Source organism: Cellulophaga sp. BC115SP, assembly GCF_009905545.1.
GTDB classification, from domain to species: Bacteria; Bacteroidota; Bacteroidia; order Cytophagales; family Spirosomataceae; genus Flectobacillus; species Flectobacillus rivi.
In genome coordinates this window covers 1-57671 of sequence record NZ_JAAALB010000004.1, presented here as the reverse complement: position 1 = coordinate 57671, position 57671 = coordinate 1, and the positions used below count along the sequence as shown (strand labels likewise).

Genomic DNA, 57671 nt, shown 5'->3' with positions numbered 1-57671 from the left:
TCGTCATTGAAGCTGGAGTATCATCATACGAATAATCCTCTACACGTATAGCATAGGTATATTTTTTATCAGAAACCATATAAGGTTTAGCACTAAGGTCATATACAAAAAAAGGAAGATATTGACGTGTTTTTGAGATCGAAGCCAATGTTTTAAACTGCTTAAATGTAATAGTTCTCCCTAACTTTTTGTTTACAAATTCGGCGTGACCACGGGTTTCTTTGGGGTCATAAATGTACACTTTGGAAGTAGTACTCCAGTCTACCGCCACACCCGTCCAAGCAGGCAATGCGCCATAAGCTAAAAACTTATATTTGCTGATATCCTGAGCAGATACTTCGAAAAGAGCCAAGCTCATAACGAAGGTAAGCAGATAAGAAAGTGACTTTGACATAAGCTACAAATTTAAATTAAGGATTGGGATCGAGTTTTGATTTTGAGAAGTAATTTTAAGAGGCTAGTACTTTAGACTTTGAATATACGTCAAGAAATTGAGTGAACGCTCAATTATCAAAGGTTTTAATCAAAAAATTATCAAATGGTTAGTAAAATAAAAAAGGTCTTTGTGATAAACATTTTGTTTGTCACAAAGACCTTTTTTATTTATTCTTAAGTATTAATGCAAAATAAAATTGCATTAAAACGCTTTAGGCTGTAAGCCGTAGGCATTAGGCAAAAAAGCTTCAATTATTTCATGAGAAATACTATTTAACTTTTAGCCTAAAGCATATAGCCTAGAGCTTAAGGCTGGTAAAATTATTTTAATTTTGCCAGCTAACTTAAGTAGGTAATATTATCCTACTAATTCTTTCAAATCTTCGTCGTTTAATTGTTTACGCTCATCGGCCATCAACAAGAAACGAGTATACAATTTATCAAGTTCTGGTTTTTCGAAAGCAAAACCTAATAATTGCAAACGGTGACGCAAAGCAGCACGCCCCGAACGAGAAGTCAAAACGATTGCTGAAGAAGGTACACCTACATCTTCAGGATTCATGATTTCGTAGTTTTGCGCATGCTTCAAGAAACCATCTTGGTGAATACCCGACGAGTGAGCAAAAGCATTAGCACCAACTACCGCTTTGTTTGCCTGTACTGGCATACCCATCAAATTTGACACCATTAATGAAGTTGGGTACAAGAATTTAGGGTTAATACCTGTTTCAAAGCCTAATCCTTTGTGTACGTTCAAAATCATCGCAACTTCTTCCAATGAAGTGTTACCAGCTCTTTCGCCGATACCATTGATAGTAACTTCTACCTGACGAGCACCCGCTTGGATACCTGCAATCGTATTAGCTGTAGCTAAGCCCAAGTCATTGTGGTTGTGCATAGAGATCGTAGCCTGGTGAATATTCGAAACGTTTTCGAATAAGTAGCTAATACGCTCGTGCATCTGGTTTGGCAATAAATAACCTGTTGTATCTGGCAAGTTTACTACTGTAGCACCTGCGGCAATAACAGCTTCGGTCAATTGAGCCAAAAATGCTAAGTCTGCACGACCAGCATCTTCTGCGAAAAACTCTACATCTTCAACAAAGCTTTTGGCATATTTTACTGCCCAAACGCCTTGTTCGATAATTTTTTCACGAGTGGAATTAAATTTGTGCTGAATGTGTACATCCGAAGAACCAATACCTGTGTGGATACGTGGTCTTTTGGCATGTTTCAAAGCTGCAGCAGCTGCATCAATATCCTCTTTTTTGGCACGAGTCAAACCACAAACTGTGGCATTCTTCACGAGTTTAGCAATTTCTTCTACAGAACGGAAATCACCTGGAGATGAAATTGGAAAACCAGCTTCAATAATATCTACCCCAAGTAATTCTAATTGTTCAGCAACCTGCAATTTTTCTTCAGTGTTCAATTGACAGCCCGGAACTTGCTCGCCATCACGCAATGTTGTGTCGAATATTTGAATTCTTTGACTCATGACTTTTAAAGGGATTGATGATTTGTTAAATGTTGTTTCTTGGTTACAAAATAGTCGTTGCAATGGGTATAAAAAAACCTTTCCTCAGTTGGTTGTGAGAAAAGGCTTCGATTTGCACAAAAAACCTTGTCTCACTAATCAGCGAGAAGCTTAATGATGATAAAAAATTTATTTGTGCTATTATTTTCCATATCTCAAAACTATATAAAATTATTGACTATACAAAAATCTGGTTTGTAAGGAAGGATAAAAAAGATTGGATTTTTAATTATTTTAAAGAATAAAATTCTATTGTACATGCCAAATTGGCTATCTTTTTAGAATAAAATTCTAAAAAGATTATTATTAAAAACTATTCTTTATGTAAAAATAAGATTTTTTTTCGATTCTTAACTTTTTTATTATCTCAAACTTATTCAGAATTCATTCTTTTTTTGAAACTTTACTTTTTCAATAAAAATTGTATTTTATTAAGATTTCAAAAATAAAGGAGTAAAAGCAAATCGATTATCTTTTGAGATTTTTCTCCTCTTTCATTATGGCAAACAATCCTTATATTTCTCTTTTAAAAATTGCGTGGCAATATGCTCGACAAGAAAAAAAACGCTTCTTGTTGGTATATGCACTCTTCATTGTAGCAAATATTATTTTTTCTCTCAATCCAATCTGGTACGGTTGGTTTATTGATAAAATTCAGCTCAAAGGGGTAGATGTCCTCAAAGACACATGGATTTATGGCATAGGTTTTTTGCTTTTACGCTTTGTGGAGTGGTCGTTTCATGGTACAGCACGGGTAATGGAACGCAGTTTGGCCTTTAATCTTAGCCGTAACTTTCTGCATGAGCTTTATCACCAAACGCTACATTTGCCTGTAAAGTGGCATCAGGATAATCATAGTGGCGCTACCATCAACCGTATCCGTAAAGCATACGAAGCCCTAAAGACTTTTTTTCAGGATGGGTTTATGTATTTGCACGCTTTTTCCAAATTCTTCTTTTCTTTCATCGCGATGCTTTACTTTTCGCCTCTGTTTGGTGCCATTGGTGTGCTTTTGGGTATTTTTACCATTTGGGTCATTGCTCAGTTTGATAAACCTTTTATCAAGGCACTCGACGAAACCAACGAACGTGAGCACGTGGTATCCTCAACGCTTTTTGATAGTCTTTCGAATATTATTACAGTGATTACGCTTCGTTTAGAGAAACAAATGGAGCAAAGTTTAAGCGACAAAATCAAATATGTTTTTGCGCCCTTCCGTAAGCAGGTTGTTATCAACGAGTGGAAATGGTTTGTGGCAGATATGCTTGTAGGATTGATTTATGTTGTAATTACGGTAGGTTATGTTTATCAAAACTGGGAAGTTGGTAAAGTTTTTATGGTGGGAGGTTTGGTGACTCTGTTGGGCTATGTCAACAACTTTACGAGTGTATTTCATGATGTGGCTTGGCTCTATACTCAAATCATCCAGCATAATACCGATGTGCAAACAGCCCGTACCATTTCGCAGGCGTATCGGGAGCATCATCGTCCTGAAGAGGTTGAAACCTTGTCCAATAATTGGAATGCTCTGACAATTTCAAATCTAAATTTTTCGCATCAAGAAAATTACAGTTTAGAAAACAAATCTCAGGCATTACATCAGCTCAAAATTCAAATCAACAAAGGAAAACGTATTGCTTTTATTGGAGAAAGTGGGTCAGGGAAAAGTACCCTATTGGCATTGCTTAGAGGATTGTATGAACCAGAAAATGGCGTTCAAATCGACCTAGATGGTCGTTTGAAAGATGATATTGGTATCTTGGCCGAAACGGTTACGCTATTTCCACAAGAACCAGAAATTTTTGAGAATACCATTGAATACAATATCACGCTAGGCTTGCCATTTGAGGAGTCTGATATTTTACAAGTTTGTGATGTAGCCCAGTTTACCGACGTGATCAAGCAATTGCCTAATGGCTTGCAGTCGAATATTCAAGAAAAGGGTGTAAACCTTTCGGGTGGACAAAAACAGCGCTTGGCTTTGGCTCGTGGCGTATTGGCGGCTCGCAGTTCGCAAATCATACTCCTCGACGAACCAACCAGTAGTGTTGACCCAAAAACAGAAGTCTTGATTTATCAGCAATTATTTAAAGAATTTGAAGGAAAAGCGGTGCTATCAACTTTGCATCGCCTGCATCTGTTGAGCCAGTTTGACTATGTATATATTCTCGAAAAAGGACATATTGTAGATGAAGGCAGTTTTGAGTATCTGCTAGCCAATAGTGCTATTTTCCAAGAACTATGGAAACATCAAAAAGAAAGCCAACGAATCTCGTAGGCTAGCTTCTTTCTCCTTCTTTATAATGACTTGGTGTAACGTAGTATTTCTCTTTGAAGGCTTTGATAAAATGAGAAACGCTCTCATAGCCAATTTCCATACTAATTTCTGAAACGTTCATGCCCGTATTTTCTAACAAAAGTCGGGCATGTTCTAATCTTTTGTTTTTGAGCCAAAGCGCTGGTGAAGTTTGAAATTGCTTCTGAAAATCTCTTTTAAATGCCGATAAGCTTCTTCCAGAAAGTCTCGAAAGCTCTTCCATCGACAAAGGTTTGAGATAATAGCTATCCATCAGAAATTCCAAATCGGCTTTTTCTCCTTTGTAAATATTGTAAACAATAGACTTGAGCTTGCCAGTAGGGTCTATTTCGAGCAGATGCAATAGTAACTCTTGAAGCTTTAGATTCAGAAAGTGATTGAGATATTGGGTTTCGAGATGAAAATAAGGGAAAATCGAGTCGATATATTTCTCCAAACTTTCATTAATACCAAACACCAATAGCCCTTGATTGGGATCTGGTTCGACTAGAGAGTTTTCTTGAAAAAGGCTCAAGTGTCCCGCTACGAATTCTTTGAGTAGCTTTTCATTAAAAAAGAAAACCAAACTTCGGTATTGTTTATTAATCGCCTCCTGCATGGTGTAATAACCACGAGGAATGAATACCACATTGCCTTTTTTGACACGAATATCTTGTTCAGGCGTAACAAACTTCTTTTCACCCTCAAGCACAAATATCAAGGCGTGCTCCTCAAAAAACACTTCGTTTCTGAGGGGTGGATCCTGATTCCGATAGGCAACAAAAGTCATATCCTTAATTTTTAAGGACTGAAATTCTCCTGCATGTATGAAAGAAGGAACACGTATCATAAGAAAAAGAAGCCGTTGCATGCAACGGCTTTATAGATATTTTAGAAACCTCCACTATCGTAGAATGAACGACGACGTGAGAGCTTAAGCTCTTGTAATAAGGACGACTTCACACGTAAGTCGAACGAGTAGCTACCACCACGACCATACAACGGACTGGCAGCTGGTGTCCAGTTAAACTGCATTTCCCAACAGTGTAAATCACGGTGAATACTAATATTGGTTAAAGAAACACCTTTGTTGATAAAGTCATAACCTGACTGAACTTTAAAATCCCACTTTTCGGTCATCTTCACACTACCCGAGAAGGTGACTGCACTTACTGTTACGGCAGGTGCTAAACCTCTTTTGGCATAATTATATTGATAACTAAACTGAAATTCCCAAGGCACACTCCAATCTACATAGGAATCAATATTGCGATTGATTTGCTTCATTTGTCCTTCTGTACCATTGGCGCTGGTTTTAGGCTTATTCCCACCAGGTTTAAAGCTTTTACTTACTGACATATTAAAGGCTGAAAGATTAGCTAAACCTTTTCCAGTCGAAAACATATATTCATCCAATTGCTCTCCGACTGAACCATAGTTGGAATTGACTTGATATACATAAGGGTCGAGTGTACCTCCGATATTAACATCAAATTTTTTGACTCTTGAAGTTGCCCCAAAAGATACAGGAGCTAATTTGTACTTAGTAGCAAAAAAGTTATAGTTGGTCGATAACGAAAGGTTATCGATAATGGTGATCTTTTCAAACTCCTTAGCGGCTGTATCCGACTTTGCTTTTACTTTCGCTTCTATCGTATTGTTTAAACTAAAGTTAATACCTCCCGATCTACTTCCTACGTTTGTTAATGTTGGATTAAATGAAGATATTCTAAGTGTATCTTTTTTTCCAGTACTACTATTTGTTAGCACTACATCTTGGTAAAACCCATATTTTGTATCTGTGAAATCTGGAGTGTAGCTCACACTAACCGACGGCGTCATTACGTGACGAATACCTGCCAAACGCCCAAAGTTTTTGAAGTTTAGTGTTCCGTACAAACGAGTATTCATACTCATCGTAAATGCGTATTGGTAGTCTATAAATGACCCATTGGTCGTATCTATTTTCACAGCTCCAAGTCTTCGTAATGAATCCGAGGTAGCATAGTTGTTAAAATTCAAGAATTTGTAATTATACTTTCTCGTATATACATTTCCTGATAAGCTCATCCCAGGGGTAAGGTTGATATAACGACCAAGTTTGATATTCGGCAAAGAAATAGGGATAGAATACTGCATCTTCGTTTGCCCTTTACTCAAGATAGTACCTAAATTGGCAAAATTGAAACCAATAACCCCATCTCTTTCCAAATTTGTCGTTTGCGAATTTGCTTTAGTAATCTGGAGCGACTTTGTGTAATCAGTGTCAGTAGTATCTGTTCGGCGATAAACTGTATAAGGTAATGACAAATACGAGCGGTTGTCAAGTGCCACTTTGTTGGTAATACTTGTAGAGCCTGTAAAATCTAAGCCAAAACGGAATTGGTCTATCAATCTTTCGGTTACAGCTTTTTTCTTCTTAAATGGTTGGATTTGATTTAGACCAAAGTTGTAATTAATGGCAGAAGTAATCTCCTTCGTTGTGGTGTTCTGTGAGATGTTCATACTTGCCCCTGTACGAATCGCCTGTCCAAAGTTTTTGGAGTATTGTACCGATGAGTTCGTAGCATTGGAGGTATAGTTAGAGGTCACAAAACTGTTATATTGGTTGTAGCTATTACTCACAACATTGACCGATGCTGAGAAACTAGAATTACCTCTACTTTGTGGTGAGTGCGACCATTGAATCGAAAAGTCATTACGAACAGCAGGGCTAAGTGTCGATTCGTCAGCACTAATTCCTTTACGATACTGTAAGTTAAAATTACCACTATAACGATATCGTTTCACGTATTGCGAATTGGCACCAAGCCCCCAGCTACCATTAGCATAAATTTCTCCTGTAGCACGTACACCAATATTGGGACTTATAGCAAAGTAGTAACCACCATCACGCAAGTAGAACCCACGACCTGAAGGTTCTTCACCATAGGTAGGCATCAAAATCCCCGAAGTACCTGATTCTTGTGGTGGGCGATAAGGGAAAAAACCAAAAGGTAACCCAATCGGCAAGGGAATATTGTTGAGTTCGACGTGAAAAGGTCCTGCTACGATTTCTTTTTTTCCTACAATTTTAATTTTAGAGGCATTGATATGGAAGTGTGGTTGTGCCAAATTACAGGTCGTATAAATAGCATTTCGGATATATAGGTTATCCTCATCATCCTTTTTTACCTTCTTCCCTTGTACATAGCCTTCTCCTTGTTGAGTAACAATCCCTTGAATTAGAGCTTTTCTCGACTTGAAGTTATACTTGATTTCATCGGCATTGTATTCGTCATTTCCTTGCTTAAATACAGGCTTTCCTTTGACTTTTTTGGTAGTAGAGTCCATCGTCCCATGAGCATCTACTTGATTTATAGCCCAATTAAGCTTGATAAAATCTGCTTGTAAGGAAATATTCCCATACGTTACTTTGGCATCACCATAGAGATACACGATTTGTTTTTCGGTATCCATGATGGTCGAATCTTCTGCCATGTACTGCACGGTGGTTTCTAGTTCATCTGGCTTTTTGAGTGAATCAGGAACAGTTTTTGTACCTTTCTTTCCCAAAGAATCAAGATTGTTTTTACGCAAAGTATCCACTGGCAAAGCTTTGGTCGAAGTTGCAGTGGTTTTGGTAGATTTACTGTTGTCTTTACCTTTGAGAAGTCTTTGTGCATTTGCCGAATACGCAAAACCTAGCACGAACATCGTACCGATTAAGAGTAGGACTTTTTTTGAAAGACTTAAAAAATTATATTTGCCTGTTCTATAGGAATTATCCATTGTATAGGACGCGTTCTAATAAGTTATTGGAAATAAAGTCTTCTTTACTTTGAAGCATTCCAATTTTATCAATTCGTAAAAGATTTAAAATACAAAATTACTTTATATAACGTTCTTGTTAACGAACCAGCCTGAAAATAATGTTAAACTTTCTTAAAGGTTTCCTTCTAATACTAATGATTGGTGGTTTAACTGGCTTCAGTTTGCCACAAATAGGGATTGAGCCCGACTCAGTTGCTGTTGCATCAGCAAGTACCAATATTCGTACCATTGTGCTAGATGCAGGTCATGGAGGTAAAGACCCTGGGTGCTCAGGACCATCGGGGGTACGAGAAAAAAATATTGCCTTGAAAATAGTGTTGGCACTTGGCAAAAAAATTAAGGAAGAATATCCTAATATTAAGGTGTATTATACCCGCCAGACCGATGTCTTTGTAAATTTACACGAGCGCTCGGCAATTGCTAATCGTAATAGAGCTAATCTTTTCATCTCTGTTCATTGTAATTCACACCCTTCCAAAAAGTTCAAAGGAACTGAAACATATACGATGGGGTTACATAAAACAGGGGAAAACTTAGATGTTGCCAAAAGAGAAAACTCTGTAATTTTGCAAGAAAGGGACTATAAAAAGACCTATAATGGTTTTGATCCTAACTCGCCTCTGGCTCATATCATGATGGCAAATTACCAAAGTGCCTTTATGAATAATAGTCTTAAATTTGCTCAAAAAATCGAACGTCAGTTCAAAAGATACAGCGACCGCACGAGTTATGGCGTAAAACAGGCAGGTTTTTTGGTTTTGTGGGAAACGGCTATGCCAAGTGTATTGGTCGAAGTAGGCTTCTTGACCAACCCTAACGAGGAAGATTATCTTTCATCTTCAGATGGGCAAGATGAAGTGGCTAAATCTATTTTCAGAGCATTTAAGTCCTACAAAGAAGAAATTGAAAACTAAGCTAGTGGGAAAAAGGGTTTCCTTTGTCATTGCTTTATAATACTCTAGTCAAAGAGTTTGATCCAAAACTCTAATTTAGTAAATAGTGGTTTTATAAAATCACGCTCTTTACCATTTCTTACATCAATGAATATATCAAAAGAAGCGAAAGTCGGCATTTTAGCTATAATTTCATTTACAGCACTCTATCTTGGATTTAATTTTCTGAAGGGCTCTTCCTTTTTCTCTTCAGAAAAAACCTATTACGTTACTTTCAACGACGTACAGGGATTGGTTCCTTCTAGTCAAGTGGCATTAAGCGGTCTTAAGGTCGGAATTGTGAAAGACGTAATACTCCAAGACAATGCACAACACTCAATCCAAGTGGTTTTGAGTATTAGAAAAGACTTAATCCTACCACAAGGAACAAAAGCCGTGTTAGCCTCTGATGGTTTATTGGGCGGAAAGCTCATCCGCCTAGACATGGGCAAAGGTGCTGCTATTGCTGATGGAGGTAAACTTAAAGGTATTTTGGAAACAGGTTTGACGGACGTCCTAAAAGAAAAAGCCTTACCTGCACTTTCACACGTAGACTCTCTATTGATTACGCTCAAAACTGTGGTGGCGGGCTTCCAATCAACTTCAGCAGCGTTGAATATATTGCTCAAAAATTCCAATTCTACCATTACGACGCTTGGTACTTCGATGAACAGTACGATTGCTGAAAACCGTTCGAATCTTAATGGCATCACTGGCAATTTGAAAACTCTTTCTGGAAATTTAGTTGAAACTGAAAAGCAGTTCAAGCCTCTTTTAGGCAAATTCAACAAAATGGCTGACTCGCTTAACGCACTCAAAATCAATCAAGCATTGGCAAGTACACAAAAGTCGTTGGATGAACTACAAAAAGTAATGGCAGGAATTCAGGCAGGTCAGGGAAGTCTCGGAAAAATTTTGAAAGACGATTCTTTATATACCAACCTCAACAAAACGATGGTTGATTTGGACAAACTTCTCATTGATTTCCGTTTGGCACCAAAACGTTATGTGAATATTTCTGTTTTTGGGAAAAAAACACCTCCACCAGCGGTGAAGTAGTGATAAGTTGTGAGTTTTGAGTGCAGAATACTGAGATGGTAGTAATCAGCACTCAAAACTCACAACTCATCACTTATTAGACTTGTATCGGAACGGGCGTTTGGCTTTTGATTTCGTTAACAACAAACCTACTTTGTGCATTTCCAATATTGGCTAAAGTCGCCAATTTATGTAAGATAAACTGACGATACTCGTCCATATCTTTGACCAATACCTTCAACAAAAAGTCTGCTCCTCCCGAAATACAATAACATTCAACCACCTCAGGCAACAACAACACATCGCGCTCAAACTGAGCCAAAAACTCTGCGGCATGTTCTTTTAGCGTCACATCCACCAATACAACCAAACCTTTTCCCAATTTAGATTTATTGAGAATAGCTGTATATTTCTCAATAATCCCATCTTGCTCAAGGCGTTTGATACGCTCGTGTACGGGCGTTGTTGTCAAATTAAGCTTTGCTGCAATTTCCTTGTTGGTCATCAAAGCATCTTCTTGCAACAATTTTAATATTCTTAAATCGGTATTATCTAACGAAGCCATAGAATAAAAATCTTTTTTGAGATTAAATCATCAACCTTAAAGCACTAATAATCTACAAAAACAAACATAAAAAGAATCATATTCTAATATAGATATAAATATTGGACTATCATTCTTTATTTTCTAAATTTGATAAAAATAAATACTAGTTAGCTCGAAAATATTCAAAACGCAGCACTAGTACGATTTGTCATCATAAATAATTATAGGCTTATGGAAACTTACCTTCTCACACTCGGCTTTCAGGACAACGACTTCACCGTTCATTTATTGATGAACACGCTTCAAAAGCATTTTGAAGAAGTCCAATTCATTGAATTAAGCAATCGTGAAGAAGTCTCAAGATACCGTAAGTTGCGCCTTGTCGTCAATGCCGACTGGAATCATTTACTAGCTGCGTCAAAAAGCTTAGAAAAAAATACTGCTGTATTCGAAATTCAAATTATGGACCTAAGCTCTGGCGATACACCAAGCTTGTGTGGCATATATCGTAAACAAAGAAACCCAACAAATTATTACCGCACAGCGGCATAATGATTTTCGTTGATGCAAACAGGCATAAAGGTGTAACTCGCTCCTTTATGCCTATTTTTTTCCCTACCATCAATCATACCTAAAATCTACCGAGCTAGCTGTATCCAAAAAGTTATGCAAAATCGGATTGGTATCGTCTTTTCTCCAAACCATTGATAACTGTGTTCTTTCAGGTAATTGGTCTAAGTCTATAAATCGCACGTTGACTGGCGAACTAATGCGATAGGACGATGGCAACAGGCTTACGCCGAGGTTGTGTTCTACCAACTTCAAAATCGTAGTTCCAAAGTTTGATTCATGAATAATATTGGGTAAAAAACCTTCTCGCTCACACATTCTCAACAAAATATCATGGTAGGTCGAGCCTGCATGCCTTGGAGGTAAGATAAACGATTCGTTTTGTACTTGTCTCAGTCCCGTAAAGTTTTCCTTAGTCAAAGGATGGTTTGGAGGAACAACTAGCGAAAAACATTCCTCAAAAATGAGCCTCGAATTCAAATATTTATCAGGAATAGGCTCTCTTACAAAACCCACATCTACCTGATAGTTTTGTAATGACTCAAACAATTTGTTCTCTAATACCTCCGATAATACTCCTCGAATCTTGGGGAAGTATAATTTTAGTGCTGACAATAAAGTTGGCAAAACCGAGAATACTGCCGACCCTGGGTGTGCAATTCTCAAATCACCCTCTTCTCCCCTATGAATAAGCTGCGTACGTAATCGAACATATTCGAGTTGAGAAAGTATTCTTGATGCCTCATTTTGAAGGTATTCACCTGCGGGAGTCAATTTTACATTTCGTTTATCACGTTCAAAAAGCACTACATCTAATTCATTTTCTAACTGTTGAATTTGTCGGCTCAAGGCTGGCTGTGCTACATAAAGTTTTTCGGCAGCCTTCGAAAAGTGCAACTCAGAAGCTACACCCAAAAAATATTCTAATTGTCGAATATCCATACTTATAACAAAAAAGCATTATTTAATATAAAATAAGTATTTTTTCTTATAAGTTCAAAAGATTTTCTTTGTACTATCAAAACATTACTCAACGCCATGCAAGTACAAATAGCCAATACTTCACATATAGAGGCACTCCTTGCACTAGCCATTCGCACCTTCGTAGATACTTATGCCATTTATAATACTCCCGAAAATCTGCAATTATATCTGGACACTAATTTTACGCCAGAAACAATGGCGAAAGAATTATCAGAAAAAGGAAGTACATATTTGGTAGGGTTTGAAGAAGATACGATGATTGCTTTTGCGAAGATTCGAACTATAGATACTATTCTAGAGGACTCGGAGGCAGCCGAAATACAGCGTATTTACGTTGATAAAAGCTATCATAGCAAAGGACTTGGCTCGGTAATGATGAAAGCTTGTATTGATTTTGCCAAACAGCAAGGTTTCAAAAAAATGGGCTTAGGCGTCTGGGAAAATAATCCTAAAGCTATTGCTTTTTATGCTAAATGGGGGTTTGAAAATGTAGGTGTACATACCTTCGTACTTGGCTCTGAAGAACAAAGAGATTTTATTCTTTTGAAAAATATATGATTCGGTAAGCTAGAGGGTACAAGGTATTTTGATTATGTGTAGGCATTTAATACTATATAAATTTATAAGCAAGGTACGCTTTGCAATTTTCTTCTGTTAAAAAACAATCTCTTAGAAAAGCTTATGCTTGCATCTGAGAAGTAACAAAAACTTAAAAATATCAAATAATAGAAAAGGTTAATGACTAAAGCCTCCTACCTCTGGTGAGAGGCTTTGTAGTTGGTAATAAGGTAAAATAATATTGCCTTATTAGGCTTTTTGCATTAAGCTATAAGCGCTCGGAAAAATATGTTTATGGTTTATTAAGAAAGATATTAAAATATTTAGCCTACCGCATAGAGCTTAATGCCTAATGCCCACTATTATTTCACTAACTCTGCGTATTCTTTAGCAAAATAGGTCAAAATTACTTTTGAACCTGCACGTTTCAACGAAGTCAAACACTCAACCATCGTACGAGTACCGTCCAACCAACCATTCTGAGCAGCGGCTTTTACCATCGCATATTCGCCTGATACGTTATAGGCTGCAATTGGGATATTGAAATTATCGTTCAAGGTTTTGATAACGTCAAGATATGCCAAGCCAGGTTTTACCATCAAATAATCTGCTCCTTCCAAGTAGTCTAGCTCAGCTTCGACTAACGCCTCACGTATGTTGGCAGGGTTCATTTGGTAAGTTTTCTTATCTCCAAACTTAGGAGCTGAATCCAAGGCATCACGGAACGGTCCATAAAAAGCAGAAGCGTATTTGGCCGAATAAGCCATGATTCCTACATTAATAAAACCTTTGTCGTCCAATGCTTCACGAATGTATCCTATACGCCCATCCATCATGTCCGATGGTCCAACAATATCTGCACCTGCTTCAGCTTGCGCTACGGCCATTTTAGCCAACACTTCCAATGACTCATCGTTGAGAATCTGTCCGTTTTCGACAATACCATCGTGTCCATCCGCACTGTATGGATCCATGGCTACGTCTGACATGATACAGATTTCTGGAAAAGCATTTTTGATGGCATTAATCGATTCGAGATAAATATTACCTTGGCGATGGCTTTCGGTAGCATATTTATCTTTTTTCGCTTCAGGAATTTGAGGGAACAAGGCAATAGAACGGATACCTAAATCTTGTATTACCGCTAATTCATCAAGCAATTTGTCTGGTGAGTAGCGGAAAATACCTGGCATTGATTTTACTTCGGTTGTCAGATTTTGACCCTCCATGACAAACATAGGATAAATCAAATCATTGACTGAGACTGTTGTTTCTTCGACCATTGCACGGATAGCCGAAGACTGACGATTTCTTCTTGGTCTTCTTAGCATACTTTCAAGCTAGCGTTTTTACTAGCGTTTATTGAAAAAACCTCTGTTCGTAAGTTTTAGTGCCACAAAGGTAAGGAATTAGTCATTGAGTGAATGGATGAATGAGGGATTTGTACACAGAAGATGTAGTGTTTTTTAAAATTTCTTTTGGTAAAATATGCTATTTGAGTTCTATGCCTCACTACTACATTACAATTAATCATTCACTATTCATATCATTATTTAATTACCGTTACAGCCGTTCTGATTTGTTGATAAGAAGCAAAAACACCTAAGCCATTCTCCACATTAGTATAAGTAAGTACAGGTTCTGAAAATGGATTTCGTCCGCTACGACGTACTTTATCGACAGAGATATTAAACAGATAATAAGGATAATCTGTTACTGCTACATAAATTTCAGCATTTCGACTAACTACATTCAAATCGTTGGTAGCATTGAGCAACATAGGCTGCGTAGCCAAGGTCATTCCGTCTTGTCCAGCGTCGGTCATATATTCTTGACGACTATTGACAAAACGGCGAACTACCACAAAGCGATTTTGAGCATCTAATACCCTCATATTTTCATAATAAAATGCACCCACAGCATAGTAATTAACAGTACTGGCAAAGTCTAATACACGTACAATAAGAGCGGGATAAGCCTTATTATTTCGGTCATAACCTGTTGTCAATGATGGATTAATAGCCGTTCGTTGTACCCGTTGGGTAGGTACAGTGCATTGGGCTTTTACTTCTTTCCCTTTGGCTTTAGCTATCATGGTGTACGTTGTACCTCCTACTATTGGAATATCTTTGGTTGAGATAACGTATCTATCTTTCGTTAAAAAGTTTTCTTTATAATGTCCCGTACTGTCTACTTCGATGTAATCGAGATAGGTAATTTGTTGATATTTAGCTGTCACGGTTCTTGTTCCATCCGAAAGCGTAATCACAGCATCCTTTAATACAGGATAACGGTCTTCACCTTCGTTGATAACACCAATCACAGGTTGGTTGGTGGTCAAAGAGATTTCAATCATCGTATCTTGGGGACAAATAAAGCTTTGTAGCACCAGTTTTTCTTCAAAAGGAAGGGCTATATCATTGACCAAAGTTTCACAAGAACTAAGTGATAACAGAGCCACTATTGCCACAACTATTTTTTGCCAAAATTGAAAGAATTTCATGGTCTGTTAGATTAAAATTTGAAACTATATGTAGCAGAAGGGATAATACCAAACAAAGCATACTGCGCCAAAGATTTAGTCGTCTGGTCAGTTGTAGTATTATAGGTGCTTTTGAAAGAATAGAAATAGGCATTCTTGCGATTGTAAAGATTATATACGCCAAACTCCCAAGTACGGGTATGTCCTTTTTTCATTTTTTTATGAAACTGTACCCCCACATCTAAGCGATGATAAGGTGGTGCACGAAAATTATTTCTTTCGCGATAATCAGGTATTTCACGGGCACTGTTATAATATTGATTTACGCCAGTTTGATTCAAGCCTGGGATATGACTATAAACTTCATAAGTAGAGATCGGAATCGTAAACACATTGCCTGTTCCATATACCCAAGTGGCCGACAAGGTAACATTTGGTTTTAAGTGGTAAATACCCACCAATGACAAATCATGGCGACGGTCGTATTTGGGATAAAATTCTTTCCCGAAGTTTAACTCATCAAACTGATGAAAAATCCAAGATAAGGTATAGCCTATCCAGCCTGAAAACTTACCTGTTTTTTTCTGTAATAAAAACTCTGCCCCATAAGAACGCCCTTTGCCTGCGGTCATATTACTTTCCCATGGAGATTCCTGTGTTTTGGTTTGAGTAAAGCGTTGAATACTTCCATTCAGAATAAAAGAGCTACCTTCTTTCAACGCCACGATTTGATTCATGGTTTTATAGAAACCTTCTAACGTGATACTAAACTGTCGCTCGGGGAAATCTTTGGCAAAACCCAAGGCTACCTGTTGCGAGCGCTGTGGTTTTATCAAATTGGTAGATGGCACCCATAAATCTGTAGGTAAACTTGCACCAGAGTTTGACACCAAATGAATATATTGATTCATTACGGCATAGGATGCTTTCAGTGCCCAGTCTTTAGGCAATGTCCATGCCATAGCCCCACGAGGCTCCCAGTTATGATATTCTTTTTCGGAAGTACTAAAACTCGAATAGCGTAAGCCTACATTAAATCGTAGATTGGGGAGAGGCTTGTAGTTATCTTCCACATAAACACCCAACTCAAGCGCATCGATATTTTCGACGGCATCTTTGTAGCGAGAAGCCACATCATCTTGTAACTCAATGGCTGATGGTGTAAAACGGTGCATGGTAGCTAGCGCCCCTGCTTTGAGAGTATGAATAGGATTAGGCAAAAAGTCAATATCAAACTTAGCACCAAGGTCTCTGATACCAGAAGAATAATACAGACTGAAATTATTGATACCTATCGCATCGAGATTTGACTGTAAACTTGATGTCATAAAGTCATATTTACTATAAATCAAAGAGAGATTACTGAATAGATTATCGCTATAGAGGTGATTCCAACGCATAGTGGCGGTTTGGTTGCCCCATTCTATAGACGATTCTAATTTAGATTGCAATTGCATATCTCTCACATAAAGTCGGTCTTGTCCAAAATATCCACTTAGAAATAGTCGATTTTTTTGTCCAAAATCATAATTCAATTTGGCATTGAAATCATAAAAATAATAGCGACTTCCTTTTTGTTCTTTAGGAATAAGCGGCTGAGTCAAAATGTCCAGATAAGTACGTCTGGCAGAAACTAAAAATGAAGAACGTTTTTGCTTATCAATAGGACCTTCGGCCACTACTCTTGCACCAATTAAGCCAATCCCTCCTTCTACATGATAATCTTGTTTGCTTCCTTCCTTCATTTGCATTTCAATCACTGACGACAACCGCCCACCAAAACGGGCTGGAAATCCACCTTTGGTTAGTTCAACACTTTTGAGGGCGTCGCCATTAAATACCGAGAAAAATCCAAATAAGTGATAAGCATTATATACAGGAGCATCATCCAGAATCAAAAGGTTTTGGTCAGGTCCACCACCACGCACATAGATACCCGCATTGCCTTCTGATCCTTTTTGCACACCAGGCATTAGTTGAAGGACTTTTAGCACATCTTTTTCACCCATAAAGGCAGGGATTTCTTTGATTTGCTGAATCGGAATAGAAATCTGCGACATCTGTACCTGCTCCGAAAGCTTTTGTTGCTCAATACTATTGGCTACAACTTTTACCTCCTCCAAATCTTGATTACTAGGTTTTAAATCAACATTGATGGTAACTGATTTTGATTTTGCGTGTACTTTTTGAGAAAAAACCTGATAGCCTACAAAACTATAAACTACCTCAATGCTGTCTTGAGCCTGAAAACTCAAGGAGTAAAAACCATAATTATTACTTTGAGTCCCAATACGGGTACCCTTTAGCATAACATGCACCCCTGGGAGCAACTCGGCGCTTCCAGCTTCTTTGATATAGCCACTGATGGTAATTTTTGAAGTATTTTGCCCCATTACTGAGGTGTCAAACAACAGTAATGCAGACAAAAGAAGACATAGCAATCCTATGGGTTTGTTCATGTAGGTTCGTGGTGGTGATACAGGTATTTAGTTTATATTTATCAGCAAAGTAATATCCAAACTCGGAAAAATTATAACAAATTCTTAAATATCAAGCAATTATCCCAATGTTACCAAATTTAACAATTCCTTAACATTGACGTAAATAAGTATTTTTACTTTTGTGCGATAATTACCAATATGAAAAGTCTTAATAATACTTGAGATATAAGAAAAACGACAAAATACCTGATTCACTAATTACTTTTTACGCGTACGTTCTTATATCATATAATTAATTCACAAAAACTATGTTCGGATTAGATACGTCCTTGTTCATTCTTCTTTTCCTTTGCTTATTCTTAGCCTGTGCTTTTGAATTCGTTAATGGTTTCCACGATACAGCTAACGCCGTTGCGACTGTTATTTACACAAACTCATTGAAGCCAACTCAAGCCGTTGTTTGGTCTGGTTTTATGAACTTTATTGGTTTGTTGACTGGTGGTGTTGGTGTAACGATGTCAATCATTGGATTATTACCCACGGAGCTACTTATAGACCCCAACGTCTATCACTCCATGGCCACGGCCCTAGCCATGTTAGGTGCCGCTATTATCTGGAACTTAGGAACATGGTACTTCGGTATTCCTGCGTCTTCTTCTCACACATTGATTGGTTCAATCATTGGTATTGGTGTTGGATACGCTCTTTTACCTGAAAATAAAGCTGGTTTATCAACCGTAAACTGGGATAAAGCTACCGAAATTGGTCAGGCACTTTTGTTATCTCCATTGTTTGGTTTTGCTGTGGCAATTGTATTTATGTACATTTTGAAAAAATCAGTTGCTAACAAAGAAATCTTTAAAGAGCCGAAAAAAGATACTCCTCCTCCAATGTGGATTCGTGGTATTTTGTTTTTGACTTGTACATTGGTAAGTTTCTTCCACGGACGTAACGACGGTCAAAAAGGTATCGGTCTTGTAATGATGATTTTGATTGCTTTCTTACCAAGCTATTTTGCAATCAACACCGATGTTGACCCATTCAAATTGCAAGGTGCTGTAGTAAAAGTTCAGACTATCATCGCTAAAATCGATACAAATAAACTTTCTTCTACTGAAAAAGAAAGTTATACGAAAGTAATGAAAGCTACTGCGGCTTTGAATACAATTTTGACAGACAAATCATTAATTAACCATTTGTCTACTGAGAAAAAATTAGAGATTCGTAAAGACGTTTTAGCTATTAATAAGCATACAAAAAAATTGTCTGAAAGCGATGCAGTAAGCTTAAGTGCTGACGACAAAAAAGAACTGAAAAAAGCTACTGCTGGTGATAAAGCTCCTTTCTTCTCATTCGGTAACTCAAACAAAGGTCTTTCGTCATTAACAGACTTTGCTCCAGCTTGGGTAATGTGGATGATTGCTTTATCATTAGGTTTAGGTACTATGATTGGTTGGAAAAGAATTGTAGTAACAATCGGTGAGAAAATCGGTAAGCAACACCTTTCTTACGCTCAAGGTGCTTCGGCTGAGTTGGTTGCTTCTATCACAATCGGTTTGGCTACGGCTTACAAATGGCCAGTATCTACCACTCACGTTCTTTCGTCGGGTATCGCTGGTTCGATGGTGGCTTCAAAAGGTATCAAAAACTTACAAGGTGGTACAGTCAAAAACATCGTAATGGCATGGGTCTTAACACTTCCAGTTACGATTCTTTTATCAGCTACATTGTTTGTGTTCTTCCGTTGGATTATTGGTTAATCCTTCATTATAAAAAGAGTCTCATGGTCGTTGAAAACCATGAGACTCTTTTAGTACAAGATTGAATTTCAACATATACTACCAATATAGAAAATCCAAATTTATGAAAAAGTTTATCATGACGGCAATGCTGCCGTTATTGGCTACTGCTTTGTCTTTTTCCCAAAGTCCACGAAACTATTATCATATCTCAAATGGTTGGACGGACTTAAATATTTCGGGAAAAATTGCAGGAAAATTCTCATGGCAACTAGAAAACCAGCAACGTCGCCAAGATATGCAAGGGGATTACAATGAAAGTACTACAACTGGTAACCCTTACCATAATCTTAATCAGCACGTTTTTCGTCCATGGGTACATTTTCAGCTTAATCCTAACGTAAGATTTTCATTGATGCCATTTGGTTGGATAGGTTCCAATCGCTTCAGCAATGGCGCTCCTTCCGCTTTTTTTTCAGAATATCGTATATCACCACAGGTTATCTTGACTCAAAATATCGGTCGTTTACGTATCGACAACCGTTTTCGCTATGAATTTCGTTGGCTAGGACAAAATCAAAGTATCGATGACAAAAGCTTTTTGTATGGTGGTGACTTCTCAAATGCGACCTTCAGAGAACGTTTCCGTTATCAAGTAAAAATGACACTTCCTATCAACCACGCCAAAATGGATGATAATACCCTTTATGCACAAGCTTATGATGAATTGTTTGTGAATATGGGCGAGAAAGTTTCAAACATTAATCTACTGGACCAGAACCGTTTATTAGTTGGACTTGGATACAAATTCAATAAGTTTGTGGCAGTTGAAGCAGGTTATATGCAACAAACCATTTTCCGTTTCAACAATGCTAATAAAGACAATGTTGAGATTAATAATATCCTTCAACTCAATTTAGCCATTAGCAATTTTGAGCAATTATTTAGTAAGAATAACAAGTAATTAATATAAATAGCTGTTAATTGTCGGATAGGCCTATCTGACAATTAACAGTAAAGAACCACAAATCACAGACAAATAAATTAACTTCCATCCTGTATCGAAATCCATTTTCGTGTATGATTTCTTATTGTCTTTATGATGAGTAATCTTATATCGAATCAGTAATTTTTGCGAATTAACCCCTGTTTTTATTGAAAACTGGCGTTCAATTCTATGGGATTACTATGTCGTTACGGTAGAATCTTCAAGTTTTATGAAAACGTTAAAAGCCCTTGTTTACCTCATTATTTTATGTCCTGTATATTTCTCTTTAGCTCAGAGCACAGAGAAAACAGTAGCACCAAAGAAATGGTATGAAAAAATCTCGATTAGAGGTTATGCACAAGTACGTTACAATCGTTTATTAGAAACCAACGAAAAGCTCAAATGTGAGCAATGTGATAGATCTTGGGGAGAAAATGGTGGTTTCTTTATCCGCCGTGGACGTGTGATTATTTCGGGCGATGTATCCGAAAGATTATATATCTATATCCAGCCTGACTTTGCTTCTAATGTCAGTGGAAGTTTTCAACATGCCTTACAAATCCGTGATGCGTATTTTGATTTGGCTCTTGATGCTAAAAAAGAATATCGCTTGCGCTTTGGACAAAGCAAAGTACCTTACGGTTTCGAAAATATGCAATCTTCTCAAAACCGCCTTTCGCTCGACCGTGCCGACCCGACCAATAGCCCTGTTTCTAACGAACGTGATTTGGGTGTGTTTTTCTACTGGGCTCCAGCCAAAATCCGTGAGCGTTTTGCTTATTTGGTTTCTTCAGGTCTCAAAGGTAGTGGCGATTATGGGGTATTTGCTTTGGGTTTTTATAATGGACAAAACTCCAACAGAACCGAAGCCAATAACGAGCCACATGCAGTTTCAAGAATTACCTATCCTTTTCAGTTGAAGAACGGACAAATTATAGAAACAAGTTTGCAGGCATACACTGGGAAATATGTGATTGAAAAAAACACGAAAAATAAGGCTACGGTCTCAGACTTTATAGATCGCCGTGTTGGCGCAACGGTGGTAGTGTACCCACAACCTTTGGGTTTTCAAGCTGAATATAATGTGGGACAAGGACCAGAATTTAATCCAGAAACAATGACGACCGAAGTAAGAAATCTACATGGAGGCTACGCGCAGGTAATGTGGCGACAAAAGGTCAATGATAATTTTGTTACGCCATTTATCAAGTATCAGTACTATAATGGTGGTAAAAAACATGAAATCGATGCTCGTAGCTACTTAGTAAAAGATTTGGAAATAGGTGCTGAATGGCAACTGAAAAACTATTTTGAATTTACAGCTACTTATACCATTTCAAATAGAACTTACGAAGATGCTAATCTTCCCGACAATCATCAAATCGGTAACCTATTGAGATTGCAAGCACAATTTAATTTCTAGCAGTTGAAGTTACAGGGAAAAAATATATTTAGTGATTGGTGATTGAGTGCATGAGTGATTATTTTTAACATTTGTATTCCATCAGCTTAAGACGCAATGATTGCGTCTTAAGCTGATGGAAATCTAGCATAGTAGCATCAAAAAAGCGGTCGAAAAATATTTTTCGACCGCTTTTTTGATAAAGACTTGGAAAACAATCCCAATCCTAAAAATTCGAGATGAGTCATGTTTGCATGCTATTTTTCAACATGACACCTCTTTAGACGCAAAGCATTGCGTCTCTACTAGTAAAATGTAGATTAAAAATAATCACTCAACCACTCACTCGCTCAATCACTCAATTCGGGATGAGTCATGTTTATAAACCAAACTACATATTCGCCATTATTTAGCAAGAAGATAGGCTTTTCGCTCGGCTGAAGGTAGCTTTTCGATGGCATACCGCAACATGGTACGAGGCATTGCTAAAACGTGTTCATCCAAAAACTCTTTTAACACTAACTCATCTCGCTTACCGATTTCTCGAAGCATCCACCCTGTGGCTTTGTGGATAAGGTCATGACGATGCGTCAGAAAACCTTCGCATAGGTGAATTGCATCCGTAAATTGCCCTTTGCGAATGAAAGCAAAACAGGTGATAATGGCCACTCGCTGTGACCACAAATGATTGCGTTGCGCTAATTCGTACAAAATATCACGGTCTTTGTCGAGCAACCAAGGGCCTAGAATAAAATGCGCCGTAAGGTCGACCAAATCCCAATTGTTGATATAGTTCAAATGACTTAGATAAAGTTCAACGATACGAGAACGCTGTATCGTTGAACCTTTCTTGAATTGTTCTACCCAAATCAGTAAGCCACAGGCACGCACTTCGTGTATTGAATGCTCGACCATTGCCGTAACCTCCTCAATAGATACCTGTTTGTAATACTCTTTTACAACTCCTCTCACTTGCGGATTCGACAATCCCCAGAAAGTGTCTCCTTCAGCATATTGACCTTTACCCGTTTTAAAATATCGAGCCATCAATGTTGCCCTCTCAGGGTTTTGTAAAGAAGCTAATTTTTCAAGTACCTGCATGATTAAATTACGATTATGTCAAGGAGAATATCTACCCAACTGCGTGCCTATTCTCTTTTATAGATATTACTTTTTCAGCTCTTCTTCAAATAGTTTAAAAATGCGCTTGTATTCGTCCATCCAAGAAGTTGGTTCTACAAAACCGTGATCTTCCATTGGATAGGCTGCTAACTCCCAATTTTCTTTTTTCAACTCAATCAATCTTTGTGAAAGGCGAACTACATCTTGGAAGTGAACGTTGACATCGACCATACCGTGACATATCAATAAGCGATTTTTTAAACCTGCTGCATGATAAATTGGCGAGCTACGGCGATAAGCAATAGAGTCCTTTTGAGGTTCGTTCAAAATATTTGCAGTATATGGGTGGTTGTAAGCTGCCCAATCAGTCACAGGACGCAATGCAGCGCCTGCTTTGAACGTATCTGGAGTAGTAAACAATGCCATCAAGGTCATAAATCCTCCATAAGAACCGCCATAAATACCGATTTTTTTGGCATCAACTCCATGTTTTTCTACCAACCATTTAGCAGCATCTACGTGGTCGGTAAGGTCTTTCCCTCCCATAAAACGATAAATTCCTGTGCGCCAATCACGACCATAACCTGCCGAACCACGATAGTCGATGTCCAATACATCATAGCCATTGTCTACCAAGAAATTATGGAACATATATTCTCTGAAATATTGACTCCACCATTTATGTGCATTTTGTAAATATCCTGCCCCATGTACAAAAATTACCGCTGGCTTTTTACCCTTTGCGCCTTTTCCTTCATAATAGCGCACATAAATGTCTTCGCCATCTCTAGCTTTGATGGTCAATACTTGTGGGTCACGCCATTTGTATGCCTTAAAATGCTCGCTAGTGGATTGTGTCAATTGTGTTGCAGTCGCAGTAGATGAGTTGTCTTGTAGATATAACTCCCAAGGTTTGGTACTTTCTGAATGCAAATAAGCTAATTTGGTTTCGTCTGGCGACAATACCACTTGATTAGAACCTACCAATTTCGTCAAGCGAGTACGTTCACCACCTGCAACTGACATTTTATAAAAATGCTGCTCGCCTGGATGTACCTCGTTGGTAGTGATATAAAAGAAATTTTTGTCTTTTGAAAGTTGTAAACTTTGAACTTCAAACTTTCCTTTTGTCAATTGTTTCTTTTGATTATTCGACAAATCAACTGTGTAAATATGCGAGTAGCCATCGGCTTCTGACTGAAAATATAAGGTTTTCTGATCCGCTAAAAAGCCTAAACTTCCTGTACCAAAACCGATATTGGGTCCCCCAATCCATGCCTCGTCATGTTGACGGTCGATGGTTTCAAATTTGAGAGTAATAGGGTCAAACTTTAAAATCCAACGGTCTTTATTATCAGTACTACGCGCCACCATGACAGCGTATTTACTATCTTCAGACCATACAGGACCACTCATGAGTACCATTCTCGCCTCTGGCTTCTTGGCTTTAGCTGTATCTTTTTTTACAGCATAGTCTTTCAAATAAGCAGGTTGATCATAAATCCCTTCAATACCTTTAGTAGGGATAGAAAGAATGGTGTCCTTTGCTATTTGATACACAAAATACTCATAGCTAGCCGCTGGCGCTCCCACTTTGGTACGAGCAGGAATATCTTCCGTAAAGCCTGACTCTGTCACATAATTTGGTACAATCGTAGATTTACTTCCCGTAGCTGATTTGGTCAATCGAAAAGTAATATAGTTGCCATCAGGGCTCAACACGAGGTTATCGATACGTTTTTCGTCTAAATAAAATTCCTTTGGACGCTTTGGCAAATCGGCTTTACTAATTTTTTCACCTTCTTTCTTTTTATCCGCACGTTCTTTCAAAATTTCAAACATCGATAACTGGTCTTGCTTCAACCATTTATCTTGTTCGCTCTGCTTAGCGTCTGGTCTTTTTGCTCCTGCAATAAAATTACTTAGCTGGGCGATTTCACCATTAGACAAATTGAAGCTAAATAGGTTATTGGCTTTTGTAAAAATGATTTTATCCTCTTTTCCCGAAAACTCCGCATCAGATTCATATTCCAAGGTATTCGTAATCTGGCGTATTGCTTGTGTTTGAGTATCCATCAAAAAAATATCTCCATTACGAGTAAATACTTTCTTTGAACGGTCTTTGCTATATACGCCAAAAACAGAAGGCAATCCACGGCGCACGCTAGGAGATACTTTGAAGATTTTTTTGTCAGAAACTAATAATCCGTACAGAGAGTCTGCCTTATTTTTATCAGGATTCCAGTTAAAATAAATAGTTTTGCTATCTTCCGACCAGAAAATATTGGAAGGCAAACTTCCGATACTATTCTTGGGGTCTTGCATAATACTTTCGATGCTTAGTTTTTGGGCAAAAGTCATCGAACAACAGAGGTAAGCAAAAATGAAGAAATAGATTTTTTTCATGTAAGATGAAGCGTTTATTGTTGAGATAAATGTTGTGTGGCAAGTACATTTGCCAATACGCATAACAAATTAGCAAAAAAACCTCGGAATCACATAACTCCAAAATTCACAGAAGTATGTAACTTTACTCCCATGACAGAAATTCCAGCTTTTAAGAAAAATTTGCCTACTCAAATCGCAGTATTGGGTGGTGGCAGTTGGGCTACAGCAATTATTAAGATTTTGTCGGAAAACAACGTTAAAATCAAGTGGTGGTTGCGTCGCAAATCGGATGTGGATTTTATCAAAAAATACAATCATAATCCTAGTTACCTAACCGATGCGCCTTTGAATCCTCGTAAGGTGCGTGCTTATCATAAGATGCACGACGCCCTCAATGGCGTAGAATACGTGATTTTGGCTGTACCTGCGGCATTTATTCCTGATGCACTCAAAAACCTTAACCGTAATCATTTTGCTGGTAAAAAGATTGTTTCTGCCATCAAAGGAATGATTCCTGAGGAAAATATGCTGGTTACAGACTGGATGGAAAAGGTATTTGGGGTTCCTCAAAATATGCTTGCTGCGATTGCAGGTCCTTGTCACGCCGAAGAGGTAGCCCTCGAAAAACAATCTTATTTGACAATTGCATCTCCTAACCTTCAAGTGGCTCAGGACTATGCCAACCTTATGAGTTGTCGCTACATTCAGGCCAATCCTATTGGTGATTTGTATGGTGTAGAATACTGTGCTGTTATCAAAAATATAATTGCCATGGCTTGTGGTATTACCCACGGACTAGGTTACGGAGACAACTTCCAAGCGGTAATGGTATCCAATGCAATGCAGGAAATTAAACGTTTTCTAGACATAGTTTACCCTGACCCTTATCGTGACCTTCATAGCTCTGGGTATTTGGGTGACTTGCTAGTAACTGCCTACTCGCAATTTTCTCGTAACCGTACTTTCGGTAATATGATTGGACGTGGCTATTCTGTCAAATCAGCACAAATCGAAATGAACATGGTAGCCGAAGGTTATTATGCGGTAAAAAGTATTCATCAAGTCAACAAACAATACGATGTATCGATGCCAATTATCGATGCCGTTTACAATATTTTATACGAAAAAGCTATCCCTGCCAACGAGATTATGACTTTGAGAACCTTCTTGAAATAGGTTCTTAAATTGAGTGATTTGTGATTGAGTGATTTTTAAAGATTTGTATTCCGTGATACTTTACGTCTTAAGCCAAATCATATCTCGCACTGTAGCATCAAAAAAAGCGGTCGGAAAATGTTTTTCGACCGCTTTTTTATGCAATAGTTTGAGTTTTATCTAACTAGATAAGTTTACAGTTTACAGGACAGAATTAAGCTGGTATGTTGCTGACGCCAAGTTGTTGGAAATAATTCCAACAAAGGCGAGAAGGCAAAAATTGAGTGAGTTGTGATTGAGTGGTTGAGTGATTGATTTTTAAAAGAGTTGTATTCTTACCGTAGAGACGTAATACTTTACGTCTTATACCAAATCACATCTAGCACGGTAGCATCAAAAAAAGCGGTCGGAAAACACTTTTCGACCGCTTTTTTATGCACTAGTTGGAGTTTTATCCAACTAGACAAGCCTCAGCAACTAGCTAAGTTTATAAGGCAGAGTTAAGCTGGTATGTTGCTGACGCCAAGTTGTTGGAAATAATTCCAACAAAGGCAAAGGCTATTTCAAAAATGATTTTATTCTTTCTGCCGTAGCTGTTAATTCTTCTTGTGTGGGCTTGAGCTTTTCACGAGTGAAGTTAATATCATTCATCGTATTCAAAGGAATCAAATGCACGTGAGCGTGAGGTACCTCTAAGCCAATCACCGACACGCCAATACGTCTACTTGGACACGCTTGAGATAAAGCTGGTGCAATTTTTTTAGCAAATAGCATCAAGCCTGATAGTAGTTCGTCTTCAATATCGAAAATATAATCAATCTCTCTTTTCGGAATTACTAGAGTATGTCCTTCTGCCAAAGGCATAATGTCCAAAAATGCTAGATAGTTCTCGTCCTCTGCAATTTTGTGGCAAGGAATCTCGCCATTAATAATCTTTGTGAAAATAGTTGCCATTTTATAATTGTTCTTGGTTATTAGGAATCAAGGAATAATATCTGTTTTCAATCTACCTATTCTCATCATATTAGGATAAGTAAACTTTTTTTACTCTTTAAACCACTCGGCATACATCAAGTAATTATTTGCCGTGCGCATAAATACCTCCGCCGCTGCTGGTGATACTTCTTTTAATAATTTGGCAGGATTTCCTGCATAAATTGAGCCTGCTGGTACACGTGTATTTTGAGTAACGATGGCACCTGCCGCAATGATTGAACCCGATTCTATCACGGCGCCATCCATGACAATTGCTCCCATCCCAATTAATACTTGGTCTTCAATTACACAACCATGGACTACAGCATTATGTGCAATCGAAACATAATTGCCAATAATTGTCTTAGTTTTTTGGTAAGTACAATGTATCACTGCCCCATCCTGAATATTGGTATTATGCCCAATTTCAATAGCATTGACATCGCCTCTTACCACGGCATTGAACCAAATCGTGCAGTTGTCGCCCATTTTTACATCTCCGACAATCGTTGCATTTTCTGCAATCCAACAATTTTCGCCCCATACTGGCGAAACACCTTTTACTGGTTTAATAAGTGCCATTTTTGTTTTGTTATGTAAAAATAGTTTTGAATGAAATTCACATCTCCATCTCACACTTTCATCCGCAAGTTAAGGTATATCTCTAATACTCTCCTATTTCGGCTTTGATAAAATCAGGAAGTCTTGGAATATTGAAAATAATTTTATGCTTTAGGGAACAGGCAATAGGCAATAGGCAAAGAGTTGTACTTGCCTAATGCCTATTGCCTGTTCCCTAAAGCACACCAAGTAAATTTTATTTTGATACTAACTCTCAACTCAATAATTAAAATGAAATTTATATTTTTTTAATTATTTTTTAATTATTCAAAATAATAGAATCTACCTTCTCGTTAAGTGAATATATCAAGTTTTTAAAATATTGATACCTGTTCACCTTTTCCCAACAACCATTTCCACAACTATGAAAAAGTACATCATTATTAGCACCATAAGTCTTGCTATAGGCTTAGTATCATGTGCCGAGCACAAATCAGAGTCGGGAGCAGAATCGTATGAAACGGCGGCTTTAGACTCTGCCTCGGTTACTATGGAAGGAGACATTTCTTTGCCTGCCAAACGTCAATTTGTGAGAACAGCACAGCTTAATTTTAGAGTAAAAGATGTTCAGAAAACAACCAATGATATTACCGAACTGACCAAAAAATGGGGAGGTTTTATGACAAACTCAACTATGAGTTCGAATGTAATTAGTAGTCAAGATGTGGCAATCAGTCAAGACTCTTTGATGAAAAATGAAACCTTTGAACTTTCCAATCAAATTACCTTACGCATACCTACTGTATATTTTGATGAGGCTCTAGTAGCTTTACAACCTTATGTGTTGTTCATGGAAAGTCAATCAATTGGAGCGAACGATGTTAGTCTGGAGTTACTAGCAAGTCAAGTACGGAAAAACCGCTTTAGTCATTTTGAAAAGAAATACAATCAGGAAATCAAGAAGGGAACAAACCTAAAGGAAACGGCTCCTGCTACAGAAAACCTCTATCATATACAGTCGCAAGCAGATACTCGCCAGATAGAGACTTTAGCATTAAAAGACCAAGTTGCCTACAGTACCATCAATATACATATCTATCAGCCTGTACAAGTACATAGGGAAGTGATTGCTAATCTTGAAAGTGAAGCTTTTAAAAGACCAAATTTTGGGGTTAGTTTAATCGAAAGCATAAATCAAGGCTGGTATTTATTTCAAGACCTAATTTTATTCTTTACTAGATTCTGGATGTTACTAGTATTGGGAGGATTAGGGTACTGGGGATTTAGGAAGGTGAAAAAAGCACTTTAGTCTCTTATATCAAAACGACCATCAGAAAGGGTAACTCTCTCAGAAGGGCTATCCTTTTTTTGGAATGTTACCTCAAACGTTCCTGAAAATATCTTTCTTGTCGTGTCACAATACGTAATATTTACCTTGTTTTCGCAAGTATTACAAACCACATATTGCGAGCAATCGCCATTGGCACAGCGCTGATATAGACTTGCATAGGGTGTAAATTCTAAGGCATTTTTCGGGAAATAGCTCATAAAACGATAAGTCCCAACACCATGTATTTCGCCAACCATCAAGCTAATAGATTCGAGCGTTTGTTGATTTGTTACTGCAATCCGTAAGGTTTGTTGTTGTAGTTTTCCCCAAATCACAGGCGCAGGTTTAAAATTAGGGGTATTACGATATTTCTGAAATGGCACCCACAAACTTCCATTGATTTTAGTGCCAAAAGTTTGTAAACCCTCGTGTGTCGCGTCGGGCAATGCTTGTGGTTCTACATAGTCGTTTATCTCGCAACTACAAAGCGAGCAAAGTCCCAACCAAATGCATATATAGTACCATTTTTTCATATAGCTCAAATTTATAATTTTCTCAGAAAAAACAATATTATTTGTAGATTAAATTTTATTTTAAAAGGGATCAGGCACAAGGGAAGAGTGATGAGTTGTTCTTAGTTTTAGACAAAAAAGTTCTTGAGAGTGTCAAACAATTTCGGATTTGGGATTTCTGATTTCGGAAATATTGCCAAATATGAGACAAGAAAGGAGTTTGTACTTCCGCAGTCCAACATCCGAAATCCCCAATCCTCCCGAACTCCGCACTCAAAACTCAGCACTATCCCCTTGTGCTTGTTCACTATTTCTATTTTTAAAATTCAAAAAAAAAATTTCCTATCCCCTGTAACCTTTCTTCTAAAACCTTCATCCTATAGTCAAATAATCAGCAAACACCGACATAGATGCTAGCAATGGAGGTGCCTGAGACGAAAACAGATTTTAACAACTAAAACATTTATAAAGACATGGTTTCAGAAGGAATGGTTGCGCTCTTAATACCAATCGTTGGTACAGTAGGCTTATTTACGATGATTGTATTTTTAAGAAAATTTGAAAACGACGAAAAAATGGCAATGATTGCCAAAGGAATGATGCCTCCAAGTAAGTCTATCAATATCAATCCTGCTAATTCTCTACGTTGGGGTTTGTTGGCAATTGGTGTTGGCTTGGGTTTGTTAATTGGACATTTCCTTGAAACAAGTTTAGGCTTCGACGACGAAGTAGCGTATTTCTCTATGATTTTTGTATTTGGTGGAATTGGACTTTTGTCTTCTTACTTTCTCCAGATGAAGATTAATGAAAAACAGCAACACAAAGAAGAGTAAGCGACATACGAACAGATATTTTTTATTTTTTTCAGAAAAAAATAAAAAATAAGCCTCTAAACGGTATCAAAATGATTATGAAGGTCTTAGCCCCAAAAGCTAAGACCTTTTTTATTGGGCTCTAATGCGTATTAACAAAACCTTAACAAGTATTAACATTTTGTTATGAGACCTTCGGAAGGCTTTGCCGTTATAAGTACATAATTTATTAAACGCATCTTTCAAGAAATTTAACTTTTCTAATATGAAAAAATTACTTGCTTCCCTAGCTATCGTATTAAGTGTAGTATCGTTTGCTAATGCTCAAAAAATTGCCTTCAAAGGAGGGTTCACTTATTCTGATGCTATCATGTCACCAGAACCTGTTGATATAATCGATGGTAAAGCGGGTTTTCATGCAGGTATTGTATTGCAAGATTTAATGCTTTCAGACAAAATAGGAATTCAACCCGAACTTATTTATTCACAACAAGGCTTCAAGATTGGTAGTGTAGGCTCGATTGGTATGCACTATCTTTCTTTGCCTATTTTATTAAAATTCCCTGTTACTGAAGAACTTTCATTGTTGGCTGGCCCACAAGTAAGTTATTTGACGAATACAAAAATTGGGATTGGAAACGGGTTTTTCTCAGTTAACTACAACGGTCTTTTCAAAGACATTGACTTAGGACTTGCTGGTGGCTTGGAATACAAAGTTTCCGATAAAGTTGCTTTAGGAGGACGTTATGTATTGGGCTTGACCAATGTCAACAAGGATTTCCAAATCGATAACAATAATAATTTGTCAGACTACCTATCGATAAAGAACACCTCAGCTCAAGTATATGTGAGCTTTAGCTTTGGCAAAAACTAAATACCTAGCTTTCTGAATTATAATCCATACTTTGATAAAAACTTTTTAAAATATTTCTCTTTAAATTTCTCAATCCGCAATTCTCTTTATATTTGGCTAGGCCTCTTGTTTTGTAAAACAAGGGGCTTTTTTTGTGAAAATTTAATTAATTTGTCTATTAGCTATGAATTGAAGCAAATACTTAAAACTATTTTAACTTATGAGATTACAAAATCGTGTTGCTATTATAACGGGTGCCGCTAGGGGTATCGGAAAAGCTGCGGCAGAGGTATTCTGTCGAGAAGGTGCTACCGTAATTATTTGGGACTTATTAGATTTAGGTGAAGAAACTGCGGCAAATCTACGTGCCCAAGGTTATGATTGTGAGTTTATGAAAGTCAGTACAACAGATGTTAGTGGTATTGAATCTGCGACAAAAGAGGTTTTTGAACGCTTTGGAAAAATTGATATTCTCGTAAATAATGCTGGTATTACACGAGACAAAACGCTGTTAAAAATGTCACATGACGAATGGCAACAGGTGATTGACGTGAATCTTACGGGAGTTTTTAATTGTACCAAAGCCGTGGCTCCTTATATGGTCGAAAAACAATATGGTAGAATTATTTGTACCTCTTCGATTGTTGGTGTTCATGGTAACTTTGGACAAACCAACTATGTAGCAGCCAAAGCAGGGTTGATAGGTATGGTAAAAACGTGGGCAAAGGAATTGGCTAAACACAATATTACCTCAAATGCTGTAGCACCAGGTTTTATCAGAACAGAAATGACAGAAGCCATGCCCGAAGAAGTTCAGAAAGCTATGATTAGCCAAATCCCACTAAAACGTATGGGCGATCCCAAGGATATTGCTTATGCCTATCTATATTTAGCTTCAGAAGAAGCCAGCTTCGTAAACGGTCAAGTATTAGGCGTAAACGGAGGACAAGCCTCTTAGGAGTGATGAGTTTTGAGTGCGGAGTTAGGGAGGATTGGGGGATTTCGGATGTTGGATTGCGGAAGTGTAACAGACTTGTTTGAGCTCTAGAACTAAATATTTCCAAAATCCGAAATCACAAATCCGCAATCCTTACTAACTCCTCACTCAACTAGTTGTCTTTTGCGAGTCTTTTGAAGAAATCAAAATGCCAGCGGATGGCCTTTTGAAAATAGCTTCTATCGTGTTTGCCAGGTTGAGATACATAGGTTGCTCGGATACGTAATTCATCGCAACGTTTTTTAAAAAAATTGGTATTTTCATATTGAGGGTCATCGATACCACAGTCAAAAATGATTTCTTTTTGAGTACTTACAAACTTACCTATATTACTCATAATCGACAGGTTACGTAAGGTTTCAAAATCCGTATTGCCTAGTAGTGTTCTCAAACGAGCGTTATCTACTTCGTTTTGCATATCCAAAATACCCGCACAACTACCTACTGAGCGGAAAACATCAGTTTTTTTCAAAAATAAATACATTGCGCCAAAGCCACCCATACCTACGCCAGTGATAAACACTTGATCAGTATCTATTCGGTATTTTTCCATCATGGTTGTATGTAAGTCTTTAAAGAAAAAATCTTCAAACTTACTCGTAGCTTTTCGTGGGCTATTGATATACCACGAATCATTCAAGCCGTCGGGACAAACAATAACAAAACCATAAGCATCTGCATATTTTTGAACATTCAGAAAATTACTCCATTGTTTAAAGTTCCCTCCTTGCTCATGTAAAAGATACACCATAGGAAAACGCTTTGTCGTATTGCGAGTATATTCCTTTGGCGTAAATACTAAGGTTGTATCGGCATAAGGCACATAAATCGGATTGAAATAAAGCGTCTCCTGAGCTAATAGCTTTTGGCTCAAACATACGACAAGCAGAACAATAAACCATTTTTTCATAGTAGTTAGTCTTTAGAAAGTTTCCTGTAAATAGTATATCCGTTATTAGAGCAGAAGGGAAAAGAAGTTATTAGTTAATAGTCTACCCGTTATTGGCTTAGATTACAACTATTTAAACTTTATAATTTTGAGAAAAAATACTTGTTTTGAATACCTACACAAGTCTTACATCAAATATGACCTGTTCTTGTCCAACGATTCCACTTAGCGGGTGAATTTATTCATCCATGACGAGAAAATTCAAACAAGTTCTTCATTTTAGTAAAGTAACCCAACAACAAATATACGAGTCATGAATAGCTTTAATATTGGTAAATTTCTGTTAAAATTTTCACCACTTCTTTACGAATCTCCGACATTGGTTTTACAAAATTGTTATTCATCAAAGAAAAGCATAATACCTTTCCTTCCTTGGTAACCAAATATCCGCTCAGGTTATAATTATTACTAAAAGAGCCCGATTTGGCGAAAATAAAAGGTTTATCTGTTTTAGGCATCAGCGATTTGAGCGTACCAGATTGTCCTACGGCTGGAAGGACTTTAAACAATTTTTGCTGCGGTACTTCTTGATACATCTGGCGCAAAACCATTACCAAATCTCTTGGTGTAATCATATTATATCTCGAAAGTCCTGAGCCATCTACCCATGTAATGGCATCGGGCAGTGTATTCAAATAATTAGTTTTAGCTTTTTCTATCCCTTTTTTCACATTTAATTCTCCTGCCAAAATTTGTCCACACATCAGCATCAAATGCTCTGCCATCATATTATCGCTGACATGAAGCATTCTGGCAAATACGGTGTCGACAGGCAAACTCATCATGGTCTGTGCGTTGCTACGAAGGGGTGCATCGATGAGCGTTACAGGTTTTCCCACAACACTGGCTAATAGTTCTGTCGTTAGTTTATTCGATGTTTTGAAGGGTACTTCCTGTTCAAAATTAGCCTTGGGAGCTTTTCCTTGAGGTATTTCAAATGTATTACTTGATTCAACACGAGTCACACCAAAATTATTAGCACTTTTGACGCTTACGATTTTATCTTGAAAATAAGCAGGATTTGCTATCAAACTATTCCCATTTGCCTTAAAGCCCACTACATTGCCATGAATTGGTAATGGCGTAATTTCAGAAGCATAATCATCATTATAGTCATCCCATGCCCAACCCGGACCATAGTGTTTTCCCGTAAAGTTATTGGCAGAGAAATAGATTTTTTGTGGACTATTTTTCAAGAAATCTAAAACTTTAGAAGCTGGCATACTTGGACTCAAAAAGCTAGGATCTCCCGTCCCCCAGATAATCAAAGAATCTGCATTGGTGACATATTTTAAAGCAGGTAGCGAGTCACCCAATGTTCGCTGACTTACATAATAGGTCAAAATTTTAGTATTAGAAGCAGGTTGAAAATAACGATTTCCTTGGTAATTAAAAACCTCCTTTTGTTCAGACAAATCGTATAAAACAAACCCTGTATGATTTTGAGAAAATGTACTAGATTCAGATAATAACTTTCCTAACTTTTTACTACTCAACTTGCTAGTCTGACATGCTGTCAAGCTAATGACACATCCTATCACAAGTCCAATTATTGAGCGTTTTTTCATAGTTTGTTGTTAAAATAAAATGGAGATAGAAAATGAAAGTATTTCTGGACTATCCAGAATACTCGATTTTAACATGCTCCGATAATAGAAATACAGTTAAACAATAACACTTTTTACAAAAGTTTAAATATAAGAAAAAAACAGATACTTCTTTCTGTCTTTGCCACAGTCTTGGATATACGAACGAAACTTGACATTTGGCTACGGTAACTATACTTTTGCTGAAGTTATCCACTATCAACATCTGACACCTGCTTTTACGAATGCAATATCCGATTCATCAAATACTTCAACAATATTGGGGCTATAGCTCTTTTCGTCCCCTACAAGAAGACATTATTCAGTCTGTCTTAGCAGGTAACGATACTTTGGCATTATTGCCCACTGGAGGCGGAAAATCTATCTGCTTTCAAGTGCCTGCTATGGCAATGGAAGGCGTGTGTTTGGTCATAACGCCATTGATTGCCCTGATGCAAGACCAAGTAGCCCAATTGCGTAGAAGAGGTATTTCGGCGGTGGCGATATATGCTGGAATGCACCGAAATCAAATAGATATTGCTCTGGATAATTGTATTTATGGTGATGTAAAATTTCTCTATATTTCTCCAGAAAGACTACAGACTTCTCTTTTTCTCGAAAGAGTCAAGGCCATGAAGTTATGTTTACTAGCTATCGACGAAGCACACTGTATTTCGCAATGGGGGTATGATTTTAGACCTCCCTATCTGAAAATAGCTGAATTTCGACAGTTATTCCCCACACTTCGTACTATTGCACTGACCGCAACCGCTACCAAAGAAGTAAAAGCAGATATTTTGGCAAAGCTCGCCATGCAAAACCCTCAAGTATTTCAACAGAGTTTTGCTAGGGCTAATTTATCCTATTCTACGCTTTATGAAGAAAACAAAATAGCACGTCTGGTAGCTATGCTTCAAAAAGTGGCAGGAACGGCCATTGTATATGTTCGTAATCGTCGGAAAACGCAGGAAGTGGCTCAATTTCTTCAAAAATCTGGAATCTCTGCCACTTTTTATCATGCGGGTATAAGTGCGCAAGAACGTAATCAAAAGCAGGAACAATGGATTAAAAATCAAGTTCGTGTGATGGTGGCAACCAATGCTTTTGGGATGGGAATAGACAAACCTGATGTGCGTTTGGTGGTACATTTAGATTTACCCGAAACACTCGAAGCCTATTATCAGGAGGCTGGTCGTGCAGGGCGAGATGGGCAAAAGGCTTTTGCGACCGTTTTGTATGATACAGTAGATATTCAAAATTTAGAAGTAAATACTGCACAGAAATATCCTCCTATCCAGTTGATTCGCAGGGTATATCAGTGTTTGGGCAATTATTTTCAATTGGCAGTAGGTGCTGGCGAATTCGCATGCTATGATTTGGACTTGTCGACTTTCCAACAACGATTTGATTTGCCTTCACCCGACACTTATTTCGCCCTTAAAATTCTAGAAAATCAAGGGTTTATTACGCTTTCTGAGGCAGTTCATCATCCCTCTCGTATTACTTTTTCGGTAGATAATCGTCAACTGTATGATTTTCAATTACGAAATCCGAAATACGATACTTTTGTAAAGTTACTTCTGAGAATGTATGGTGGAGAGCTTTTCACAGGTTATCTCAATATCTCAGAAGCTACTATTTCAAAGGTGTTTTCGGCTCCTCAATCTGAGGTAGAATTACTTTTATCTAATCTTGAAAAGTTTGAAATTATTCAGTACGACAAACATAAGGATAAACCTCAACTCACATTTTTGACAGGTCGATATGATGCACAACAATTGCCTTTGCAAGTTCATGATATTGAACAACGACGTGAGTATGATGTACAAAAAGCCTTAGCCGTAAAACATTATATCGAGCACCAAAAACGCTGTAGAACACAACTGCTTTTGGAATACTTCGACGAACATACCGACGCCACTTGCGGTGTTTGTGATGTTTGTATCAAGAAAAAACGAGAAGAAGGTACTTACCAGCAAGAGTTACAATACAAGTTTCAAACACAAGAAAAGGTAAAAGCTTTGTTGAGCAATGGTAGTATGTCGCCTGAATTATTACTCAAAATCATGCAGCCAAACAGCGCAGATTTTTTCAAAGCAATTGTGCGAGAAATGATAGAAAATCAACAAATTAGAGTAGATTCGGAAGGAAATTTATCAGTATAGTTTTTCATTTTTCTTTTCCTCTTACCAACAAATCCATGACGTTACAACAACTATTTGACAGTATCAGTCAAAATCCTTATTTGCTTTTGTATTATTTACTACTTGTGCCTGCTATTACATTTTTGATAGGATTATGGCAAACCAATCCAGTCAATGGACCTTCTGTTCTGACTCGTTATAGCTACATGGTGTTGGCTTATATGATTGGTATTCCAGGGATATTTGCCTTGACATTAGATGTTTATCTATTTTTATTCGAGCGTCAAAGCATTTGGCAAATGAACTTGATTATGCAGATTTTGCCAATTGTTTCGATGGCTATCACGCTGATGCTAATCAAGTGGAAAACCCCTTTCGAAGCCGTTCCTGAATTAGGTAGATTATCGGGCTTTATGACTATACTCACCGCTTTGATAGGAATTTTGTGGTTTGTAGACCGACTACGTATTTATGCTATTACCTACATTCCGTTTCACTATATCGTAGTCGGCTTTATTGTGTTACTCTTAGCCATTCGCTATGGGTGGAAAAAACTATTCTAAACGCTGTTGTTTCTTCAATTCGTTGTATTTAGATTTTAGCGTATAAAACTTAATGACGTACACAATTAATAAAAAAGCTACAACTGCCGAAATTGACAACGTAAAAGTCTTTTCCTCTTCTACCGATTCCAGAATGGTATGGTTTTCTTTTGACCATCCTTTATGGCGTTCAGATAGCTCGGTAAGCTCTCGGTTTTTTTCACGAAGCTCATTATTCTGCTGAATTAAATCATTGTATTGTTCCGTAAAATCAGATTTTGATTTTTCGCTAAGATTATTCAACTCGTCCAAAATCTCGTTATCCTTCGCCATAATCTCCTTCAAAGCCTCGATTGAGCTTTGCATATCATCCTTGGTACGATTGCCAAAAATTCCTGAAGATTGACTTTCAGATTCTTTGAATTTACTATACAAAACCTGACGCTCTTCAGTAAGCGTTTTCAAGCGGTCTTGGGCAATACCTTGCGCCACAAAAGTCAACAGTATAATGAATAAGAAAGAGATTTTTTTCATAATCCAATTAAGCGTTTTTTAGCAAAAGGAATTATTTTGATTGGTATTGTTCCAGCAACTCAGGATGACAGCTATATTTTTTAATTTCCAATAAAGGCTCTATGAACAAATCATGCTTTGACTACACAAATTTCCCTTCTTTCAGCTCTTGTTTAATTACCTTGATACGTGCATTGAATGATGTATGCTCAAAGTCAATTCCCTCAAGACACACTTTCTCAAAAAACTCCATTACCTCTGGAGGATGTGGCGTTTTCTTTCCAGTACGTACATCAATGTACTTTGAAGTTGTCCACAAAACAGCCTTCAATACCTGCAAATGTTCATCTGTCATGACATATTCTGTCACTAAAGTATCCTCATTGTAATAGACAGTCGATGAGATAATCGTTACCCATTCGCTTACTTTTGCAGACGAAACATAGCCAATTTGATGATTATAGACGACCCATGAAGTGTGATTATTTTCGAAATAGTCATTATAATCAAAGTTATAAACCTCGGCTACGTGGTCTTCGCGAGCATTGAAGAAATAATCAAAGTATTTAGCATTGTTAAGATGCTTTAATGGGTCACAGTCTTGAAAGCGAATCAGTGATTTCGAGTGTAACTTTTTAGGATATTCTTTATTGGGATCTAATTTAAACATTGATGTTTGTTCTCCGCCTTGGCAGAGATATTAAATATTTGTTGAGAAATTACCAAAACTATCGGTCGACCTCGCCCATTACCAAATCTACTGAACCGACGATAGCCACTAAGTCTGCTAGCATAGCTCCTCGACTGATTTCGGGTACTACCGATAAATTATGAAACGAACAAGCTCTCGCTTTTACACGTAATGGTACATCTGAACGACCGTCCGTTCTGAAGAAAAAGCCTAGTTCCCCTTTTGGATTCTCAGCTCTAAAATATAGATCCATCGCCTGAGGACGCACTTTTTTAGGAAGCATTGCCTGTGGATTAAAATCACGAGTACGCTTATGGTCGCCCATTAGCTGCACTAAGCATTGCTCAATAATTTTGATAGACTCATCACATTCTAGAACCCTTACAAAATTTCGGTCCCAGCAATCGCCCACTGTACCCATTTCTCCTTTTCCTACTGGAATTTCAAAATCAAGTTCTGGATATACAGAATAGCCATCGACACGACGAAGGTCAAATTTTAAGCCCGAACCTCGAAGCACTGGTCCTGTGCAACCGTAGTTAATAGCCAAATCCAAAGGCAAAACACCAATATTGGCCGTACGTTGCACAAAGATTTTATTTTCAATAATCAACTCACGAATCTCAACCATTTTGGGTTTGAGGTAGTTGATAAACTCCAAGCAACGCTCTTCGAAGCCCACAGGTAAATCATAAAACAAACCTCCAATCCAGATATAGTTGTAAAGCATACGAGCGCCACAAAGCCATTCGAGCAAACGCTGAATATGCTCACGGTCACGCATGAGCCACAAAAACGAAGTATATGCCCCAATATCCAGACCATACGTACCTATGGCGACAAAATGCGATGCCAAACGGTTGAGTTCAGCTACCAATACACGAATATATTCAATACGTTTGGGAAGTTTACCCTCCAAATCAAGCATTTTCTCTACGCCCATTACATAGGCATGCTCAGAGTTCATGGCTGCCAAATAATCCAAGCGGTCGATATAGGGAATAGCCTGTCCAAATGCCAATGATTCAGCATGTTTCTCAAAACAACGGTGCAAATAACCCAAATGCGGTACCACATCAACAATCAGCTCGCCATCAGAAATTACTTCCAAACGTAATACACCGTGAGTCGAAGGGTGCTGAGGTCCCAACGACAAAATCATTTCTTCCGATTTGAGTTTCGCAGAATTGTACTTATTGGGGTCTGAGCGTCTAAAATGCTCTGGGTCGTATTGGTATTGGATTTGCTTCATGTCGTAAAATTCGTAAATTTTATCTTAGATAAAGAACAGCGGAGAGGCAAATTTAGTCCCCTAAGCATAAATTTTCTCTTATTTTTCGAAAAAGAGCCTTAAAGTACAAGTTTTTTCAAAAACATATTTGTCTAAAACTCAAACATTTACTACCTTTGCAGTCCTATTTGGGAAATATATATTCGTTCGGACTTATCAGCAAGTTGTAATTTTCTGATAATCAAACGAATAAAAAATATTTGTAAGATACAGAAAATTCATAAAGCATAACACAATGGCTAAGAAAGGCAATAGAATCCAAGTGATTTTAGAATGTACTGAGCAAAAAACTTCAGGCGTTCCAGGGATGTCTCGTTACATCACAACTAAAAACCGTAAGAACACTACTGCTCGTATTGAGTTGAAAAAATACAACTCATTCTTGAAAAAAGTAACTGTTCACAAAGAAATCAAGTAATTCACTCGGTTATCTTCACAGATAACTGTTAACTTATCATAATAACATGGCAAAGAAGGTAGTTGCAACCCTTAAAAAAGAAGGTGGTGTAAAATACGCTAAAGTTATCAAAGCTGTTAAAACAGCTAATGGTGCTTACTCTTTCAAAGAAGAAATCGTTCTTCAAGAAGATGTTCAAGCTGCTCTTAAAGCTTAATATTCAGCCCCTTTATTAAGATTTTTAGGAAAAGTCCCTTTATCGGGACTTTTTTTGTTTTACTTTTGCCTTAAGTTTTCAAAAGTCTCTTGTATCTCTTCTTGTAGATTACTTTCAGGCTTTTAACGAGTAACCAAAAAAATAACAACAAATGGGTTTATTCGATTTTTTTAAAAAGAAAGAAACACTCAATACTGAAGAGAAAGAATCACTCGACAAAGGACTCGAAAAAACCAAAGAAGGACTTTTTTCGAAACTTAGTCGTGCTATCGTCGGCAAGTCAAAAGTCGATGATGAGGTATTAGATGAATTAGAAGAAATCTTAATCTCTTCAGACGTCGGCGTAGAAACTACAGTTAAGATCATTCGCCGTATCGAAGAGCGTGTTGCTCGTGATAAATTCGTAAGCACAAGCGAACTTGACGAAATTCTTCGTGAGGAAATCGCAGAGCTATTAGCTCAAAATAAATCTGAAGATATTACCGATGCCTTCAAAAAATCTGACATTAAGCCTTATGTAATCATGGTGGTAGGTGTCAATGGCGTAGGTAAAACTACTACTATTGGTAAACTTGCTTCACAATTCCATAAAGCTGGCAACAAGGTTATATTAGGTGCAGGGGATACCTTCCGTGCCGCTGCGGTTGATCAGCTTAAACTTTGGGGACAGCGCGTAGGCATTCCAGTAATCGATCACGGTATGAATACCGACCCCGCTTCGGTAGCATTTGATGCTGTAAAACAAGCTGTTGAACAACAAGCCGATGTAGTAATTATCGATACAGCAGGTCGCTTACACAACAAAGTAAACTTGATGAATGAGTTGGCTAAAATCAAGCGTGTTGTTCAGAAGTTTTTGCCAGAAGCTCCTCATGAAGTGCTTTTGGTATTAGATGGCTCGACTGGACAAAATGCTTTTATCCAAGCGCAAGAGTTTACGAAGGCTACTGATGTTACAGCTTTGGCTATCACAAAGTTGGATGGTACAGCTAAAGGTGGTGTAGTAATTGGTATCTCAGACCAGTTCAAAATTCCAGTGAAGTATATTGGTGTAGGAGAGAAAATTGAAGACTTACAAGTCTTCAACAAAAAGGAATTTGTGAACTCACTTTTCAAGCGTAAAGCATAAAATATCTTTATTATCGATACGTTTACATCCTAAATAATGCAAAGTCATTGTTTAGGATGTTTTCTTTTATAGCTATGATAAAAACCTTTTTCTTTGGACTCTTTACCATGTTGACAACAATGGCTTGTTCGCATAAATCCACATCATCTTCAAAAGTTATCCACAATCAAAACAAGGTGTGTGGAAAAGTCACTTGGGTATCTGGCAACCAAATGCCGTCGCCCGACCGTCCGCCTCGAGTTCCAAAAGGTATTCAAAGAGAAATATTGATTTATGAACTTACCAATCTCAAGCAAGTAACACAGGTCAATGGCTTCTACTCAAATATCAAGACAAAGCTGATTACCAGCACATTAACTGATAAAAATGGAGATTTTTGCCTAGAATTACCAGAAGGGAAGTATTCTATCATGGTCCGTGAAGAGGGAAAAGGTTTGTGGGCAAATATCTTTGATGGCGAAGAAAATATTTTTCCTTTTGAGGTAAAAAAAGAGAAAAACGAGCCTATTAGCTTTGTGGTTAATTACCAGGCAGCCTATTAATAGCAATAAAAAAGTGTGGATAAGTGAGTTATTAACACCACTTATCCACACTTTTTTGTAAATAATCATCAAATTATTCTTTGGCAAAATTAGAATTACTTATTTTTTTCTTTTGCCCAAGCGTCTTTCAAACCAACGGTTCTATTGAAAACTAATTTATCTCCAGTAGAATCTTTGTCTAAACAATAATACCCTTTACGGATAAATTGATAGTTCTTTCCCAACTCAGCTTCTTTTAGGCTTGGCTCCACTAATACATGATCCAAAATCGTTAATGAATCTGGATTAATGAATTTCTTGAAGTCATCCCCTACTTGTGAAGCATCTTCCAAAATCAACAAACGGTCGTAAATACGTACCTCAGCTGGTACCGCATGCTGTGCAGACACCCAGTGAATTGTTCCTTTTACATGAATACCAGAGGTATCTGAACCCGAACGACTTTCTGGAATATAAGTACAGTGAATTTCGGTAATATTTCCAAATTCGTCTTTAACAAAATCCTCACATTTTACAATGTAAGCTCCTTTCAAACGAACCATTAAACCAGGGCCTAAACGGAAGAATTTCTTTGGAGGAATTTCCATAAAGTCTTCACGCTCGATATATACCTCGCGACTAAATGGTACATCACGATGACCACTGTTGGTATCTTCTGGGTTATTTTCTACTTGTAAAGTTTCAACTTGTCCTTCAGGATAATTAGTAATCACTAATTTCACGGGATCAAGTACCGCCATTACACGTGTTGCAATTTTGTTCAAATCCTCACGAACGCAGAACTCTAGTACTCCAACATCAATTAAATTATCGCGTTTAGCAACACCAATTTTATCACAGAAATTACGAATCGATGCTGGGGTAAATCCACGACGACGCAAGCCTGAAATAGTTGGCATACGAGGGTCATCCCATCCTGATACGATATTTTCTTTAACCAATTGCAACAAACGTCTCTTACTCATAACCGTATGGGTAAGATTCAAACGAGCAAATTCGTATTGATGCGATGGGAAAGTATCTAATTTTTCGATAAACCAATCATACAACGGACGGTGTACGTCAAACTCCAATGTACAAATCGAGTGTGTAATTTTCTCAATCGAATCTGACTGCCCGTGAGCAAAGTCATACATTGGATATATACACCATTTGTCACCAGTGCGGTGGTGTTTTGCTTTTTTGATACGGTACATCAACGGGTCACGCATGTGCATATTAGGATGCGCCATATCTACTTTGGCACGAAGCACTTTCGCCCCATCCTCAAATTCACCATTTTTCATACGCTCAAATAAGTCGAGATTTTCCTCAACTGAGCGATAGCGATAAGGGCTTTCCTCTCCAGGAATATTAGGATTTCCTTTTTGAGTAGCAATTTGTTCCGATGTTTGGTCGTCTACATACGCCAATCCCTTTTTGATTAGCTGTACTGCAAGTTCATATAACTGGTCGAAGTAGTCAGAAGCATATAACTCATTTTCCCAATCAAAACCTAACCAACGCACATCGGCTTTGATAGATTCTACATACTCTGTATCTTCTGTTACAGGGTTGGTATCATCAAAGCGAAGGTTTGTTTTTCCACCAAATTTGTCGGCCAAACCAAAGTTCAAGCAAATAGATTTGGCATGACCAATGTGCAAATAACCGTTAGGCTCGGGAGGGAAACGAGTGTGTACACGACCACCATTTTTTCCTGATGTAATATCTTCCTCAACGATTTGTTCGAGAAAATTAGCGGGAATTCGCTCTTGTGATTTTTCTTTTTCTTCTGTCATAATACCAAATAATCAAAACGTTGATAGCTCCAAAGAACTACCTATTTTTAGTAAGAATACCGTGTAATTTTAGTTGATGGTTATACGTGCTAGCATCAAGCGATAGGTAAGATTGGAAATATACAATTTGGGAATAATCCACAACCTACCAATCTCTGTCATTGTAAGTTTTCATTTTACTTACATTTCCGAACTGAATCCGTTTTTGAAATCAGTGACAAATCATTCTGAAAGGACTAAATATCTTATTGAATAGATTTGTATTAAATACGAATTTACACATTTTTATGAAATGGGAGAAACAAAAATCACATTCCTCGAATAATCCTGCCGAGTGATGAATTCCTGCCAACAATTCTGCCTGTAAGAAGTTATGAATGATATGCTCAAACGCCAATACGTTTCGGCAAGTCATTTATGTGTTTTTTAACATTATTAACTTTATGAAAAAAGTCATATTAAGCGAACAAGAGATAGACCGTATTATTGAGATGGCATGGGAAGATCGTACGCCTTTTGATGCCATTTTAGAACAATTTGGACTAAAAGAACAAGAAGTAATAGAATTGATGCGAAAAGAGATGAAACGTTCTTCTTGGAAAATGTGGAGAGAGCGAGTACAGGGGCGAGCCACCAAACATCGTGTCAAAAGTACAATTTTAAAGGGGCGTTTTAAATGCGATTTACAAAGAAGTATCTCAATGAACAAAATTTCTAAAAGAAAGTAATTTTATGAGCTAGTTTGTGTTTAACTGACTCTATATCAATTGCACTCATTTCGTTTGAGCAAAATATTATAGGTTTTTCGATAAGATAATGCCGTTTAATAAAAATTTTATTTTACGAAATTCCTTTTCTGTAAAATTTCTTAGAAATTTACTAGAAAGTCTGTAACTTTGCTTTCTATTTCTTAACCTTACTAAGAAACAGACTCAAGTCAGAAGTAAAAGATTTTGAAGTGTTTAGGTTGCGTCATTGACCAATCTGGTAAAAATTCAAAATCTATCCATACTAAACTCCTAATAAGATGAGTGCAATTAAGCTAGACCAGATAGACCATAAGGTTCTGGAAATTCTTCAACAGAACGCCAAGATTACCAACGCCCAGCTTTCAAAAGAAATTGGCCTTTCGCCAGCGCCTACCCTCGAACGTGTAAAAAAATTAGAAACATCTGGTATTATTCAGAGTTATCACGCTCAATTAAATAGAGATAAAGTTGGCTTGGGAGTTACAACTTTTGTTACAGTTTCATTGACAGGACACAAAAAACAAGTTACTGAATCATTCGTACACCAAATCAATGATATTCCAGAGGTTATCGAATGTCATCACGTAACGGGTTCGGGTGACTTTTTATTGAAAATTATTGCTAAAGATATTTCTTCATACCAAAAGTTGATGCTTGAAAAAATCAACGAAATTGAAGAAGTTGCTGGCACACAAACGATGGTAATTCTTTCTACTTTCAAAGAAAGTAAGGTGTTGCCAATACCTTGAAAAACTTCATCATAACAATCATGCAAAAGCGCGAGCCCTTCGAGAAAGGCTCGCGCTTTTTGTTGCTATACGCTTTGGGTGTTAAGCAAAAATGTAATAATAATTCCGAAGAAACACTACCATTGTTTTTACTTACAGCTTATTGCAGGTAAACTTGATTTAATTTTGCCTGCTTACGCAAGGACAACTCAAAACTCATCACTCACAATTCAGCACTTATATTTACTCAACTATGGTATAATAGCTGAAATCGAGTGCATCGAAAGTATTAAGCAATGTTGAGATAAATTCGGAATTATTGAGCGAGAAATTCATGAGATTTTCAACGCGTTCTTGTGACCCACCATTCGGGAAAAGTTTGTGCTTAAGCCCCAACAACTGATTTACTTCTGTCTCTTGATTACGCTCTTCTGCTTTTTTCAAGCGTTTTTCCAAATGGTCAAGGCTATTCAATAGCTTTTGTTGCTCCCCTTTTACTGCGCCTTCTAAGGTTTTATCGATTTTGATAGCCTTGGCAAGTATTTCTTCAAAAATGGCTGAAAAGGTTTTTCCTTCTTCTGCCAAACTCAAAGAGTTTTCTGAATGTTTTTCAACAAAGTTTTTACGTAACGTTATTTCATCATGGTATAACTCTTCGATAGATAAATCTAATTTTTCCATCTTTTTCGCTGATGCCTTATTGACAACCAAAGCAAAATTACGTGGCATCAAGATTGGAAATGTTACACCATAATAATCAAAAGCACCTTTCAATTGTAGCCAATATGGCACTTCTGATGGGCCACCGATATAGGCTAAGTTTGGTAAAATAACCTCTTCATATACAGGGCGCAATACTACGTTGGGACTAAAATGTTCTGGTTGAGATTCGAGTAAGGCAAGTATTTCTTCTTCAGAAAACTGAAGCTCAGTATTCAATACTTTATAGACACCTTCTTCTTTTACGATACGCTCACGAACGCCGTTAGACAAATAGAAGAAGTTAATTTCGCGAGGAGCAATTTGTGTTTTATATCCTAAATTTTCGAGCGCATGAGAGGTTGCCTGTACTTTGGCAAAAGCCGAATGATTCAATAAATCATCTTTGATAATCGGGGAGAACAAAGTCTTTAACTGGCGGTCATCGGCATCGATACAAATCAATCCTTCTGCACCAAATAACTCTTGAATATAACATCGTACGGCATCGCTTAAGGTTTCTTTTTGGAGATATGCATTTTTAAATATCTCTGGACAATCCGCAAACTCATTAATTAGCGTTTCAAGCTCTTTAGGATTCATTCTTCCTACCGCTCCTTTTTGTTCGGTATTCCATTCGTATTTTTTACCAAACAAAGAAAAATGATTGATTTCAGCAAAATCATGGTCTTCAGTAGCCATCCAATACACAGGTACGAAGTTGTAATCAGGATACGCTTTTTTCAATGATTTAGCCAAATTAATCACGGTAATCATCTTATAAACCACATAAAGAGGTCCAGTAAAAATATTCAACTGATGCCCTGTGGTAACGGTAAAAGTATTGGGTTGAGCAAGAATATCAAGATTTGGCTGAATCGTTAGGTTTTGGTATTGTCGCTTTAGTACCTCAACAAGTACTTTTCTGTTTTCGTCAGAAAATGATTTTTGTTCTATCTGCTTCGCAAAACCTTCCAAATTAGGGAAGTTACCAGAATACTCGGTCAAAGCCGAAGCTTGGTCCATATAATCAAGAAAGAGCGCTGAAAATTGATTGGTTTGTCTTAAAGGTAGTCTATGTACTTGCATAATGAGCGATGCCCCGTTGGGCTTTTCTATAAATATCTTCTAATGGTTGATTGAATGGAGTATTGTCTTGGATAGAAAACAAAACCTAACTTCATACTAACGCAAGGTTAGTGGAGTTCGTTCTTTTAAAGTTTGATGTTTTTCTGAACACCACCAAATTATCGACCAATAACATCCTAAAAACCTTGAAATGAATTATTTCTATCCTTATTCATCGCTAGATATTGAGTATATTTGTATAGAGCTTGTTGAAAAACCGCCCTCTTCAAGCCAACCGCTCTCAACATAATTGACATCCTCAAAAGAGGAATAGGCACAAAATTTGCTTGTTTTTTCCTTACGCTAATACATACGCAATCCTCGTCATGCAAAAATTTATACTTTTTTTAGTAGCAAGTTTATTTTGCTATCGCCTAAGTGCCCAACAAAACCCTCAATACAGTCAATATATGATGAATACCTATCTAATCAACCCCGCAGTGGTAGGTATTGAAGATTATACCGATATAAAGGTTGGTTACCGAAATCAATGGACAAATTTTGAAGGAGCACCCACAACATACTACCTAACGGCACATTTTGCTTTGGATAAGCCCGACCGTACCAGTACTGGTCCAACGCCCTATATTAGCAAAACTATTCGTCGTCCTATTACCCCTTCGCGCCAATATAGCGGTAAGCCACGAGTACCAGGGCATCAGGGCGTAGGAATTTCACTAATATCTGACAACATGGGTCCTAGCTCACAAATTAGTCTTTTAGGAAGTTATGCCTATCATATTCCTGTTACAGGACATTCAAAATTAGCGATTGGAGCATCGGGTGGTGTGACACAATATACACTAGACTTTTCGAATTTGCAGGTAAAAGTAAATCCAGACCCTGCAATTATGGGAGGTGGCAAAATTACAGCGATTCAGCCCACTATCAATGTCGGCGCATGGTATTATTCGATGAACTATTACATTGGGGTATCGGCCAATCAACTACTTTTTGAAAACTATAACCTCAAACCCACAGGCGATAACTCATCTACTTATTCGTGGGTTGGTAGTGTTTATCCACACTATTTCCTTTCAGCTGGTTATAGATTTGACGCCACTGATTATTGGACGGTAATGCCTTCGGTGTTAGTTAAAAAAGTTAATTTGGCGCCTGTGACGTATGATGTGAACCTCAAAGCTATGTATGATAATCGTTTTTGGATTGGTGCCTCTTATCGAAACAAAGATGCTTTTGTAGGCTTAGTCGGTTTTAATATTAGCTCTCTTCTCAATATTGGGTATTCCTACGACTTTACTTTATCTGACATTAATCAACGCTCTAGAGGCTCCCACGAGATTGTAATTGGGGTTATGCTAAACAATAGGCATAAAATCCTTTGTCCTCAAAACTCATGGTAACAAGGTGGCTTGCTTAATATCGTAAAAAGGCAAGCCATTTTCTTTTTGTCAAATATTGTAAGTTTTCATCTTCTTGGTAAGCCTCTCTTTCAAATATGATTTGATGGTATGCTCTATTATGAGGCATTCCTTTCAAACGATTCATACAATAATGGATAAGATACCATATATAGAAAAATACAATTCCTAATTCGATTTGTTGGCGCAAGTGAATTCGCTCATGGTTGACTAATATTTTCGAGGGATTGCTTTTCTGAACTAATATAAAAGGAAACAGTGCCATACCTGCTACTTGCAGATATGGCACTGTTAACAATATATAACCTTGTCGCAAATGAAAATCTATATGTATTTTGGGTAAAGCCATTAAGCAAACCAATAGAAGAATTTACACCAAATACTTGCCTCTAAAACCTAAGAATATTTTTTATTGATAGCCTCATACTTGCTTACTGGTACTGGCGACTTAAACTGTGGTTCTTGTACCTCTGGGCGTACCCAATCCAAATGTCCTTTTATCCATGCATAGGCTAATCCGAGTATTAAAATGCCTACAAAAATAAACATTTCGGCCATCGAAAACCATCCCCAAAGCCCATCAGTAGAATTGTTTAGTGTCTCATTGCCAAAAACTGTTGCCCATGGAAACAAGAACACCAATTCTAAATCAAATAGCACAAACAACAACGCAATTACATAAAAGCGAATATTAAAACGGACGTTGGCATTACCATCAGGCTCCTCTCCAGACTCGTAAGTAGTTAGCTTCTCAACATTCGGGCGATTGGGTCTCAATAGCTTGGCAACAAAGAGAATTACCGCCGTAAAGACAATCGCAGTGATGATAAACAACAAAATATAGCCAAATTCACTAAGCATCGTATAATAAATTAGAAAAGCGATTGAAACACACTCGTATTAACAAACAGTAAGTGAGTACCAAAAGCCGAAGGCTCATTGCCTATTTATGACTTATTCCTGATATTAAAATATCCTTTGACAACGGTAAAAGTTGTAATAACCAAGAAAAACAAAATGACATAATGTACATAATTGATAATCCAAGGGAACTTGATACCAAACCAATAACCACCTCCCACTAACGAGACAACCCAAACGGCTCCGCCAACGATATTCAGGAAAAGATATTTTGGGTAACTCATTTTACTAATACCTGCCAAAATCGGTGCAAAGGTACGGATATATGGTAAGAATCGGCTGATAATTAAGGCTTGGCTACCATATTTTTCGAAAAAATCCTTTGTGGCATCTAGGTGTTTTCTTTTAAAATACCACGTATCTGGTCTGTTTTCGAGGGTTGTACCAAAATACCGTCCAAATAAGAATCCTGTTAATGAGCCTATTACAGCCGCCAAAAACAAATACAATATCACTGTAGTGATAGGATAAAGTAATAGTTTACTACCTACAAAAATTCCAGTCAAAAACAGAAGATAGTCGCCAGGTAAAAAGAAAGCGAAGAAAAGCCCATTTTCAGCATATACCACAAAGGTGATGGCGAACAAACCTGCATTAATAATCTCTTTTGAATCGGAGAGATATTTTATTATTTGAGTTATATCCATGGATAATTTTTACAACAAGCCTACACAACACTTAAAATCCAGTTTCTGCTATTGATTAGCTAGTTCAATAGCCTCGACAAATTAGACTTATTTTTACAATTTTTCGTTGTGTATGGATTAAAACTTCATTAGGAAATATTCAATCCATGCCCTAGTTTTTATGTTCGAGGTTTACTTTCTTTCAAAAACAATTTTCCCATCAAAAATAGTCATTAATACCTGTACATTTTTTATTTTTTCAGGTTGAATTGTTAAAATATCCTCTGAAAGTACCACCATATCAGCTAGTTTACCGACTTCTATACTTCCTTTTACATTTTCTTCAAAAGCTGCGTATGCATTATTGATAGTATAGGCTTTGATAGCCTCTTGCACAGATATTTTCTGTTTCGGTATCCAACCCATCGGGTTAGCGCCATCCACTGTTTGACGAGTTACAGCAGCATATATTCCCAAAATAGCATTAAGTGGTGCCACTGACCAATCTGAGCCCATACAGAGTTTTACACCAGCTTCTAAGAATGACTTGTATGGATGTGTATAATTCACTCGGTCTCCGATACGCTTAGCAGCCCAAACGCCATCGTCGATACAGTGATAAGGCTGTACAGAAGCAATAACACCCAATTTGGCAAAAGCTTGAATATCTTCAAATCTCACATGCTGTGCGTGCTCGATACGGAAACGACGATCCCATTTAGGATTTTCCTGTGTAATTTTTTCAAAAAGCTTTAGCATTAAATAATTAGCGGAATCCCCAATAGCATGAATAGAAAGTTGTAAATGGTTTTTATCAGCATCTACTGCCCACTTGGTCAAGCTTCCATTAATAATAATATCCGAAGCCAAACCCTTGGTATTGGGGTTTTGTGTATAGGGCTTAAACATCAAAGCTGTACTCGAACCTAAAGAACCATCTGCATACGCCTTGAGCGAGCCTAATTTAATTTTATCAGAACCAAATCCTGCTTGAATACCCGTATTTACCAAGTTTTGATAAGTACTAATGGGAAGTCTTGTATAAAAACGACACGTAAGTTTACCCGCCTTTTCCAAGTCTTGATAAGCAATCAAATCTGGTTGAAACGTAATATCATGAACCGAAGTAATACCGTTTTCTCGTGCTTCTTGAAGTGCTCTTTCTACAAATTTGATTTTTTGCACTGCATTGGCAGCTGGAATAATTTTATAAATCAAAGGCATTGCGGCGTCTTTTAGCACGCCTGTTGGTTCGCCTGTCTTAGGATCTTTCACTATTTCTCCACCATCAGGCGAAGGTGTATCTTTGGTAATACCTGCTAAAGCCAAGGCTTTTGAATTAGCTAGCCCCATGTGCCCATCAAAACGGTCAACAAAAATGGGGGTATCTTGCGAAAAATCATCAATCATTTCTTTGGTAGGCAACTCCTTTACTTCCCAAGATTCATGATCCCAATTACCAGAAGTTATCCACTCTCCACGGTGGTTATCCACATACTTTTTCAAAATACCTTTAAACTCTGCTATCGTTTTGGCTCCTCTCAAATCTACACCTAACAGATACATTCCCCCGTCAGCAAAATGCGTGTGATTGTCGATAAGTCCAGGAAGCATTAGTTTTCCTTGCAAGTCCACCATCTTGGTTCGACTATCTGACCATACAGCACGAGCCTCGGGGGTTGAGCCTACAAATAGTATTTTACCATTTTCGACAACTACCGCTTCGGCAACTGAGTTTTTGGTATCAACTGTATAAACTTTACCATTATAAAAACAAGTTTTCTGAGCCTGCGAGAGCATTGTCCCTAATAGGATAAAAATCAACGAGAGTAATATTTTTTTCATATAATAGTAGTAAAGGTTTGTTGACTTGAAATAATTTTAGATAAAGTTAAACAAAAAAAAGTGCCACAATACAAATTGTGGCACTGGAATATATAGTAATGCTTTTATGATGAAAGAATTATGAATACTACATCATTTCGGATAGCTCTAACCAACGAAGTTCTTTTTCGTCAAGTTGGTCTGCAATTTGTTCTATCTCCTTAGCCCAAGCTGCCAATTCTTCATAAGAACCCCCAGCATTGAGTTTTTCTGTCAATTCAGCTTTACGGTCTCCCAATTTAGCGATTTCCCCTTCCAAAGATTCATACTCTTTTTGCTCTTTGTAAGAAAGTTTCTTTTTGGCAGAAGTAGCAACAGGAGCTTCTTGAACAACTGGAGCACTTGGTGTTTCTACTTTTTTAGGTGCCGATTTAGCTTGAGCTTCTTGCTTATCTAATTCATCTTTCCATTCACGATAATCGGTATAGTTTCCTGGGAAATCACGAATTTGTCCTTCTCCCTCAAACACAAAAAGGTGTTCAACCAATTTGTCCATAAAATAACGGTCGTGAGATACTAGCAATAAACAGCCACCAAACTCCATTAAGAAGTCCTCCAAAATATTCAATGTCTGAATATCCAAGTCGTTGGTAGGTTCATCCAGAATCAAGAAGTTAGGATTTTTAATCAATACTCGCATCAAAGCCAAACGGCGTTTTTCGCCCCCAGACAGCTTCTCAACAAGCGTATATTGTACTTTAGGCTCAAACTTAAAGTGAGTCAAAAATTGGCTCGCTGTAATACTTTGTCCATTCCCTAAGGTAACGTATTCGGCTATTTCGGTCACTATATCAATAACTCTTTGCCCATCTCTATATTCTAAATCACCTTGCTGATAATAACCATAAACAACCGTTTCGCCTGTAGTAATATTTCCTGAATCGGGCTTCAGGTTTTGCGTAATCATATTCAAAAATGTTGACTTTCCAGCTCCATTTTTTCCGATGATACCGATTCTATCTTTTTTCTTGAAGACATACGAAAAATTAGCAACGATTTTTTGTTCGCCAAAGCTTTTTGATAAGTCATCAATTTCTAAAATCTTACTACCCTGACGAGCCATTTTTACATTTAACTGTACTTTAGAATCGTCCTTAGTTTGCGATGCCTTATCTTTCAAGTCATAAAAAGCATCAACACGATATTGTGCTTTCGTCCCACGTGCTTTAGGTTGACGACGCATCCATTCAAGCTCAGTACGCAACAAGTTTTTAGCTTTATCGATACTTGCCGCTTCCATGGCTTCACGCTCCGCTTTTTTCTCTAAGAAATACCCATAATTTCCTTTGTAAGGATAAGTTTTACCATTATCTAGCTCGACAATATTATTACAAACTCTATCCAAGAAATAACGGTCGTGGGTTACTAGTAACAAGGTTACATTTTGGGAAGAAAGAGTTTGCTCCAACCACTCGATTGTTTCTAAATCAAGGTGGTTGGTCGGTTCATCCATGATGATTAAATCTGGCTCTTCAATCAAAATTTTGGCCATAGCCACACGCTTACGCTGCCCACCCGACAATGACGTAATAGGCTTATCGAGGTCATGAATACCCAATTTTCCTAAAACTTGTTCCACACGACTTTCATAGTCCCAAGCTTGGTATTTGTCCATCAACTCAAGCGCTCTCGTCAAATCGTCATCGTTGTGATGCAACATGGCGTTTTCATAAGCCTTGATGGCTTGCACCGTTGGGGAGTCTCCATCAAAAAGGGAATCCATTACCGACAACGACTCATTAAACACAGGGTTTTGTGAAAGATACCCCACCGTAATTCCTTTACGAATACTAATGGTACCTTCATCGGCAGGTATAACCCCTGCCAAGACATTCATTAAAGTAGTCTTTCCAGAGCCATTTTGACCCACTAAGGCTACTTTATCACCTTTAAGAATACCGAAATTGATACCTTTAAAAAGCCAACGCTCATTAAAGTTTTTAGAAATATTTTCTGCTGATAGATAATTCATTATGTTGAGCAATAGACCTAAGCCTAGTTTAGCAAAATTTGGGGCAAAATTACGTAAAAAAAGCCGTATCGTTGAGATACGGCTCTAAAACTATTCGGTGCTATTTGTCCCCTTGGGTGATTTAACAGAATACTGAAAGGTTAATTTCTTTTGTTGCATGGCAACGAGGTTTAATCGCCAAGTAATTTTTCCTGAATCATTGTCAACCCCTGCCTCAGGAGCGAGCTTATCGTATATTTCTATTTCCTTCAATCGCGTTACGGGGAATTGATCTTCTACTAAAATATTGATAGGATACTTTTTCGTATTTTTCAGCTCAATTTCATAGCTTACATGATCGATTTTACTATTACTTAAAAACTGCTTTTTCTGTAATTCTTTTTGTTTTTTTCGAGTAACAATCACATTTTTATCTCTTCCTAAAGCAAAAGTAAGTGTATCATTTTGTTTTAAAGACAAATCACTTTTACCCATATAAGTACCCTCTAAATAAAGATTTACTTCTCCATCAACCAAATTGTATTTCTCCCAGTCTACTACTTTCGCTTGTAAAAAAACATCTGTATCTATTTTAGGGATTACTTTATACTCATACAAAGCAGGTATATCTTCTTCTTTCAAATCGATTGTATGGGTTTCGCCATCTGAAGGAATCGTTGTTGGCGAGAGAACATCAAAACTTAAACTCGTAGGAGCTTCACTCTCTTCGATATTAGTTATTGCTGGAGCATAGTTACTTTTTCTTTCAACTGTTGCCATACCACCTATGATAGTTTGCTTTTGTTGCCTACCATAACCATAGCCAGCCACCACTACTTCATTTAAATCATTATACTCAGCTTGCAATAATACATCAAGTTTATTTCCATAAACTATTTGACGTTGAGTTTTATAGCCAATATAAGAATATACTAACTCTATACCTTTCTTTTGTAAATTCAAGGGAATCGCCAAGCGATAGTTTCCGTTAGCATCTGTAGCTGTTCCAAAGTTTGTACCAGCTAACGAGATAGATACTGCTGGTAGGCCATTTTGAGTTGCGAAGTCTTTCACTGAACCTTTTACTTCAGTCAAACCAGTTGAATTACTCTCTACAGAATTATAATATGACGAATAGTCGTTAGCTTCTCCCCAAAACCATTTTTGCAATTCAGGAGGTGTAGCATTTTTTTTAGGATTAGCTGTTGAAAAACGTAGCTTCACTGCTCGCCAATCTTCTCCTGAATATTGATATACATAAGCTTTGTGGGCTAATTTCAATGGTTTTAGTACATTTTCAACACGCACATCATAGGTAGGAATCCAACCAGCCTCTTTGACATAATACGAAATATTGAATGTTACATCGGGTAGAGCTTCTTTTGTTTCTACTGTTACTAGCACTTCTGAAGTATTAGCTGTTTGCTTTTCTGTAAGCTCTGTTAGCTCTTGATTATGTTTTTTCTTTTCATTCTCTAATGATTGAATGCTTCTTTCGATTTCCAGTTGCTTGTTCAGAACATCAGTCATACGTTGGCGTTGGAAATCAACGAGCAGTTTCAACTCTTCCACTTTTGCTGTTGAAGTAGTACCTATTGTTTGATTCTTAATCAGCAACTCTTCTTCTCGTTTATAAACGGTAAGCATCGCTCTGAAATTCTTTATTTTAGTATCGATAACAGTCTTTTGATCTTCATGCTTTTTAATCTCCTCCTGATTTTCCTTTTTCACATCTTTTAGTCGATGATTGACTTCCAATACCTTTACCCGCATATCCACGCTCATTTGCAAACTTTTAGCATCTAGCGTCGCTCCTAAGCCTGAAAAAAGTATCTCGGTCTTTCCTACTGGTAAATCCACTTTAGCCTTTCTAGTAATCTGAGCCCCATCGGGATATACAGTAACAGCTTCAATCTTTGAAGAAATAGGCTGGTTAAACAACGTGGGAATAAACCAGAGTCCATGTAGAAATAAAAATAATGTCTTGATCATAGATGGTGTTGATTTTTATTAAAGTTTAGAATAATTTAAAAAGTTACTAAATCCACTCAAAGATAGTCTGAAAATCTACTAACTCACTTATTAGAAGCATGAATTGCTAAATTCCTCTTTGATGTATAAAACGTTGTGCAATAAACTTGTATTTCAAGCCAATATTCACATTTACCCAGCCATCATTTGCCGTATTACTATATGAATTCGGTCCTTCCACAAAATAAGGGTCTGTTAAATTATACGGAGTAGTTCCGTCAAACTTATCAGTACTAATCCAATTAATACCTAATGAAGTATTCAAATAAAGTCGAGGAAGGAGTTTATAATCGCAGGAAAAAGTCAATGGGACAAACACTTCTCTTGTATAATATATACCAGAAGTCCCAGACCCAGCACCATATTGTTGAAACAAAGGTGTATGGCGACTTGTATTATTTGAGGTAGTACGTAATAACTGACCATTTGTATTATAAACATCAGTATGAAATCTCAATAACCCTATGCCTAGCGACATATAGCATTTTAGACGAAGTTCCTGTTCTCTAGCAAATAGTGCAGTCAAATTTATCACAGGAGCGATTGATACTCCCCAATAATTATTTTGAGCAAAGGCATAATATTCTGCACTATTTTGGCTCTGGGCTGTTCCAGACATTACAGTTAATCGTCCAGATACTTTAGGAGAAAAACCTTTTTCTAATGATAAGTTATAAATAGTTGGAAAAGCTTGAATTCCATGGAGTTCTCCAACAATATATGGAATACCAGCAGTAGCTGTCAAAGAATAGCCATCTAAATAGCTATATCTGGGAGCATATCGTTTCTGAGCTAACGATGTTTTTGAAGCTAAAGATAATAGTAGCAACAATGAGAAAAGGGCTGTTCTCATATTTTTAAGGGTAGAAAATATTTACATGATTTATTTTGAGTAAAAATATAGATAATATTTTATAATAAATAAAGTGTAAAGAAAAACTTTACATTCCTTAAATCTCAAACTAGAAAAATGGCATAGAGATAATATGTTAAAGCTTTTACTTTCTCACTGTTAGTAGATATGCATTGTTTGCCATCTCAGCATGAGTACAAAGCTAACTATAACCTTAAAAAGCCACTCCATAAGAGTAGCTTTCATCTTTATTTATACTATTTGGGAGCTTTCTACTATATCTCAAGATTGAGATGCATATTCAGTAGCGCACAGCCTGCAGTATCCTCAACGGTATTAAGTCTTGTAAAACGAAAAAAGCCACTCTTTTGGAGTGGCTTCTATTCTAATTTATAATATTTTGGAGCTTTTTTACTTTCCCGCATTTGATTGCAGTATCATCAACGGTACTGGGCTTAACTGCTCTGTTC

At 37.4% G+C, this 57671-nt stretch carries 49 protein-coding genes and 1 pseudogene (1 of these 50 running past the window's edge); 22 read left to right on the top strand and 28 right to left on the bottom strand.

The genetic code is table 11. The annotated features are described in order from the left end of the window. Both GVN22_RS04620 and GVN22_RS04615 read right to left on the bottom strand, forming a co-directional pair. Window positions 1-394, bottom strand: partial view of a PEP/pyruvate-binding domain-containing protein gene (locus GVN22_RS04620; protein ID WP_166549884.1) — the 5' end (the start) only. It extends 1547 nt beyond the left edge of the window; 394 of the gene's 1941 nt are visible here — the first part of the coding sequence; it begins with the start codon at window positions 392-394; the stop codon falls past the left edge of the window. Between the two features lie 399 nt (window positions 395-793). Then, the gene (locus tag GVN22_RS04615; protein WP_166549883.1) at window positions 794-1933 is read right to left on the bottom strand and encodes a 2-isopropylmalate synthase; all 1140 of its coding nucleotides are present in this window, start codon (window positions 1931-1933) and stop codon (window positions 794-796) included. A gap of 538 nt (window positions 1934-2471) precedes the next feature. Here GVN22_RS04615 and GVN22_RS04610 point away from each other — a divergent pair. Then, window positions 2472-4250, top strand: a complete 1779-nt coding sequence (locus tag GVN22_RS04610) for an ABC transporter ATP-binding protein (RefSeq protein WP_166549882.1) — start codon at window positions 2472-2474, stop codon at window positions 4248-4250. Between the two features lies 1 nt (window position 4251). Here GVN22_RS04610 and GVN22_RS04605 read toward each other — a convergent pair whose 3' ends face one another. Both GVN22_RS04605 and GVN22_RS04600 read right to left on the bottom strand, forming a co-directional pair. Then, entirely contained in the window at window positions 4252-5118 is an 867-nt protein-coding gene (locus GVN22_RS04605) for an AraC family transcriptional regulator (protein WP_166549881.1), read from the bottom strand. 41 nt (window positions 5119-5159) lie between these two features. Beyond that, complete coding sequence (locus GVN22_RS04600; protein WP_166549880.1) at window positions 5160-8039, bottom strand: putative LPS assembly protein LptD; 2880 nt, start codon at window positions 8037-8039, stop codon at window positions 5160-5162. Window positions 8040-8179: 140 nt separating this feature from the next. On the opposite strand from GVN22_RS04600, the gene GVN22_RS04595 reads away from it, so the two are divergent. Then, on the top strand, window positions 8180-8995 hold the full coding sequence (locus GVN22_RS04595; protein ID WP_205690788.1) for an N-acetylmuramoyl-L-alanine amidase: 816 nt from the start codon (window positions 8180-8182) through the stop codon (window positions 8993-8995). Between the two features lie 126 nt (window positions 8996-9121). Continuing rightward, entirely contained in the window at window positions 9122-10072 is a 951-nt protein-coding gene (locus GVN22_RS04590; RefSeq protein WP_166549879.1) for an MlaD family protein, read from the top strand. A gap of 76 nt (window positions 10073-10148) precedes the next feature. Here GVN22_RS04590 and GVN22_RS04585 read toward each other — a convergent pair whose 3' ends face one another. Further along, window positions 10149-10616, bottom strand: a complete 468-nt coding sequence (locus GVN22_RS04585) for an Lrp/AsnC family transcriptional regulator (protein WP_166549878.1) — start codon at window positions 10614-10616, stop codon at window positions 10149-10151. A gap of 213 nt (window positions 10617-10829) precedes the next feature. Between GVN22_RS04585 and GVN22_RS04580 the strand changes: the two genes are divergently transcribed. Continuing rightward, window positions 10830-11150 carry a hypothetical protein gene (locus tag GVN22_RS04580; protein ID WP_166549877.1) on the top strand — a complete coding sequence of 107 codons (321 nt, stop codon included), beginning with the start codon at window positions 10830-10832 and terminating at the stop codon, window positions 11148-11150. A gap of 69 nt (window positions 11151-11219) precedes the next feature. On the opposite strand, the gene GVN22_RS04575 is transcribed toward GVN22_RS04580, so the two are convergent. After that, a complete protein-coding gene (locus GVN22_RS04575) occupies window positions 11220-12110 on the bottom strand; it encodes a LysR substrate-binding domain-containing protein (protein ID WP_166549876.1) in 891 nt (296 codons plus the stop codon). A gap of 96 nt (window positions 12111-12206) precedes the next feature. Between GVN22_RS04575 and GVN22_RS04570 the strand changes: the two genes are divergently transcribed. After that, window positions 12207-12710: a GNAT family N-acetyltransferase gene (locus GVN22_RS04570; protein WP_166549875.1), complete on the top strand. Its 504-nt coding sequence runs from the start codon at window positions 12207-12209 to the stop codon at window positions 12708-12710. A 362-nt stretch (window positions 12711-13072) separates the two neighbouring features. On the opposite strand, the gene hemB is transcribed toward GVN22_RS04570, so the two are convergent. The 3 genes from hemB to GVN22_RS04555 form a co-directional block, all read right to left on the bottom strand. Next, on the bottom strand, window positions 13073-14041 hold the full coding sequence (gene hemB, locus GVN22_RS04565; protein ID WP_166549874.1) for a porphobilinogen synthase: 969 nt from the start codon (window positions 14039-14041) through the stop codon (window positions 13073-13075). A 218-nt stretch (window positions 14042-14259) separates the two neighbouring features. Beyond that, complete coding sequence (locus GVN22_RS04560; protein ID WP_166549873.1) at window positions 14260-15213, bottom strand: DUF4249 family protein; 954 nt, start codon at window positions 15211-15213, stop codon at window positions 14260-14262. 11 nt (window positions 15214-15224) lie between these two features. Then, a complete protein-coding gene (locus GVN22_RS04555; RefSeq protein ID WP_166549872.1) occupies window positions 15225-17651 on the bottom strand; it encodes a TonB-dependent receptor in 2427 nt (808 codons plus the stop codon). A gap of 290 nt (window positions 17652-17941) precedes the next feature. Between GVN22_RS04555 and GVN22_RS04550 the strand changes: the two genes are divergently transcribed. The 3 genes from GVN22_RS04550 (at window position 17942) to GVN22_RS04540 (ending at window position 21783) form a co-directional block, all read left to right on the top strand. Continuing rightward, window positions 17942-19393 (top strand): inorganic phosphate transporter, encoded by a 1452-nt coding sequence (locus GVN22_RS04550; protein ID WP_166549871.1) that lies wholly within the window; start codon window positions 17942-17944, stop codon window positions 19391-19393. 103 nt (window positions 19394-19496) lie between these two features. Next, entirely contained in the window at window positions 19497-20336 is an 840-nt protein-coding gene (locus GVN22_RS04545; protein WP_166549870.1) for a DUF2490 domain-containing protein, read from the top strand. 253 nt (window positions 20337-20589) lie between these two features. Then, window positions 20590-21783, top strand: a complete 1194-nt coding sequence (locus GVN22_RS04540) for a porin (protein WP_166549869.1) — start codon at window positions 20590-20592, stop codon at window positions 21781-21783. A 384-nt stretch (window positions 21784-22167) separates the two neighbouring features. Here GVN22_RS04540 and GVN22_RS04535 read toward each other — a convergent pair whose 3' ends face one another. Next, the gene (locus GVN22_RS04535) at window positions 22168-22863 is read right to left on the bottom strand and encodes a DNA alkylation repair protein (protein ID WP_166549868.1); all 696 of its coding nucleotides are present in this window, start codon (window positions 22861-22863) and stop codon (window positions 22168-22170) included. A 66-nt stretch (window positions 22864-22929) separates the two neighbouring features. Further along, window positions 22930-25290, bottom strand: a complete 2361-nt coding sequence (locus GVN22_RS04530; RefSeq protein WP_166549867.1) for an alpha/beta fold hydrolase — start codon at window positions 25288-25290, stop codon at window positions 22930-22932. Window positions 25291-25422: 132 nt separating this feature from the next. Here GVN22_RS04530 and GVN22_RS04525 point away from each other — a divergent pair, with 132 nt between their 5' ends. Continuing rightward, window positions 25423-26448, top strand: coding sequence for an NAD(P)H-dependent glycerol-3-phosphate dehydrogenase (locus tag GVN22_RS04525; RefSeq protein WP_166549866.1), 1026 nt, complete (start codon window positions 25423-25425; stop codon window positions 26446-26448). Window positions 26449-26985: 537 nt separating this feature from the next. Here the strand turns inward: GVN22_RS04525 and GVN22_RS04520 are convergent. Further along, window positions 26986-27381 carry an HIT family protein gene (locus GVN22_RS04520; RefSeq protein WP_095161214.1) on the bottom strand — a complete coding sequence of 132 codons (396 nt, stop codon included), beginning with the start codon at window positions 27379-27381 and terminating at the stop codon, window positions 26986-26988. A gap of 90 nt (window positions 27382-27471) precedes the next feature. Beyond that, window positions 27472-27984, bottom strand: coding sequence for a gamma carbonic anhydrase family protein (locus GVN22_RS04515; RefSeq protein ID WP_095161213.1), 513 nt, complete (start codon window positions 27982-27984; stop codon window positions 27472-27474). Window positions 27985-28387: 403 nt separating this feature from the next. On the opposite strand from GVN22_RS04515, the gene GVN22_RS04510 reads away from it, so the two are divergent. Next, a complete protein-coding gene (locus GVN22_RS04510; RefSeq protein WP_166549865.1) occupies window positions 28388-29272 on the top strand; it encodes a DUF4349 domain-containing protein in 885 nt (294 codons plus the stop codon). Here GVN22_RS04510 and GVN22_RS04505 read toward each other — a convergent pair. Next, window positions 29269-29826: a hypothetical protein gene (locus GVN22_RS04505; protein WP_166549864.1), complete on the bottom strand. Its 558-nt coding sequence runs from the start codon at window positions 29824-29826 to the stop codon at window positions 29269-29271. The two genes, GVN22_RS04510 and GVN22_RS04505, sit on opposite strands and share 4 nt — an antisense overlap. Before the next feature lie 452 nt (window positions 29827-30278). Here GVN22_RS04505 and GVN22_RS04500 point away from each other — a divergent pair, with 452 nt between their 5' ends. The 3 genes from GVN22_RS04500 to fabG all read left to right on the top strand — a co-directional run bounded on the left by GVN22_RS04500 (window position 30279) and on the right by fabG (window position 32428). Beyond that, a complete protein-coding gene (locus tag GVN22_RS04500; RefSeq protein WP_166549863.1) occupies window positions 30279-30638 on the top strand; it encodes a DUF6249 domain-containing protein in 360 nt (119 codons plus the stop codon). Between the two features lie 244 nt (window positions 30639-30882). Next, window positions 30883-31491: a porin family protein gene (locus tag GVN22_RS04495; protein ID WP_166549862.1), complete on the top strand. Its 609-nt coding sequence runs from the start codon at window positions 30883-30885 to the stop codon at window positions 31489-31491. A 199-nt stretch (window positions 31492-31690) separates the two neighbouring features. After that, complete coding sequence (gene fabG / locus GVN22_RS04490) at window positions 31691-32428, top strand: 3-oxoacyl-[acyl-carrier-protein] reductase (protein ID WP_166549861.1); 738 nt, start codon at window positions 31691-31693, stop codon at window positions 32426-32428. A 151-nt stretch (window positions 32429-32579) separates the two neighbouring features. On the opposite strand, the gene GVN22_RS04485 is transcribed toward fabG, so the two are convergent. Together GVN22_RS04485 and dacB are read right to left on the bottom strand one after the other, a co-directional pair. Further along, entirely contained in the window at window positions 32580-33377 is a 798-nt protein-coding gene (locus tag GVN22_RS04485; protein WP_166549860.1) for an alpha/beta hydrolase family protein, read from the bottom strand. A 302-nt stretch (window positions 33378-33679) separates the two neighbouring features. Continuing rightward, window positions 33680-34984 carry a D-alanyl-D-alanine carboxypeptidase/D-alanyl-D-alanine-endopeptidase gene (dacB, locus tag GVN22_RS04480; protein ID WP_166549859.1) on the bottom strand — a complete coding sequence of 435 codons (1305 nt, stop codon included), beginning with the start codon at window positions 34982-34984 and terminating at the stop codon, window positions 33680-33682. Window positions 34985-35247: 263 nt separating this feature from the next. Here dacB and GVN22_RS04475 point away from each other — a divergent pair, with 263 nt between their 5' ends. Further along, the gene (locus tag GVN22_RS04475; protein ID WP_166549858.1) at window positions 35248-37167 is read left to right on the top strand and encodes an ATP-dependent DNA helicase RecQ; all 1920 of its coding nucleotides are present in this window, start codon (window positions 35248-35250) and stop codon (window positions 37165-37167) included. Between the two features lie 35 nt (window positions 37168-37202). Next, on the top strand, window positions 37203-37709 hold the full coding sequence (locus GVN22_RS04470; protein WP_166549857.1) for a hypothetical protein: 507 nt from the start codon (window positions 37203-37205) through the stop codon (window positions 37707-37709). On the opposite strand, the gene GVN22_RS04465 is transcribed toward GVN22_RS04470, so the two are convergent. The 3 genes from GVN22_RS04465 to GVN22_RS04455 all read right to left on the bottom strand — a co-directional run bounded on the left by GVN22_RS04465 (window position 37701) and on the right by GVN22_RS04455 (window position 40144). Next, on the bottom strand, window positions 37701-38222 hold the full coding sequence (locus GVN22_RS04465; protein ID WP_166549856.1) for a hypothetical protein: 522 nt from the start codon (window positions 38220-38222) through the stop codon (window positions 37701-37703). The two genes, GVN22_RS04470 and GVN22_RS04465, sit on opposite strands and share 9 nt — an antisense overlap. A gap of 121 nt (window positions 38223-38343) precedes the next feature. Then, a complete protein-coding gene (locus GVN22_RS04460) occupies window positions 38344-38871 on the bottom strand; it encodes a thioesterase family protein (RefSeq protein ID WP_166549855.1) in 528 nt (175 codons plus the stop codon). 58 nt (window positions 38872-38929) lie between these two features. Continuing rightward, window positions 38930-40144, bottom strand: coding sequence for an NADH-quinone oxidoreductase subunit D (locus GVN22_RS04455; RefSeq protein ID WP_166549854.1), 1215 nt, complete (start codon window positions 40142-40144; stop codon window positions 38930-38932). A 274-nt stretch (window positions 40145-40418) separates the two neighbouring features. On the opposite strand from GVN22_RS04455, the gene rpmG reads away from it, so the two are divergent. The 4 genes from rpmG to GVN22_RS04435 all read left to right on the top strand — a co-directional run bounded on the left by rpmG (window position 40419) and on the right by GVN22_RS04435 (window position 42468). Next, window positions 40419-40601 (top strand): 50S ribosomal protein L33, encoded by a 183-nt coding sequence (gene rpmG, locus GVN22_RS04450; protein WP_166549853.1) that lies wholly within the window; start codon window positions 40419-40421, stop codon window positions 40599-40601. 46 nt (window positions 40602-40647) lie between these two features. Continuing rightward, window positions 40648-40797: a DUF4295 family protein gene (locus GVN22_RS04445; RefSeq protein ID WP_166549852.1), complete on the top strand. Its 150-nt coding sequence runs from the start codon at window positions 40648-40650 to the stop codon at window positions 40795-40797. A 151-nt stretch (window positions 40798-40948) separates the two neighbouring features. Next, a complete protein-coding gene (ftsY, locus tag GVN22_RS04440) occupies window positions 40949-41926 on the top strand; it encodes a signal recognition particle-docking protein FtsY (protein WP_095161198.1) in 978 nt (325 codons plus the stop codon). Window positions 41927-42000: 74 nt separating this feature from the next. Then, window positions 42001-42468, top strand: a complete 468-nt coding sequence (locus GVN22_RS04435; protein WP_166549851.1) for a hypothetical protein — start codon at window positions 42001-42003, stop codon at window positions 42466-42468. 95 nt (window positions 42469-42563) lie between these two features. On the opposite strand, the gene GVN22_RS04430 is transcribed toward GVN22_RS04435, so the two are convergent. Next, window positions 42564-44249 (bottom strand): glutamine--tRNA ligase/YqeY domain fusion protein, encoded by a 1686-nt coding sequence (locus GVN22_RS04430; protein ID WP_166549850.1) that lies wholly within the window; start codon window positions 44247-44249, stop codon window positions 42564-42566. Between the two features lie 443 nt (window positions 44250-44692). On the opposite strand from GVN22_RS04430, the gene GVN22_RS04425 reads away from it, so the two are divergent. Then, entirely contained in the window at window positions 44693-44977 is a 285-nt protein-coding gene (locus tag GVN22_RS04425; protein WP_166549849.1) for a TIGR03643 family protein, read from the top strand. A gap of 299 nt (window positions 44978-45276) precedes the next feature. Further along, window positions 45277-45747, top strand: a complete 471-nt coding sequence (locus tag GVN22_RS04420; RefSeq protein ID WP_095161194.1) for an Lrp/AsnC family transcriptional regulator — start codon at window positions 45277-45279, stop codon at window positions 45745-45747. Window positions 45748-45969: 222 nt separating this feature from the next. Here the strand turns inward: GVN22_RS04420 and bshC are convergent, their stop codons facing one another. Beyond that, the gene (gene bshC / locus GVN22_RS04415; RefSeq protein ID WP_166549848.1) at window positions 45970-47514 is read right to left on the bottom strand and encodes a bacillithiol biosynthesis cysteine-adding enzyme BshC; all 1545 of its coding nucleotides are present in this window, start codon (window positions 47512-47514) and stop codon (window positions 45970-45972) included. Window positions 47515-47879: 365 nt separating this feature from the next. Between bshC and GVN22_RS04410 the strand changes: the two genes are divergently transcribed. Then, window positions 47880-48917: a type IX secretion system membrane protein PorP/SprF gene (locus tag GVN22_RS04410; RefSeq protein ID WP_166549847.1), complete on the top strand. Its 1038-nt coding sequence runs from the start codon at window positions 47880-47882 to the stop codon at window positions 48915-48917. Between the two features lie 13 nt (window positions 48918-48930). Here GVN22_RS04410 and GVN22_RS04405 read toward each other — a convergent pair whose 3' ends face one another. The 7 genes and pseudogenes from GVN22_RS04405 to GVN22_RS04375 form a co-directional block, all read right to left on the bottom strand. Then, a complete protein-coding gene (locus tag GVN22_RS04405) occupies window positions 48931-49284 on the bottom strand; it encodes a hypothetical protein (protein WP_240915560.1) in 354 nt (117 codons plus the stop codon). 128 nt (window positions 49285-49412) lie between these two features. Next, window positions 49413-49796: pseudogene (locus tag GVN22_RS04400) on the bottom strand (NADH-quinone oxidoreductase subunit A); the annotation flags it as partial. An 86-nt stretch (window positions 49797-49882) separates the two neighbouring features. Beyond that, complete coding sequence (locus GVN22_RS04395) at window positions 49883-50503, bottom strand: DedA family protein (RefSeq protein ID WP_166549845.1); 621 nt, start codon at window positions 50501-50503, stop codon at window positions 49883-49885. 171 nt (window positions 50504-50674) lie between these two features. Beyond that, window positions 50675-52327, bottom strand: a complete 1653-nt coding sequence (locus tag GVN22_RS04390) for an amidohydrolase (RefSeq protein WP_166549844.1) — start codon at window positions 52325-52327, stop codon at window positions 50675-50677. A gap of 127 nt (window positions 52328-52454) precedes the next feature. After that, a complete protein-coding gene (locus GVN22_RS04385; RefSeq protein WP_166549843.1) occupies window positions 52455-54338 on the bottom strand; it encodes an ABC-F family ATP-binding cassette domain-containing protein in 1884 nt (627 codons plus the stop codon). 90 nt (window positions 54339-54428) lie between these two features. After that, a complete protein-coding gene (locus tag GVN22_RS04380; RefSeq protein ID WP_166549842.1) occupies window positions 54429-56309 on the bottom strand; it encodes a DUF4139 domain-containing protein in 1881 nt (626 codons plus the stop codon). Window positions 56310-56415: 106 nt separating this feature from the next. Continuing rightward, complete coding sequence (locus GVN22_RS04375) at window positions 56416-57201, bottom strand: hypothetical protein (RefSeq protein WP_166549841.1); 786 nt, start codon at window positions 57199-57201, stop codon at window positions 56416-56418. Window positions 57202-57671: the final 470 nt, after the last annotated feature.

Bases quoted from the DNA above. Each gene is read 5' to 3' on its own strand.
- GVN22_RS04460 (WP_166549855.1), bottom strand. From the start codon at position 38,871: ATGTTTAAATTAGATCCCAATAAAGAATATCCTAAAAAGTTACACTCG.
- GVN22_RS04465 (WP_166549856.1), bottom strand. From the start codon at position 38,222: ATGAAAAAAATCTCTTTCTTATTCATTATACTGTTGACTTTTGTGGCG.
- GVN22_RS04500 (WP_166549863.1), top strand. From the start codon at position 30,279: ATGGTTTCAGAAGGAATGGTTGCGCTCTTAATACCAATCGTTGGTACA.
- GVN22_RS04535 (WP_166549868.1), bottom strand. From the start codon at position 22,863: ATGCAGGTACTTGAAAAATTAGCTTCTTTACAAAACCCTGAGAGGGCA.
- GVN22_RS04570 (WP_166549875.1), top strand. From the start codon at position 12,207: ATGCAAGTACAAATAGCCAATACTTCACATATAGAGGCACTCCTTGCA.
- GVN22_RS04555 (WP_166549872.1), bottom strand. From the start codon at position 17,651: ATGAACAAACCCATAGGATTGCTATGTCTTCTTTTGTCTGCATTACTG.
- GVN22_RS04515 (WP_095161213.1), bottom strand. From the start codon at position 27,984: ATGGCACTTATTAAACCAGTAAAAGGTGTTTCGCCAGTATGGGGCGAA.
- fabG (WP_166549861.1), top strand. From the start codon at position 31,691: ATGAGATTACAAAATCGTGTTGCTATTATAACGGGTGCCGCTAGGGGT.
- GVN22_RS04610 (WP_166549882.1), top strand. From the start codon at position 2,472: ATGGCAAACAATCCTTATATTTCTCTTTTAAAAATTGCGTGGCAATAT.
- GVN22_RS04405 (WP_240915560.1), bottom strand. From the start codon at position 49,284: ATGGCTTTACCCAAAATACATATAGATTTTCATTTGCGACAAGGTTAT.
- rpmG (WP_166549853.1), top strand. From the start codon at position 40,419: ATGGCTAAGAAAGGCAATAGAATCCAAGTGATTTTAGAATGTACTGAG.
- GVN22_RS04375 (WP_166549841.1), bottom strand. From the start codon at position 57,201: ATGAGAACAGCCCTTTTCTCATTGTTGCTACTATTATCTTTAGCTTCA.
- GVN22_RS04590 (WP_166549879.1), top strand. From the start codon at position 9,122: ATGAATATATCAAAAGAAGCGAAAGTCGGCATTTTAGCTATAATTTCA.
- GVN22_RS04395 (WP_166549845.1), bottom strand. From the start codon at position 50,503: ATGGATATAACTCAAATAATAAAATATCTCTCCGATTCAAAAGAGATT.
- dacB (WP_166549859.1), bottom strand. From the start codon at position 34,984: ATGAAAAAACGCTCAATAATTGGACTTGTGATAGGATGTGTCATTAGC.
- GVN22_RS04520 (WP_095161214.1), bottom strand. From the start codon at position 27,381: ATGGCAACTATTTTCACAAAGATTATTAATGGCGAGATTCCTTGCCAC.
- GVN22_RS04545 (WP_166549870.1), top strand. From the start codon at position 19,497: ATGAAAAAGTTTATCATGACGGCAATGCTGCCGTTATTGGCTACTGCT.
- GVN22_RS04425 (WP_166549849.1), top strand. From the start codon at position 44,693: ATGAAAAAAGTCATATTAAGCGAACAAGAGATAGACCGTATTATTGAG.
- GVN22_RS04495 (WP_166549862.1), top strand. From the start codon at position 30,883: ATGAAAAAATTACTTGCTTCCCTAGCTATCGTATTAAGTGTAGTATCG.
- GVN22_RS04445 (WP_166549852.1), top strand. From the start codon at position 40,648: ATGGCAAAGAAGGTAGTTGCAACCCTTAAAAAAGAAGGTGGTGTAAAA.
- GVN22_RS04525 (WP_166549866.1), top strand. From the start codon at position 25,423: ATGACAGAAATTCCAGCTTTTAAGAAAAATTTGCCTACTCAAATCGCA.
- GVN22_RS04600 (WP_166549880.1), bottom strand. From the start codon at position 8,039: ATGGATAATTCCTATAGAACAGGCAAATATAATTTTTTAAGTCTTTCA.
- GVN22_RS04430 (WP_166549850.1), bottom strand. From the start codon at position 44,249: ATGACAGAAGAAAAAGAAAAATCACAAGAGCGAATTCCCGCTAATTTT.
- GVN22_RS04455 (WP_166549854.1), bottom strand. From the start codon at position 40,144: ATGAAGCAAATCCAATACCAATACGACCCAGAGCATTTTAGACGCTCA.
- GVN22_RS04580 (WP_166549877.1), top strand. From the start codon at position 10,830: ATGGAAACTTACCTTCTCACACTCGGCTTTCAGGACAACGACTTCACC.
- ftsY (WP_095161198.1), top strand. From the start codon at position 40,949: ATGGGTTTATTCGATTTTTTTAAAAAGAAAGAAACACTCAATACTGAA.
- GVN22_RS04530 (WP_166549867.1), bottom strand. From the start codon at position 25,290: ATGAAAAAAATCTATTTCTTCATTTTTGCTTACCTCTGTTGTTCGATG.
- GVN22_RS04420 (WP_095161194.1), top strand. From the start codon at position 45,277: ATGAGTGCAATTAAGCTAGACCAGATAGACCATAAGGTTCTGGAAATT.
- GVN22_RS04615 (WP_166549883.1), bottom strand. From the start codon at position 1,933: ATGAGTCAAAGAATTCAAATATTCGACACAACATTGCGTGATGGCGAG.
- bshC (WP_166549848.1), bottom strand. From the start codon at position 47,514: ATGCAAGTACATAGACTACCTTTAAGACAAACCAATCAATTTTCAGCG.
- GVN22_RS04550 (WP_166549871.1), top strand. From the start codon at position 17,942: ATGTTCGGATTAGATACGTCCTTGTTCATTCTTCTTTTCCTTTGCTTA.
- GVN22_RS04390 (WP_166549844.1), bottom strand. From the start codon at position 52,327: ATGAAAAAAATATTACTCTCGTTGATTTTTATCCTATTAGGGACAATG.
- GVN22_RS04605 (WP_166549881.1), bottom strand. From the start codon at position 5,118: ATGATACGTGTTCCTTCTTTCATACATGCAGGAGAATTTCAGTCCTTA.
- hemB (WP_166549874.1), bottom strand. From the start codon at position 14,041: ATGCTAAGAAGACCAAGAAGAAATCGTCAGTCTTCGGCTATCCGTGCA.
- GVN22_RS04380 (WP_166549842.1), bottom strand. From the start codon at position 56,309: ATGATCAAGACATTATTTTTATTTCTACATGGACTCTGGTTTATTCCC.
- GVN22_RS04575 (WP_166549876.1), bottom strand. From the start codon at position 12,110: ATGGATATTCGACAATTAGAATATTTTTTGGGTGTAGCTTCTGAGTTG.
- GVN22_RS04475 (WP_166549858.1), top strand. From the start codon at position 35,248: ATGCAATATCCGATTCATCAAATACTTCAACAATATTGGGGCTATAGC.
- GVN22_RS04510 (WP_166549865.1), top strand. From the start codon at position 28,388: ATGAAAAAGTACATCATTATTAGCACCATAAGTCTTGCTATAGGCTTA.
- GVN22_RS04540 (WP_166549869.1), top strand. From the start codon at position 20,590: ATGAAAACGTTAAAAGCCCTTGTTTACCTCATTATTTTATGTCCTGTA.
- GVN22_RS04595 (WP_205690788.1), top strand. From the start codon at position 8,180: ATGTTAAACTTTCTTAAAGGTTTCCTTCTAATACTAATGATTGGTGGT.
- GVN22_RS04560 (WP_166549873.1), bottom strand. From the start codon at position 15,213: ATGAAATTCTTTCAATTTTGGCAAAAAATAGTTGTGGCAATAGTGGCT.
- GVN22_RS04470 (WP_166549857.1), top strand. From the start codon at position 37,203: ATGACGTTACAACAACTATTTGACAGTATCAGTCAAAATCCTTATTTG.
- GVN22_RS04585 (WP_166549878.1), bottom strand. From the start codon at position 10,616: ATGGCTTCGTTAGATAATACCGATTTAAGAATATTAAAATTGTTGCAA.
- GVN22_RS04385 (WP_166549843.1), bottom strand. From the start codon at position 54,338: ATGAATTATCTATCAGCAGAAAATATTTCTAAAAACTTTAATGAGCGT.
- GVN22_RS04485 (WP_166549860.1), bottom strand. From the start codon at position 33,377: ATGAAAAAATGGTTTATTGTTCTGCTTGTCGTATGTTTGAGCCAAAAG.
- GVN22_RS04410 (WP_166549847.1), top strand. From the start codon at position 47,880: ATGCAAAAATTTATACTTTTTTTAGTAGCAAGTTTATTTTGCTATCGC.
- GVN22_RS04435 (WP_166549851.1), top strand. From the start codon at position 42,001: ATGATAAAAACCTTTTTCTTTGGACTCTTTACCATGTTGACAACAATG.
- GVN22_RS04505 (WP_166549864.1), bottom strand. From the start codon at position 29,826: ATGAAAAAATGGTACTATATATGCATTTGGTTGGGACTTTGCTCGCTT.